This is a genomic window from Ruegeria sp. YTSC002, assembly GCF_059609845.1.
The window spans coordinates 1-55,518 of sequence record NZ_JBXWML010000009.1; the positions used below are offsets into that span (position 1 = coordinate 1).

The 55,518-nt window shown below is 57.0% G+C and carries 60 protein-coding genes and 1 tRNA gene (1 of these 61 only partly in view); 35 read left to right on the top strand and 26 right to left on the bottom strand.

Features of this window, described 5'->3' with window-relative positions:
- From AC2FFD_RS16020 to AC2FFD_RS16045, 6 genes are all read right to left on the bottom strand, one after another.
- On the bottom strand, positions 1–229 hold a 229-nt coding region (locus AC2FFD_RS16020), incomplete at its 3' end, for a hypothetical protein (RefSeq protein WP_496873541.1).
- Positions 230–840: 611 nt separating this feature from the next.
- A complete protein-coding gene (gene typA / locus AC2FFD_RS16025; protein WP_170344229.1) occupies positions 841–2,658 on the bottom strand; it encodes a translational GTPase TypA in 1,818 nt (605 codons plus the stop codon).
- 76 nt (positions 2,659–2,734) lie between these two features.
- Positions 2,735–3,070: a DMT family transporter gene (locus AC2FFD_RS16030; protein WP_480684304.1), complete on the bottom strand. Its 336-nt coding sequence runs from the start codon at positions 3,068–3,070 to the stop codon at positions 2,735–2,737.
- A gap of 376 nt (positions 3,071–3,446) precedes the next feature.
- Complete coding sequence (locus AC2FFD_RS16035) at positions 3,447–4,610, bottom strand: HD domain-containing protein (protein WP_496873542.1); 1,164 nt, start codon at positions 4,608–4,610, stop codon at positions 3,447–3,449.
- Positions 4,607–4,852 carry a hypothetical protein gene (locus AC2FFD_RS16040; protein ID WP_152458018.1) on the bottom strand — a complete coding sequence of 82 codons (246 nt, stop codon included), beginning with the start codon at positions 4,850–4,852 and terminating at the stop codon, positions 4,607–4,609. The genes AC2FFD_RS16035 and AC2FFD_RS16040 overlap by 4 nt, the downstream gene beginning before the upstream one ends.
- Entirely contained in the window at positions 4,852–5,505 is a 654-nt protein-coding gene (locus AC2FFD_RS16045) for an alpha/beta hydrolase (protein WP_152458017.1), read from the bottom strand. Before AC2FFD_RS16045 ends, AC2FFD_RS16040 begins: the two co-directional genes overlap by 1 nt.
- Positions 5,506–5,686: 181 nt before the next feature.
- Between AC2FFD_RS16045 and iscR the strand changes: the two genes are divergently transcribed.
- The 12 genes from iscR (at position 5,687) to AC2FFD_RS16105 (ending at position 14,539) form a co-directional block, all read left to right on the top strand.
- Positions 5,687–6,145, top strand: coding sequence for a Fe-S cluster assembly transcriptional regulator IscR (gene iscR, locus AC2FFD_RS16050; RefSeq protein ID WP_496873543.1), 459 nt, complete (start codon positions 5,687–5,689; stop codon positions 6,143–6,145).
- A gap of 50 nt (positions 6,146–6,195) precedes the next feature.
- Positions 6,196–7,239: a cysteine desulfurase family protein gene (locus tag AC2FFD_RS16055; RefSeq protein ID WP_496873544.1), complete on the top strand. Its 1,044-nt coding sequence runs from the start codon at positions 6,196–6,198 to the stop codon at positions 7,237–7,239.
- An 18-nt stretch (positions 7,240–7,257) separates the two neighbouring features.
- Positions 7,258–8,778: a Fe-S cluster assembly protein SufB gene (sufB, locus tag AC2FFD_RS16060; protein WP_170344235.1), complete on the top strand. Its 1,521-nt coding sequence runs from the start codon at positions 7,258–7,260 to the stop codon at positions 8,776–8,778.
- The gene (locus AC2FFD_RS16065) at positions 8,778–8,981 is read left to right on the top strand and encodes a hypothetical protein (protein WP_170344237.1); all 204 of its coding nucleotides are present in this window, start codon (positions 8,778–8,780) and stop codon (positions 8,979–8,981) included. Before sufB ends, AC2FFD_RS16065 begins: the two co-directional genes overlap by 1 nt.
- 49 nt (positions 8,982–9,030) lie before the next feature.
- Positions 9,031–9,786, top strand: a complete 756-nt coding sequence (gene sufC, locus AC2FFD_RS16070) for a Fe-S cluster assembly ATPase SufC (protein ID WP_171204773.1) — start codon at positions 9,031–9,033, stop codon at positions 9,784–9,786.
- On the top strand, positions 9,786–11,066 hold the full coding sequence (locus AC2FFD_RS16075; protein WP_170344240.1) for a SufB/SufD family protein: 1,281 nt from the start codon (positions 9,786–9,788) through the stop codon (positions 11,064–11,066). The genes sufC and AC2FFD_RS16075 overlap by 1 nt, the downstream gene beginning before the upstream one ends.
- Positions 11,066–11,551 carry a YIP1 family protein gene (locus AC2FFD_RS16080; protein WP_170344241.1) on the top strand — a complete coding sequence of 162 codons (486 nt, stop codon included), beginning with the start codon at positions 11,066–11,068 and terminating at the stop codon, positions 11,549–11,551. Before AC2FFD_RS16075 ends, AC2FFD_RS16080 begins: the two co-directional genes overlap by 1 nt.
- A complete protein-coding gene (locus tag AC2FFD_RS16085; RefSeq protein ID WP_171168083.1) occupies positions 11,548–12,114 on the top strand; it encodes a YIP1 family protein in 567 nt (188 codons plus the stop codon). Before AC2FFD_RS16080 ends, AC2FFD_RS16085 begins: the two co-directional genes overlap by 4 nt.
- Before the next feature lie 12 nt (positions 12,115–12,126).
- Positions 12,127–13,347, top strand: coding sequence for a cysteine desulfurase (locus AC2FFD_RS16090; protein ID WP_496873545.1), 1,221 nt, complete (start codon positions 12,127–12,129; stop codon positions 13,345–13,347).
- A 77-nt stretch (positions 13,348–13,424) separates the two neighbouring features.
- Positions 13,425–13,501: transfer RNA gene (locus AC2FFD_RS16095), tRNA-Arg, on the top strand.
- Positions 13,502–13,576: 75 nt separating this feature from the next.
- Complete coding sequence (locus tag AC2FFD_RS16100; protein WP_496873546.1) at positions 13,577–13,849, top strand: hypothetical protein; 273 nt, start codon at positions 13,577–13,579, stop codon at positions 13,847–13,849.
- Positions 13,850–14,206: 357 nt separating this feature from the next.
- On the top strand, positions 14,207–14,539 hold the full coding sequence (locus AC2FFD_RS16105; RefSeq protein ID WP_496873547.1) for a hypothetical protein: 333 nt from the start codon (positions 14,207–14,209) through the stop codon (positions 14,537–14,539).
- Positions 14,540–14,593: 54 nt separating this feature from the next.
- On the opposite strand, the gene mepK is transcribed toward AC2FFD_RS16105, so the two are convergent.
- Positions 14,594–15,163, bottom strand: coding sequence for a peptidoglycan L,D-endopeptidase MepK (gene mepK / locus AC2FFD_RS16110; RefSeq protein ID WP_170344246.1), 570 nt, complete (start codon positions 15,161–15,163; stop codon positions 14,594–14,596).
- Positions 15,164–15,514: 351 nt separating this feature from the next.
- Between mepK and AC2FFD_RS16115 the strand changes: the two genes are divergently transcribed.
- From AC2FFD_RS16115 to AC2FFD_RS16130, 4 genes are read left to right on the top strand one after another with little or no spacing between them, the layout of a single operon-like run.
- On the top strand, positions 15,515–17,122 hold the full coding sequence (locus AC2FFD_RS16115) for a L,D-transpeptidase family protein (RefSeq protein ID WP_496873548.1): 1,608 nt from the start codon (positions 15,515–15,517) through the stop codon (positions 17,120–17,122).
- Positions 17,123–17,156: 34 nt separating this feature from the next.
- Positions 17,157–18,248, top strand: a complete 1,092-nt coding sequence (gene lpxD, locus AC2FFD_RS16120; protein WP_425078275.1) for a UDP-3-O-(3-hydroxymyristoyl)glucosamine N-acyltransferase — start codon at positions 17,157–17,159, stop codon at positions 18,246–18,248.
- Between the two features lie 32 nt (positions 18,249–18,280).
- Complete coding sequence (locus tag AC2FFD_RS16125) at positions 18,281–18,538, top strand: acyl carrier protein (protein ID WP_496873549.1); 258 nt, start codon at positions 18,281–18,283, stop codon at positions 18,536–18,538.
- Positions 18,539–18,547: 9 nt separating this feature from the next.
- Positions 18,548–19,756, top strand: a complete 1,209-nt coding sequence (locus tag AC2FFD_RS16130; RefSeq protein WP_170344250.1) for a beta-ketoacyl-[acyl-carrier-protein] synthase family protein — start codon at positions 18,548–18,550, stop codon at positions 19,754–19,756.
- A 56-nt stretch (positions 19,757–19,812) separates the two neighbouring features.
- On the opposite strand, the gene AC2FFD_RS16135 is transcribed toward AC2FFD_RS16130, so the two are convergent.
- On the bottom strand, positions 19,813–20,421 hold the full coding sequence (locus tag AC2FFD_RS16135) for an invasion associated locus B family protein (protein ID WP_496873550.1): 609 nt from the start codon (positions 20,419–20,421) through the stop codon (positions 19,813–19,815).
- A 448-nt stretch (positions 20,422–20,869) separates the two neighbouring features.
- Here AC2FFD_RS16135 and AC2FFD_RS16140 point away from each other — a divergent pair, with 448 nt between their 5' ends.
- Positions 20,870–22,417: a helicase HerA-like domain-containing protein gene (locus AC2FFD_RS16140; RefSeq protein ID WP_496873551.1), complete on the top strand. Its 1,548-nt coding sequence runs from the start codon at positions 20,870–20,872 to the stop codon at positions 22,415–22,417.
- Between the two features lie 32 nt (positions 22,418–22,449).
- Here AC2FFD_RS16140 and AC2FFD_RS16145 read toward each other — a convergent pair whose 3' ends face one another.
- The 8 genes from AC2FFD_RS16145 to AC2FFD_RS16180 form a co-directional block, all read right to left on the bottom strand.
- Complete coding sequence (locus AC2FFD_RS16145; protein WP_170344254.1) at positions 22,450–22,704, bottom strand: hypothetical protein; 255 nt, start codon at positions 22,702–22,704, stop codon at positions 22,450–22,452.
- A gap of 181 nt (positions 22,705–22,885) precedes the next feature.
- Positions 22,886–24,199, bottom strand: coding sequence for a branched-chain amino acid ABC transporter permease (locus tag AC2FFD_RS16150; RefSeq protein WP_170344256.1), 1,314 nt, complete (start codon positions 24,197–24,199; stop codon positions 22,886–22,888).
- Positions 24,196–25,206, bottom strand: a complete 1,011-nt coding sequence (locus AC2FFD_RS16155) for a branched-chain amino acid ABC transporter permease (protein WP_117868945.1) — start codon at positions 25,204–25,206, stop codon at positions 24,196–24,198. The genes AC2FFD_RS16150 and AC2FFD_RS16155 overlap by 4 nt, the downstream gene beginning before the upstream one ends.
- Positions 25,207–25,414: 208 nt before the next feature.
- Entirely contained in the window at positions 25,415–25,744 is a 330-nt protein-coding gene (locus AC2FFD_RS16160) for a hypothetical protein (protein WP_170344260.1), read from the bottom strand.
- A gap of 234 nt (positions 25,745–25,978) precedes the next feature.
- Entirely contained in the window at positions 25,979–26,467 is a 489-nt protein-coding gene (locus AC2FFD_RS16165) for a hypothetical protein (RefSeq protein ID WP_496873552.1), read from the bottom strand.
- Between the two features lies 1 nt (position 26,468).
- The gene (locus AC2FFD_RS16170) at positions 26,469–27,299 is read right to left on the bottom strand and encodes an ABC transporter ATP-binding protein (protein WP_496873617.1); all 831 of its coding nucleotides are present in this window, start codon (positions 27,297–27,299) and stop codon (positions 26,469–26,471) included.
- Positions 27,300–27,307: 8 nt separating this feature from the next.
- Positions 27,308–28,096: an ABC transporter ATP-binding protein gene (locus tag AC2FFD_RS16175; protein WP_496873553.1), complete on the bottom strand. Its 789-nt coding sequence runs from the start codon at positions 28,094–28,096 to the stop codon at positions 27,308–27,310.
- A gap of 125 nt (positions 28,097–28,221) precedes the next feature.
- A complete protein-coding gene (locus AC2FFD_RS16180) occupies positions 28,222–29,403 on the bottom strand; it encodes an ABC transporter substrate-binding protein (protein ID WP_152457993.1) in 1,182 nt (393 codons plus the stop codon).
- Between the two features lie 153 nt (positions 29,404–29,556).
- On the opposite strand from AC2FFD_RS16180, the gene AC2FFD_RS16185 reads away from it, so the two are divergent.
- Both AC2FFD_RS16185 and AC2FFD_RS16190 read left to right on the top strand, forming a co-directional pair.
- Positions 29,557–30,654 carry a PQQ-dependent sugar dehydrogenase gene (locus tag AC2FFD_RS16185; protein WP_496873554.1) on the top strand — a complete coding sequence of 366 codons (1,098 nt, stop codon included), beginning with the start codon at positions 29,557–29,559 and terminating at the stop codon, positions 30,652–30,654.
- A 96-nt stretch (positions 30,655–30,750) separates the two neighbouring features.
- A complete protein-coding gene (locus tag AC2FFD_RS16190; RefSeq protein ID WP_496873555.1) occupies positions 30,751–31,278 on the top strand; it encodes a GNAT family N-acetyltransferase in 528 nt (175 codons plus the stop codon).
- A gap of 9 nt (positions 31,279–31,287) precedes the next feature.
- Here AC2FFD_RS16190 and AC2FFD_RS16195 read toward each other — a convergent pair whose 3' ends face one another.
- The gene (locus AC2FFD_RS16195; protein ID WP_170344270.1) at positions 31,288–32,292 is read right to left on the bottom strand and encodes a GlxA family transcriptional regulator; all 1,005 of its coding nucleotides are present in this window, start codon (positions 32,290–32,292) and stop codon (positions 31,288–31,290) included.
- 169 nt (positions 32,293–32,461) lie between these two features.
- Here AC2FFD_RS16195 and AC2FFD_RS16200 point away from each other — a divergent pair, with 169 nt between their 5' ends.
- Positions 32,462–33,832 carry a class II 3-deoxy-7-phosphoheptulonate synthase gene (locus tag AC2FFD_RS16200; protein ID WP_170344271.1) on the top strand — a complete coding sequence of 457 codons (1,371 nt, stop codon included), beginning with the start codon at positions 32,462–32,464 and terminating at the stop codon, positions 33,830–33,832.
- 70 nt (positions 33,833–33,902) lie between these two features.
- Here the strand turns inward: AC2FFD_RS16200 and AC2FFD_RS16205 are convergent, their stop codons facing one another.
- Positions 33,903–34,577, bottom strand: coding sequence for a PAS domain-containing protein (locus AC2FFD_RS16205; RefSeq protein WP_425078266.1), 675 nt, complete (start codon positions 34,575–34,577; stop codon positions 33,903–33,905).
- Positions 34,578–34,822: 245 nt separating this feature from the next.
- Between AC2FFD_RS16205 and AC2FFD_RS16210 the strand changes: the two genes are divergently transcribed.
- The 11 genes from AC2FFD_RS16210 to AC2FFD_RS16260 all read left to right on the top strand — a co-directional run bounded on the left by AC2FFD_RS16210 (position 34,823) and on the right by AC2FFD_RS16260 (position 45,273).
- Complete coding sequence (locus tag AC2FFD_RS16210) at positions 34,823–35,713, top strand: YicC/YloC family endoribonuclease (protein ID WP_496873556.1); 891 nt, start codon at positions 34,823–34,825, stop codon at positions 35,711–35,713.
- A 17-nt stretch (positions 35,714–35,730) separates the two neighbouring features.
- Entirely contained in the window at positions 35,731–36,372 is a 642-nt protein-coding gene (gmk, locus tag AC2FFD_RS16215; protein WP_170344277.1) for a guanylate kinase, read from the top strand.
- Positions 36,369–36,893, top strand: coding sequence for a gamma carbonic anhydrase family protein (locus AC2FFD_RS16220; RefSeq protein WP_480684331.1), 525 nt, complete (start codon positions 36,369–36,371; stop codon positions 36,891–36,893). Before gmk ends, AC2FFD_RS16220 begins: the two co-directional genes overlap by 4 nt.
- A gap of 27 nt (positions 36,894–36,920) precedes the next feature.
- Positions 36,921–37,961 (top strand): sensor histidine kinase, encoded by a 1,041-nt coding sequence (locus AC2FFD_RS16225; RefSeq protein WP_480684332.1) that lies wholly within the window; start codon positions 36,921–36,923, stop codon positions 37,959–37,961.
- 193 nt (positions 37,962–38,154) lie between these two features.
- Positions 38,155–39,195: a substrate-binding domain-containing protein gene (locus AC2FFD_RS16230; RefSeq protein WP_496873557.1), complete on the top strand. Its 1,041-nt coding sequence runs from the start codon at positions 38,155–38,157 to the stop codon at positions 39,193–39,195.
- Positions 39,196–39,287: 92 nt separating this feature from the next.
- Positions 39,288–40,760, top strand: a complete 1,473-nt coding sequence (gene pstC / locus AC2FFD_RS16235; protein ID WP_496873558.1) for a phosphate ABC transporter permease subunit PstC — start codon at positions 39,288–39,290, stop codon at positions 40,758–40,760.
- A complete protein-coding gene (pstA, locus tag AC2FFD_RS16240; protein WP_425078259.1) occupies positions 40,757–42,088 on the top strand; it encodes a phosphate ABC transporter permease PstA in 1,332 nt (443 codons plus the stop codon). Before pstC ends, pstA begins: the two co-directional genes overlap by 4 nt.
- A 12-nt stretch (positions 42,089–42,100) precedes the next feature.
- Positions 42,101–42,898 carry a phosphate ABC transporter ATP-binding protein PstB gene (gene pstB / locus AC2FFD_RS16245; protein ID WP_496873559.1) on the top strand — a complete coding sequence of 266 codons (798 nt, stop codon included), beginning with the start codon at positions 42,101–42,103 and terminating at the stop codon, positions 42,896–42,898.
- Positions 42,899–42,914: 16 nt separating this feature from the next.
- Positions 42,915–43,616 (top strand): phosphate signaling complex protein PhoU, encoded by a 702-nt coding sequence (gene phoU, locus AC2FFD_RS16250; protein ID WP_170344289.1) that lies wholly within the window; start codon positions 42,915–42,917, stop codon positions 43,614–43,616.
- Between the two features lie 12 nt (positions 43,617–43,628).
- Complete coding sequence (gene phoB / locus AC2FFD_RS16255) at positions 43,629–44,318, top strand: phosphate regulon transcriptional regulator PhoB (protein ID WP_170344290.1); 690 nt, start codon at positions 43,629–43,631, stop codon at positions 44,316–44,318.
- A gap of 187 nt (positions 44,319–44,505) precedes the next feature.
- Positions 44,506–45,273: an SDR family oxidoreductase gene (locus tag AC2FFD_RS16260; RefSeq protein WP_496873560.1), complete on the top strand. Its 768-nt coding sequence runs from the start codon at positions 44,506–44,508 to the stop codon at positions 45,271–45,273.
- On the opposite strand, the gene AC2FFD_RS16265 is transcribed toward AC2FFD_RS16260, so the two are convergent.
- Both AC2FFD_RS16265 and AC2FFD_RS16270 read right to left on the bottom strand, forming a co-directional pair.
- Positions 45,270–46,139 (bottom strand): acyl-CoA thioesterase, encoded by an 870-nt coding sequence (locus AC2FFD_RS16265; RefSeq protein ID WP_257600729.1) that lies wholly within the window; start codon positions 46,137–46,139, stop codon positions 45,270–45,272. The two genes, AC2FFD_RS16260 and AC2FFD_RS16265, sit on opposite strands and share 4 nt — an antisense overlap.
- A gap of 51 nt (positions 46,140–46,190) precedes the next feature.
- A complete protein-coding gene (locus AC2FFD_RS16270; protein ID WP_496873561.1) occupies positions 46,191–47,423 on the bottom strand; it encodes a serine hydrolase domain-containing protein in 1,233 nt (410 codons plus the stop codon).
- A 198-nt stretch (positions 47,424–47,621) separates the two neighbouring features.
- On the opposite strand from AC2FFD_RS16270, the gene AC2FFD_RS16275 reads away from it, so the two are divergent.
- The gene (locus AC2FFD_RS16275) at positions 47,622–48,251 is read left to right on the top strand and encodes a 2-hydroxychromene-2-carboxylate isomerase (protein ID WP_170344296.1); all 630 of its coding nucleotides are present in this window, start codon (positions 47,622–47,624) and stop codon (positions 48,249–48,251) included.
- A gap of 28 nt (positions 48,252–48,279) precedes the next feature.
- Here AC2FFD_RS16275 and AC2FFD_RS16280 read toward each other — a convergent pair whose 3' ends face one another.
- Positions 48,280–49,098: an SDR family NAD(P)-dependent oxidoreductase gene (locus AC2FFD_RS16280; protein ID WP_496873562.1), complete on the bottom strand. Its 819-nt coding sequence runs from the start codon at positions 49,096–49,098 to the stop codon at positions 48,280–48,282.
- Positions 49,099–49,555: 457 nt separating this feature from the next.
- Here AC2FFD_RS16280 and aroQ point away from each other — a divergent pair, with 457 nt between their 5' ends.
- Positions 49,556–50,005 carry a type II 3-dehydroquinate dehydratase gene (gene aroQ, locus AC2FFD_RS16285; RefSeq protein WP_170344299.1) on the top strand — a complete coding sequence of 150 codons (450 nt, stop codon included), beginning with the start codon at positions 49,556–49,558 and terminating at the stop codon, positions 50,003–50,005.
- Entirely contained in the window at positions 50,002–50,757 is a 756-nt protein-coding gene (locus AC2FFD_RS16290; protein ID WP_170344301.1) for an autoinducer binding domain-containing protein, read from the top strand. The genes aroQ and AC2FFD_RS16290 overlap by 4 nt, the downstream gene beginning before the upstream one ends.
- 362 nt (positions 50,758–51,119) lie before the next feature.
- Here the strand turns inward: AC2FFD_RS16290 and tsf are convergent, their stop codons facing one another.
- From tsf to AC2FFD_RS16315, 5 genes are all read right to left on the bottom strand, one after another.
- A complete protein-coding gene (gene tsf, locus AC2FFD_RS16295) occupies positions 51,120–51,995 on the bottom strand; it encodes a translation elongation factor Ts (protein WP_152457972.1) in 876 nt (291 codons plus the stop codon).
- Between the two features lie 76 nt (positions 51,996–52,071).
- Positions 52,072–52,872, bottom strand: coding sequence for a 30S ribosomal protein S2 (rpsB, locus tag AC2FFD_RS16300; RefSeq protein ID WP_496873563.1), 801 nt, complete (start codon positions 52,870–52,872; stop codon positions 52,072–52,074).
- 167 nt (positions 52,873–53,039) lie between these two features.
- Positions 53,040–53,894, bottom strand: coding sequence for a lyso-ornithine lipid O-acyltransferase (olsA, locus tag AC2FFD_RS16305; protein WP_496873564.1), 855 nt, complete (start codon positions 53,892–53,894; stop codon positions 53,040–53,042).
- The gene (gene olsB, locus AC2FFD_RS16310; protein WP_170344307.1) at positions 53,881–54,636 is read right to left on the bottom strand and encodes an L-ornithine N(alpha)-acyltransferase; all 756 of its coding nucleotides are present in this window, start codon (positions 54,634–54,636) and stop codon (positions 53,881–53,883) included. The genes olsA and olsB overlap by 14 nt, the downstream gene beginning before the upstream one ends.
- A 108-nt stretch (positions 54,637–54,744) precedes the next feature.
- Positions 54,745–54,927, bottom strand: coding sequence for a DUF3553 domain-containing protein (locus tag AC2FFD_RS16315; RefSeq protein ID WP_050602459.1), 183 nt, complete (start codon positions 54,925–54,927; stop codon positions 54,745–54,747).
- A gap of 43 nt (positions 54,928–54,970) precedes the next feature.
- Between AC2FFD_RS16315 and AC2FFD_RS16320 the strand changes: the two genes are divergently transcribed.
- Positions 54,971–55,518, top strand: the 5' portion of a protein-coding gene (locus tag AC2FFD_RS16320) for a histidine phosphotransferase family protein (protein ID WP_496873565.1). The gene runs 49 nt beyond the window's last position; the window shows 548 of its 597 coding nt (coding positions 1–548); it begins with the start codon at positions 54,971–54,973; its stop codon lies off the right edge, out of view.

Genomic DNA, 55,518 nt, shown 5'->3' on the forward strand with positions numbered 1-55,518 from the left:
CCTTCACCTTCGCCGCCGCCTTCACCTTCGCCGCCGCCTTCACCTTCGCCGCCGCCTTCACCTTCGCCGCCGCCTTCGCCGCCGCCTTCGCTTTCACCGCCGCCTTCGTTTTCACCACCAGTGCTGCCACCTTCACCGCCAGTGCCACCGCCTCCAGCGCCAGTGGTGCCAGTTCCACCGCCTGAACCACCGCCGCCACCGAAAGCCGGGCTGCTGTCGACAGTCTCATCAGACGGACCATCTCCGGACCGTTGATCACTTGCGCCGATCGATGCCGTGGGAAAATCAGAAAGCAAATCTGCAAGTGGTGTGCATTCAGCTCCGACTCGCGCCAGAATTTGATCGAAATCGTGCCGGCGTTGAATGTACCGGATCATACCCGATGTCACCGCGTCGCACTCACATAACACCTGTGCGGAAGCTGCGGATTGTCTGGCTGTTTGAACGGTACATGTCCCGGCTGCGAAAGCTTCGCCCGCAGGCGAAAACAAAAACGTCGTAGCAACAAAAAACAGCGGGATATTGCGGGACCGGATACCCATTTGGAACTCCTAGAAACTCGATACTTTACTACGTGTTCATATGAACCACCGAAGCGAGGGTGTTTATGAACGACGTCACACAACTGGCATATTTTCACCTTAAACGGGTCTCAATCACAATATGTGGGCCGGGGGAGTGGTGAAGAATTAATGCAACCAGAAGCAGAAAGCCGCCTGTTATCAAAAGAAAACCGGGCGCAGTGCCCGGTTGTCCATTTTTCATCTTTTGTCCGTTTGGACGCAAAATTGCCACACTTGGGCAATTGTTTCTGATCGCGACGGTGGTCTGCCCGGAAAATCAGGCCGACTTGGCCATCCGCTTGCGTTCGTGCGGATCAAGATAACGCTTGCGCAAGCGCACCGCATTCGGTGTGACTTCGACCAGTTCATCGTCGTCAATATAGGCAATTGCCTCTTCCAGCGAGAATTGAACATGCGGTGTCAGGCGAACCGCATCGTCCGAGCCACTGGCGCGTACGTTTGTCAGTTTCTTGCCCTTCAGCGGGTTCACTTCCAGATCATTGTCACGAGAATGCTCGCCAATCACCATGCCTTGATAGACATCCGTTTGAGGGCCGACAAACATCCGGCCACGCTCCTCCAGGTTCCACAGGGCGTAAGCGACGGCCTGACCGTTCTCCATCGAGATCAGAACGCCGGCCCGGCGACCCGGGATCGGGCCTTTGTGCGGCGCCCAGCCATGGAACACGCGGTTCAGAACGCCTGTGCCGCGGGTGTCAGTCAGGAATTCGCCGTGATAGCCGATCAGACCACGGGACGGTACATGCGCGATGATGCGGGTCTTGCCGGCCCCAGCGGGGCGCATCTCGACCAACTCACCTTTGCGCGCCCCTGTGATCTTTTCGATCACCGAGCCCGAGTATTCATCATCCACGTCGATGGTGACTTCTTCGATGGGTTCCAGACGCTGTCCGTTTTCTTCGCGGAACAGAACCTGGGGGCGCGAAATGCTGAGCTCGAACCCTTCGCGACGCATGTTCTCGATCAGAACACCCATCTGCAATTCGCCGCGGCCGGCGACCTCGAAAGCCTCGCCGCCGGGTGTGTCGGTGACGCGGATCGCGACATTCGATTCGGCTTCTTTCATCAGGCGATCACGGATGACGCGCGACTGAACCTTCTTGCCATCCCGACCGGCCAACGGAGAATCATTGATGCCAAAAGTTACGGTGATCGTCGGCGGGTCGATGGGCTGTGCAGGCAGGGCTTCTTCGACCTGCGGAGCAACCAGAGAATCCGCCACGGTGGCTTTGCTCATGCCGGCGATGGTGACGATGTCACCGGCTTCGGCCACATCGATAGGTTGCTGTGCCAGCCCACGGAATGCCAATATTTTTGAGGCGCGAAAGTTTTCGATCAACGATCCATCGCGGCTCAGGGCTTTCAGGCTGTCGCCAGCCTTCAATGTGCCGCTTTCCACACGACCGGTCAGAATGCGGCCGATGAAGGGATCGCTGCCCAAAGTGGTGGCCAGCATCCGGAACGGTTCACCCTTGTGCGCGATCTGTTTCGGGGCAGGAACGTGATCGACGATCAGATCAAACAGGGCGCTCAGGTCCTTGCGGGGGCCGTCCAGCTCCATATCCGCCCAGCCGGAGCGGCCCGAGGCATACATGGCCGGGAAATCCAATTGATCATCATCGGCACCGAGGTTTGCAAACAGATCAAAGCATTCATCCAGTGCGCGATCAGGCTCCGCATCCGGCTTGTCGACCTTGTTCAGAACCACGATCGGGCGCAGGCCCAGCGCCAGGGCTTTCGACGTCACGAATTTGGTCTGCGGCATCGGGCCTTCGGCGGCGTCAACCAGCAGGACAACGCCATCGACCATGCTGAGGATACGCTCGACCTCACCACCGAAATCGGCGTGGCCCGGCGTGTCGACGATGTTGATGCGGGTGTCTTTCCATTCGACCGAAGTTGCCTTGGCCAGAATGGTGATGCCACGCTCGCGTTCCAGGTCGTTGCTGTCCATGGCGCGTTCCGCCACGGCCTGGTTTTCCCGGAACGCGCCGGATTGTTTGAGCAGCTCATCCACCAGGGTCGTCTTGCCGTGGTCCACGTGAGCGATGATTGCGATATTGCGCAGGTCCATGAGAGGTCAGCCTTTGAACGGGAAGTTGCCGCGCGCATAGCGCGGCGCGACAAAATATACCAGCCCTAACCGTGGATCAGTGGCCGGCAGTCTTGGAAAAGAGGTGAATGATCAGGATTCCGGACAAGATCAACGTCAACCCCAGGATCGCAGGCCAATCCAGCCTTTGGCCGAACACGATGAATCCGATCACGGCGATCAGAAAGATGCCCAGACCTGACCAGATTGCATAGACAATGCCGACAGGCATGTATTTCAGCGTCAGCGCCATGAGGTAAAATGCGACTCCGTACCCCATGACCACAAGGACGGATGGCCAGAACCGCGTGAATTGTTGACTGGCCTGCAAGGCCGTGGTGCCAATGGTTTCCGCAACAACAGCCAGCATCAGATACAGATAGGCTTGGGGCATTTTGATCCTCGAAACAGGAAAGATACCCCGCGTTGAGCATGAAACCGAAGGGGTGGACAAGGCAATTTTGGGTCTGAAGATGGAAGAAAACCACTTGAGGTCAGGTATACCTGACTATTCAGAGAATCGAATTAGTGTAATGTTCTCAGCGTATTTTAGGATTTGTTATTGAGTATTGAGTTATGACGACATTTTCGAAATCCGTGATATTTGCTGCGGGTCTGATAGTGGCGATTGGGTGGCTTGCTGACGGGGGGTCCGTCGAAGTTGAAGCAGCCAACATGGTTGAACAGTTTGATGGTAGTAGTGTTTTTTAAGCGCCACGTAGAGCTTAGCAGGGAAAAAGGAGCCGTCGGGCTCCTTTTTTCTTTTCCGTCTAATGATGTACAGCCTCGACGCTTTGGAAATGTGCTGCCAGTTGCGGTTGCAGCCAATCCCACAGCCGAGGAGAACCTGCTGCAATCGCAGGCTGAACGCGTGCCTCAAGCTGGGCATATGTAACCTTGTAATCGACCCACGACCCGCCACCGGTTTCCAGATTGGCGACAGGTGTCTGAAAACGATCAACGGCTTTGGCGAACCTGGCGTCCGGGCTGTCTGCCGCTTCAAACTCGTGCCACAGTGTCGTGAAGGTGCTGCATTGCGTGTCGGGCAGCAGCCCGAACAAACGCTTGGCCGCCGCTTGTTCCTTGGCTGCTTGCGCTGCGTGGTCGACCTGCCCGTGGATCGGATTGTCGCCCGCGTCGATTTCGACGATATCGTGCAGCAGCAGCATTTGAAGGACCCGATCAACACTGATCTCTGGGGGCGCATTTTCAGCCAGAACCCAGGCGTAGAGCATGATGTGCCACGAGTGTTCTGCCGAGTTTTCGAAACGATCTCCCGCCATCAACCGCGAGGCGCGGAGAACGGATTTCAACTGATCGGCTTCGGTCAGAAACGCCAGCCGTGTCGTAAACGCGTTGGCCTTCGTATCTGCACCAGCCAGCAGGTTTGCGGCGTGCTCGTAGGCCAGTGGAAAAACCTGTGCCAGATAGGCGGCGCGACCGCCTTCGAGATTTGAGCGCGCTATGTCCACGTGGTCCGGATCGGGGTTCGGGGCACATAGAACCTGAAACAGCGGCTGACACCGATCCAGAACTTTTGCAAACCGGGCGTCGGCGGTCTGATCCTCCTCGAATTCACGCCGCAAAGCGTGGAGGGCATCAGCCTGATCCCCTGGCAACAGCCCAAACAGATCTTTGGCTGCGGCTTGCTCAGCCTCGGCAACCGAGTTCCAATCGGTTTCAAGATGAATGGGGTGGTCGCCGACGATGATCTCAACCAGGTCATGCAGCAACAGCATACGGATGACCCGATCAATCGAGACATCCGACCCTGCCAACGGGGCCATGACCAGGGCCCACAAGGCCAGATGCCAGCTGTGCTCCGCGGAATTCTCGGGTCTGGACTGGTCAAGCAGGACATTTGCCCGCTCGACCATTTTCAGTTCGTCGGCCCGTTTCAGAAATGCGATTTGCGCCGACAAACGGTCGGTCATTGTTTTTCGATCGCTTTCTGCTTCGCACGATGCGCAGACAAGCGTTTGATCACGAACTGCCTGGCTTTCCGTTCCGCCAACCGAACACGAATTTCCGTCAGAAACGCCTCTTCCAGAGACTGAGACGCAGCCCCGAGCACTTCTCCAACTTCGACGAAGAACCTGTCTTCGCCTGTCTCATCCATAACCTTCATCGTATCTTCGGCCAGTTTGGCGGCAAGAGATGTGATGGTGTCGGACATCAGCGGGTGTTCTCGGTCAGGCGGCGTTTCACATAGTCGCTGACATTGGTGATCAGCGTGTCCATGTGACGATCCTGAAAGAAGTGGTCCGCACCTTCCACTTCGGTGTGCGTGATGGTGATTCCCTTTTGCTCGTGCAGCTTGTTCACCAGCGAGGTCGTGTCAGCCGGAGGCGCCACCCTGTCAGCCGTGCCGTTGATGATCAGGCCGGAAGACGGGCAGGGGGCAAGGAACGAAAAGTCGTACATGTTTGCAGGGGGCGATACACTGATGAATCCCGTGATTTCAGGGCGGCGCATCAGCAGTTGCATACCGATCCACGCACCGAACGAGAAACCTGCGACCCAGCAGTGTTTCGAATTGTTGTTCATCGATTGCAGGTAGTCCAGCGCCGACGCCGCATCGCTCAGCTCGCCCACGCCTTGATCGTATTCGCCCTGGCTGCGACCGACGCCGCGAAAGTTGAAGCGCAACACGGTGAAGCCCATGTTGTAGAAGGCATAGTGCAGGTTGTAGACCACCTTGTTGTTCATGGTCCCGCCGAACTGAGGGTGCGGGTGAAGCACGATGGCGATCGGTGCGTCTTTTTCCTTTTGCGGGTGGTAGCGGCCTTCCAGGCGGCCTTCGGGTCCGGGAAAAATCACCTCGGGCATGTGTGCTTTGGTCCTGTCTTTTTCGTACAGATGCCCGGATATACTTGACGATAATCGTCGGGCACCTTAGAACGGTTCTAATTGCATTGCATGGCGCTTTTCTGCGCTGTCAGTCGGAGATACGCACTGGCAACGTCGGCGTCAATGATTTCGCGCAAATCCTGCTGAAAGGGGACATGGAATGAAGCTGTCGACCAAAGGGCGTTACGCAATGGTCGCTCTGGCGGATATTGCGCTTCAGCCGACGGAACGACTGGTAACGCTCGGGGAAATCTCCGAGCGGCAGGACATCTCGTTGCCATATCTCGAGCAGCTCTTCGTCAAACTGCGCCGGGCGAGCTTGGTGTCCTCCGTGCGTGGGCCCGGCGGCGGGTATCGACTGGCGCGCCCGGCATCCGAAATTCGCGTTGTCGAGATTCTGGCGGCCGTGGACGAAACCGTTGATGCGCTGCAAAAAGGGGCAGGAGCGTCCGGGGCTTCGTCCGGCAGCCGCGCACAATCGTTGACCAATCGGCTTTGGGAAAGTCTCAGCGCGCATGTCTATGTGTTCCTGCATCAAACCCGGTTGTCGGATGTGATCAAGAACGACCTCGCCCCATGCCCGGCCGTGCCGAGCCTGTTCTCTGTCGTAGATGAATGATCTGAACGGGCGAGGTAAGAAATGAAGTCTGTCGGCAAAAAGATGTATCCATGAAACGTGTTTATCTGGATCACAATGCAACAACGCCGCTGCGCCCCGAAGCAAGGGACGCGATGATTGCGGCGATGGATGTCTGCGGCAACCCCTCGTCGGTTCATGCGGAAGGTCGGGCCGCCAAGGCTCTGATCGAGCGTGCTAGGGCTCAGGTTGCATCGGCCTTTGGGGCGGATGGAGCGGATATCGTCTTTACATCTGGTTCAACCGAAGGCGCGGCGCTGACATTGTCGGGGCGCAAATTGCACGGCGCAGCGATTGAGCATGACGCGGTAAGAGCCTGGATCAAAGAGGATCTTTCGGTTTCCGAGGCCGGAGACGTGCAGGTGGCCGCACCTGAAACGTCGACGTTGCAACTGGCAAACTCTGAGACGGGGATTGTTCAAACACTGCCGCCCGGTCTGGCCGTGACAGACGCCACACAGGCTTTTGGCAAGCTGCCCGTCGCGTTCAACTGGATGAATGCGCAGATGGCCTTGATTTCCGCCCATAAGCTGGGCGGCCCAAAGGGTGTCGGTGCTGTTGTGATGCATCGCGGAACCGATCTGGCGGCGCAGATCAAGGGGGGCGGTCAGGAAATGGGCCGCAGGTCAGGAACCGAAAATGTCATTGGTATCGCGGGGTTCGGCGCCGCAGCTGAAGCTGCTGCACGGGATCTGGCCAATGGCGTTTGGGAGCAGATCGAAGAATTTAGAAATATTCTAGAAAACGCTCTTGAGGCTGCTGTAAAATCACCTATTTTTGTCGGGAAAGGGCGGCAACGCCTGCCGAACACTCTGTGTTTTGCTGTGCCCGGTTGGAAGGGGGAAACCCAGGTCATGCAGATGGACCTGTCGGGTTTTGCCGTCAGTGCGGGCTCTGCCTGTTCCAGCGGCAAGGTTCGTGCCAGCGCGGTGCTTACCGCAATGGGATTTGACGAGGAAACTGCCAGCAGCGCAATCCGCGTGTCGCTGGGACCTCGGACAACGGAAGAAGATGTGCTGCGTTTCGCCGAGACGTGGCTTGAGAAAGAGAAAAAGCATCGCGCGCGGGCCGCGTGATCTGACGGAGGGCAAGTCATGGCCGCTTTGGACCAGACCCAGGTTAAAGAAGGTGTCGATCAGGAAACCGTGGATGCGGTGCGCGAGGCCGGAACCTACAAATACGGCTGGGAAACTGACATTGAGATGGAGTACGCGCCGAAAGGTGTGAACCCTGACATCGTCCGACTGATCTCGGAAAAGAATGAAGAACCGGAATGGATGACCGAATGGCGTCTGGCCGCGTTTGAACGCTGGACCAAGATGGAAGAACCGAAATGGGCCATGGTCACCTATCCCGAGATCGATTTTCAGAACCAGTATTACTATGCCCGTCCGAAATCGATGGAAGAGAAGCCAAAGTCCTTGGATGAGGTCGATCCCAAGCTGTTGGCCACATACGAAAAACTGGGTATCCCACTGAAAGAACAGATGATTTTGGCTGGCGTCGAAGGTGCTGAAGACGCACCGGCCGAGGGCCGCAAGGTTGCTGTCGACGCGGTTTTTGACTCGGTTTCGGTTGGCACGACTTTTCAGGCCGAACTGAAGAAAGCCGGCGTGATCTTCTGTTCGATTTCAGAAGCGATCAAGGAACATCCTGAACTGGTCAAGAAGTATCTGGGCACTGTGGTTCCGGTGTCGGACAACTTTTATGCGACACTGAATTCGGCCGTGTTTTCGGATGGGTCATTCGTCTACATTCCGCCCGGTGTCCGCTGCCCGATGGAGCTGAGCACCTATTTCCGCATCAACGCCGAAAACACCGGCCAGTTCGAACGAACACTGATCATCGCGGACAAAGGCTCGTACGTGTCCTATCTGGAAGGCTGCACCGCGCCCCAGCGCGACACCGCGCAGTTGCACGCAGCCGTGGTCGAGATCATCGTCGAGGAAGACGCCGAGGTGAAATACTCGACCGTCCAGAACTGGTTCCCCGGGGATGAGAACGGCAAGGGCGGCATCTACAACTTCGTGACCAAACGTGCCGACTGCCGGGGCGACAGGTCCAAGGTGATGTGGACGCAGGTCGAAACCGGCTCGGCCGTGACGTGGAAATACCCGTCCTGCATTCTGCGCGGCAACGAAAGCCAGGGTGAGTTCTATTCGATCGCGATTGCCAACAACTATCAGCAGGCCGATACCGGCACCAAGATGGTCCATCTGGGCAAGAACACCAAGTCGCGCATCGTGTCCAAGGGCATCAGCGCAGGCAAGGCGCAGAACACCTATCGCGGTCTGGTTTCGATGCATCCGAAGGCGAAGGACAGCCGCAACTATACCCAATGCGACAGCTTGCTGATCGGCGACAAATGCGGCGCGCATACGGTTCCGTATATCGAGGTCAAGAACAACTCGTCCCGGGTTGAGCATGAGGCGACGACGTCCAAGGTGGATGACGATCAGCTGTTCTACTGCCGTCAGCGCGGCATGGACGAAGAAGAGGCCGTGGCCTTGGTGGTCAACGGGTTCTGCAAGGACGTTCTGCAAGCACTGCCGATGGAGTTCGCCATGGAAGCGCAGCAATTGGTGGCAATCTCGCTGGAAGGGTCGGTTGGCTGATGACGCGGGCGTCACGAAACGGCATCCGGAAAGAGGACGTGCTGACCTGGCTGGGGTACGCGTTGCCGGTTCTGGGCGGTCTGCTGGGTATGGCTTACGTCAACATCAACCACATGGAATTCATCAACCCGGTTTGGGCGGTTGGCGGAGGGGCGATCCTGGGTTGGATCGTCGCGCGGCTGATCCGCAAGTTTCTGGGATAGGAAGGTTTCGGGGCCACGGTGCCCCTTGCGATACGCAAAAGGATAAAAAATGCTGGAAATCAAGAATCTGCACGTGAAGCTTGAAGAAGAAGACAAGCAGATCCTCAAGGGTGTGGACCTGACGGTTGAGGCTGGCAAGGTACACGCGATCATGGGGCCGAACGGGTCAGGCAAGTCAACACTCAGCTATGTGCTGTCGGGCCGCGACGGGTACGAAGTGACTGAGGGTTCTGCCACGCTGGATGGCGAGGACCTGCTGGAGATGGAACCGGAAGAGCGCGCCGCTGCTGGCGTATTTCTGGCGTTCCAGTACCCCGTGGAAATTCCGGGCGTGGGCAACATGACTTTCCTGCGCACCGCCGTGAATGCCCAGCGCAAGGCGCGTGGTGACGACGAGCTGTCCGCGGCGGATTTCCTCAAGGAAGTGCGTGCCAAAGCCAAGACGTTGAAGATCGACGCGGACATGCTCAAGCGTCCAGTCAATGTGGGCTTCTCGGGCGGCGAGAAAAAGCGCAATGAAATCCTGCAAATGGCCATGCTGGAACCCAAGATGTGCATCATGGACGAAACCGACTCGGGTCTGGATGTGGACGCGATGAAGCTGGTCGCCGAAGGTGTGAATGCCCTGCGCGATGAAGGTCGTGGGTTCCTGGTCATCACCCATTACCAGCGCCTGCTGGATCACATCAAACCCGACGTCGTGCACATCATGGCCGATGGCCGTATTGTCAAGACCGGAGGCCCCGAACTGGCGCTTGAGGTTGAAAACAACGGTTATGCCGACATTCTTGCCGAGGTGAACTGATGGCCTTGCCCGAAGTCAAACAATCCGCAACCGAGGCCCGGCTGTCTGCCTTGACCATGCCCGATGCGGGCTGCACCCGCGCCGCGCGCGAAGACGCGCTGGCCCGTGTTCTGGAAACCGGTCTGCCCGGACGGCGTGACGAATATTGGAAATACACTCAACCGGATACGCTTGTCTCGCCAGACGCGCCTCCGGCGGCGGTGTTTGCCGATGATGAGCCGTTGATGTTCAGCGAGCTCGACCGGCTGAACATCGTCTTCGTGGACGGTGAATTCAGTGCCGAAGAGTCGGACGACCTGTCGCTGGAAGGCGTGACCATCGACCGGCTCGAGGATATCTGCTGCAAGGACATTCATTGGGCGAAAGACCTGTATGGCGTACTTGAAGCGCGCGGTCAGTCCCCGGTCCAGCGCCCGTTGGCGGCGTTGAACACGGCCTTTGCGTCGGATGGTGTGGCGATTCACGTTACTGGCAAACCGTCCAAACCGATCAACCTGATCTATCGTCATGCGTCGCCGACCTCGGATGCGATCCTGCATCATGTCGTTCGTGTGGAAAGCGGGGCCGAGGCCACCATTCTGGAAACCGGCCCGGCTGCGTCACGCTTCAACAAGTGCATGGAGATCGACATTGCCGACAAGGGCACGCTGCATCATGTGCGCGCGCAGGGCAGGGACCATGAACGCCGGGCCGCGACGCATATGTTCACCCGTCTGGGCACGGAATCGGTCTACAAGTCCTTCACACTGACTGTGAATGGCGTGCTGACCCGCAATGAGCAGGTCGTCGAGCTGACCGGCGATGACGCGGTCGCCCATGTGGCCGGGGCCTGTGTTGGCGATGGCGACTTCCATCATGACGACACGGTCTTCATCACCCATGACGCGGTAAACTGCGAAAGCCGGCAGGTGTTCAAGAAAGTGCTGCGCAACGGGGCGACCGGCGTGTTCCAGGGCAAGATCCTGGTCAAGGAAGGCGCCCAGAAGACTGACGGTTACCAGATCAGCCAATCGCTGCTTCTGGACGGTGACAGCCAGTTCCTCGCCAAGCCCGAGCTTGAGATCTATGCCGATGACGTGGCGTGTTCGCATGGTTCGACCTCGGGTGCGATAGACGAAACCGCGCTGTTCTATCTGCGGTCCCGTGGCGTGCCGGTCAAGGACGCGACCAACATGCTGACTTTGGCCTTTCTTGCCGAAGCGGTGGATGAGATCGAAGACAGCGCCTTGACGGACGAGATCGTAAGCCGTCTGGAAGGGTGGCTGGCGCGTCGTGGCTGATGGCTGTCTCGTCTGACATACTGGCCACATACCGGGGGCCGGGGCGCGTGGTGCACCGGCTTCTAGAAATGGGTCAGCGGGAAGACAGGGCGCTGGTGTTTGTCATGGCCTTTTGCGTGGTGGCCTTTGTTGCGCAAATGCCCAGCCTTGCCCGCAAAGCGCATATTGAAGGTGTCGAGCTGAACATGCTTCTGGGCGGCGCCTTGCTGGGGTCGGTGTTCATATTGCCGTTGTTTTTCTATACGCTGGCGCTGGTTTCCTATTGGGCGGCGCGGATGGCGGGCGGGCAGGGCACAGCCTATGGCGCACGACTGGCCCTGTTCTGGGCGTTGTTGGCATCCGCCCCCCTGGTCTTGTTGAATGGTCTGGTTGCCGGGTTCATCGGGCCCGGGCCCGCTTTGACAATTGTGGGTGTCGCCTGGGTTGCTGTTTTTGTCTGGTTCTGGTTATCCGGTCTGAGACAAGTACAAAGGTCCGCTGCATGACGATCAATTCCCTTGGCGCTCTGGCGGTTCTGACGATCAGAAGCCCCGACCAAGCCGCCCGCCAGCTGTTGTCCCTGAAGCCGGGGCGGGAAGGTTTGTGGTTGGCCTTTGCGCTGGCAGTGGTTCTGAACTGTCTCGTGCAGTTGGGCATCGATTTGTCGGTCCCCGTGCCGCAGGGTCAAATCGCACCGCCACCCGAAAGTATCCCCGTTGTTTTGCTGCGGTCCGCCGGAGCAATGCTGCTGAGCATCCTCGCGTTCTTCGTCGTCGGAAAAGCGATAGGCGGCAAAGCAAGCTTTGACGATCTGATGGTCCTGACAGTGTGGTTGCAGTTCCTGCAAATCGTTGCCCTGGTCATGACCCTTGTTCTAAGCCTGACGATGCCGTTTCTGATGATGATGATGCTGTTCGCGACGGCGATCCTGAGCCTTTACATCACGCTTCATTTCCTGAACGAAGCGCATCAATTCGGATCCCTTTGGAAATCCTTCGCCGTAATTCTGTTGTCAGCCCTGATTGCGGTTCCCTTCGTCCTGTATTTAACACCGGCCGCGCCTGTCTAGGAAAACCGTATCATGTATGATGTGCAGAAAATTCGCTCTGACTTTCCGATCCTGTCACGTCAGGTGAATGGCAAGCCGCTGACCTATCTGGACAACGGTGCGTCGGCTCAGAAGCCTCAGGTCGTCATCGATGCGGTGACCCGTGCCTATTCCGAAGAGTATTCGAATGTTCACCGTGGATTGCACTATCTGTCCAATCTGTCGACCGAGAAATACGAAGCCGTTCGCGGCATCATCGCCCGTTTCCTGGGGGCATTGAACGAGGATGAGATCGTTCTGAATTCCGGAACGACCGAAGGAATAAATCTTGTTGCCTATGGCTGGGCCATGCCGCGCCTCGAAGCCGGGGATGAGATCGTCCTGAGCGTCATGGAGCATCACGCCAACATCGTGCCCTGGCATTTCCTGCGGGAACGGCAGGGCGTCGTTCTGAAGTGGGTGGATGTGGACGCTGACGGAGGGCTGGATCCCCAGGCGGTGATCGATGCGATCAGCCCGAAAACCAAACTTGTGGCCGTGACGCAATGTTCCAATGTTCTGGGTACCGTCGTGGATGTCAAAGCCATCACCGAAGGTGCACATGCCAGGGGCGTTCCGGTGCTGGTTGATGGCAGTCAGGGCGCGGTGCATATGCCGGTGAACGTTCAGGACATCGGTTGCGACTTTTACGCCATCACCGGCCACAAGCTGTATGGCCCGTCGGGGTCGGGTGCGATCTACATCAAGTCCGAACGCATGGCCGAGATGCGCCCCTTTATCGGTGGCGGTGACATGATCAAAGAGGTCAGCAAGGATCAGGTGATCTACAACGATCCGCCTATGAAGTTCGAGGCCGGAACACCCGGCATTGTCCAAACCATCGGCCTGGGCGTTGCGCTGGAATACATGATGGATTTGGGGATGGACAACATTGCCGCCCATGAATCCGGCTTGCGGGACTATGCGATGCAGCGCCTGAACGGTCTCAACTGGCTTCAGGTTCAGGGCACGCGGCCAGACAAGGCAGCCATCTTCAGCTTTACGCTGGACGGGGCCGGCCATGCGCATGATGTATCCACCATTCTGGACAAAAAAGGCGTTGCCGTCCGCGCCGGGCATCACTGCGCAGGCCCGCTTATGGATCACCTGGGCGTCACGGCGACCTGTCGTGCCAGCTTTGGTCTGTATAACACGACGGATGAGGTCGACACGCTGATCGAAGCGCTTGAATTGGCGCATGATCTTTTCGCCTGATTTTGGTTTCAAAGAGGGTGCAACAATCACGATTTTCAGTTGCACCCGGATTGGAACAAGGTTAGCTAACGGCCAAGGCACCTGTAGCTCAGCTGGATAGAGCGCTGCCCTCCGAAGGCAGAGGCCAGAGGTTCGAATCCTCTCAGGTGCGCCACCATCGCCATATTTCTAAGGTTCGTTGGGAAAAACAGCCGCTTCTGTACCACATTTGCAGGAGTTTAAGTACCACATGGCTATCGTGATGAAGATCAAATATCTCGACAAACTCAAGGAAGGCTTCAGGTTCAAACGAAGGTTCCCTAAGGACGTTGCTCAGATCACCGGACTGGAATTCTTTCAGGCTCGTTTCGCTGTGAAGGAAGAGGGGCCTGCTCTGCTCCGAGAACATGCCGCCTTGCCGAGTATGAAAAACGCGATGAGCAGCGCCTTGCGCTTTGGAAGAACAGAAACTCGGGTCAATAAAGCATCCTTTTTGATTCAGGCAGCACCCTTGAGGCCCTAGGTCAGTGTTTGGAGGATCGTGTTCAGGGGTGCGTGCGGTGTTCCGGGCTGCAATCCTTTTCGCAAGCCACGAACAAGATCGAGACAGGGTTGCCGCGATTGTTCCATGAATATGCGTCTGGGAGATGTAAGATTGATTGAGTTCGGCGACTGCATCTCGAGACACGACCTCTCGCATTGATCATGTCAGCGCCTTTCAGTCTCATCGCTGCGCAGGCGGCCTTTTCAAAATTGCCAGCGCCGCCATGCTGATCGCAGTTGACGATCGCTTTCGAGGCTTGACCTCTCTGTCAGTGGTTTCTTGATGTACACTTTCCGAACAAGGCTGGCTTGCGTCAGCTATAACGGAGGAAAGAACGTGAAAGTCATCTCTTCAAAAAAAATGTTGATAGCCGTCGTGATTGTGGCCCTGTTGGTGTTGGGCGGCACAATTATGGGCCTTTCACTCTTAAACCTGTTGGGTTGGATCGTGGTCGCCGTAATTCTGGCCTTCATCCTTGCCAAGCTGACCGACAACGAAGAACCCGACAGCGACGAGGATTCAGAAGGCGACAATGCTTCCAGCTCCAATGCTGCCTCTGATACCGGGGATGAAAAGTCCCGTGAGACCAGCGCCACCACGGAAACGGCTTCCAGCAATGATAGCGGTGGCGGGGATGTCGGCGGCGGAGGTGGAGACGCAGGGATGTAGCCGGCCCTCCCGGCAAGCCCCTGTCAGACCGGCCGAGATTGCGAAGGCGCCGTCTTAGCCGCGCCAGGTGCGCACGACGCCGCAGTCCATATGCACGAAATTGGACCCGTAGTATTGGCCGACACCACCGGCCCGGCATGACATAGCTGCTTTGGCCATCTGCGAGACAGAGCGGGACGCCAGGCGCAAGTCTGCGGCTTGTCCCTGCATATGAAGCGATTTCCGGGCGACGCCACGAGAGCGGGCGCGGAGCATGGCGTTGGTCTGTGGAGAGCGATAGCCCGACAGCAACATATAAGGTTCATTGACATCCAGAAGGTTGTGTGATGCCGCCATGATATCAATCGTACGTAAATCGATGGATTTTACCTGATCCGTGCGCCAATCCCGCATGAAATGGTTCACTTCTTTGACAGCGTCCTTGATATACTTACCATCGACCCAATAAATCATGTCCAACCGTTCGCCTGTGCGACCGGAATACATGCGAATGCGACGGATATCGCCGCCGCCGCGCAAAAAGCCTGCTGCATTGGAGTAGGTGGGTGCGGCTGCGACTGCGGTTGCTGCAAACGCCCCCAAAAGGGCACGCCGGGTCAAGCCCGAGGAACTGCTCTTGGTCATTTTGGTTCGTCCCGTACTGTTCCTGCCTGCGCACGATGTTACGCGCGCTGTCTTAATTTTTTCCCATCCCAGATGCGGAATTTATGACACAATCGGATTCGGCGGCCAAGAAGTGATTCACAGTCATCTTTTCAAGGGGGAATTTTCGGCAGTTTTTTGCGCAAATGTCACAGGCGGGCGCAGAATATTGGCAGGTGTCGGCTGCGCGCCACCGGGTCGATGCAAACGCGCATCAGACGACAACAGAAGCAATTTGGTAAGGAATTTGTGAATAGACAAGTCTGCGCAGTGGAATTCATAGTTGTTCGGCGCATGTATCACCAACCAAGTCATTGATTCCAAGGCCATCCAATGCTTTCTGTTTTCCGAGCCAGTACCAGTATCCTGTTTGCCGCCTGTTTTGCGGCCACGGCCAGTGTGGCGAATACCACCTCTGAACCCACGCACAACACGGCGTTTCAGATGGCCGTCGCAGAACATACTCCACGGGACTCCCAGATCGCAGAGTTTTATCGGACAAACGGGTTTTCGCCGATTTGGGTGGGTGAATCCGATGAGCATATGCAACGCCGGGCGGCATTGATCCAGGCACTGTCACATGCGCATCTGCACGGTCTGCCGCAGGCCGATGTGACAGTTTCATCCTTGATGCAGAAAATGCAGGATGCACGCTCGACACGTGACCTTGGCGCCGTCGAAGCGGAGCTGACCCGGGTTTTCGTGGAATTTGCCGACGCATTGTACTCGGGTGTTCTGCGACCGGGAAGCATCGACGACGGACTTGTTCGGTCGGTGGATCGTCGCAGCGCGGCCGAGCATCTGAACGGCCTGAACATACATGGCGCCGGGTATTTTGCGCAGTTGGCTCCTCAAAGCCGTCAGTACCGGGCTTTGATGAAACAGAAGCTGGCGCTTCAGGCCTTGATAGATCAAGGCGGTTGGGGGGCAACTGTCCCGGAAACCAAGCTGGAATACGGTGATACCGGGCCCAATGTCGTGAAGCTTCGCAATCGGCTGGTGTTGATGGGCTACATGAAGCCATCGGCCAGCCCCTCCTTCGACGCCGCGCTGCTGGAAGGGGTCAGGGCCTTTCAAATCGCGCATGGATTGGAACCTGATGGCGTTGCAGGCAAGGGCACGATTGCCGAGTTGAATCGCCCGGCCGTGGACCGGCTCAAGGCTGTATATGTCGCTCTGGAACGGGAACGCTGGCTGCCTCGGGATCGCGGCGCACGTCATATTCTTGTCAACCAGACAGATTTTTCGGCAAAGATCGTGGATGACGGTCAAGTCACTTTTGAAACCCGTGCGGTGATCGGCAAGAACACGCATGATCGCCGCAGCCCGGAGTTCTCGGATGTGATGGAGCATATGGTGATAAACCCGAGCTGGTATGTTCCACGCTCGATCATCACCAAGGAATACCTGCCGAAGCTGAAAGCGAACCCAAACGCGGTCGGTCATATCCAGATCACTGACAGCAGGGGGCGGCAGGTCAATCGCGGGGCGGTTGATTTCAATCAGTTCACCGCCCGGAGCTTTCCATTTGCGATGCGCCAGCCGCCCAGCAAAAGCAATGCTTTGGGGCTGGTCAAGTTCATGTTCCCCAACAAGTACAATATCTATCTGCATGATACGCCTCAGAAAAGCCTGTTCGCGCGTGAGGTGCGGGCGTTCTCGCACGGCTGCATCCGGCTGGCGCAGCCTTTCGAGTTTGCCTATGCATTGCTGGCCAAACAGGAAGAGGATCCCAAGGCCTTCTTTCATCGTGTTCTGAGCACGGGAAAGGAAACCAAGGTCGATTTGGAGCAAAAAGTTCCGGTCCACCTGATCTATCGAACAGCCTATGTCGGACCAAAGGGCGACGTGCAGTATCGCCGTGATGTCTATGGCCGGGACCGCAAGATTTGGGAGGCCCTGCAAAAGGCAGGGGTGGCCCTGCCGGACGTTCAGGGTTAAGCACAGGGCAAATCCTGCCAAAAGGAAGCCCGTGATGCAGTTTACCATTCAGCAAATCGCCGACGCTTTGGGGGCCGAGTGCCAAGGTGATGGCGGCCTGACGATCGTGCGGGCGGCCGAACCGGGCGATGCCGGCCCAACCGATCTGGCCATGGCCATGTCTCCGAAATACGCCGAAGCGCTTTCGAAAGGGGACGCGCGCGCCGCCGTTCTATGGGAAGGCGCGGATTGGCAGGCCATGGGCTTGCGGGCGGCCGTTTTCGTGAAACGTCCGCGCATGGCGATGGCGGGGATCACTGCAATGCTGGATCGCGGGCAAGGGATTGAACCGGGCATTCACCCTTCCGCGGTAATCGATCCAACGGCTGAAATCGGATCTGACGTGGCCATAGGACCGCTGACCGTTGTTGGTGCGCGGGCGCGAATTGGTTCGGGCTCGGTCATCGGAGCACACTGCGTGGTGGGTATCGACGCCGTTCTAGGCGAACAGGCCCTGCTGCGGGAAATGGTCAGCATTGGCGCGCGGGCCCAAATCGGGGATCGGTTCATCGCGCAGCCCGGCGCAAGGATTGGCGGTGACGGATTCAGTTTCGTAACGCCCGAGGTCTCTGGCGCCGAGAACGCCCGAAAAACGTTGGGCGACCAGGGCGACGCCAAGGCCCAAAGCTGGCTTCGCATCCATTCTTTGGGCGCAGTTGAGATCGGGGACGATGTCGAGGTTGGCGCCAATTGCACCGTCGACAATGGAACCATCCGCAACACGCGGATCGGTGACGGCACCAAGCTGGATAATCTGGTCCATGTCGGGCACAACACCCGCGTCGGGCAGGATTGTCTGCTGTGCGGTCAGACGGGTGTGTCCGGCTCGGTCGAGATCGGCAACAACGTTGTTCTGGGTGGTCAGACCGGAGTGGTCGACAATATTTTCATAGGGGACGGCGTCATTTCGGGCGGGGGCACGAAGATTCTGTCAAATGTGCCCGCCGGGCGCGTCATCATGGGGTATCCGGGCATCAAAATGGAGACCCATACCGATGTCTACAAGGCGCAGCGGCGACTGCCCCGCATGGCACGCGACGTTGAGGCATTGAAAAAGGCTGTTTTCAAACAGACCCCAAGCGATTAAATCATCGTCAAACTGAAAATCAGGGGATCGACATGCGCATCAGCGACCGCGTCATCGCAATCATTGCAGAGCAGGCCGTGCTGGAGCCATCGGACGTGACGCCCGAAAGCACGCTGGAAGATCTGGGAATCGACAGCCTTGGTCTGGTCGAAAGCATATTCGCCATCGAGGAAGAGTTCGACATTTCAATTCCGTTCAACGCCAATGAACCCGAGGCCAACGATTTTGATATCTCGAATGTTGCTGCGATCATTGCCGGGATCGAAAAGCTCGTGTCGGAAAAGGTCTGACAAACGCTCATGAAACGTGTTGTCATTACCGGCGCAGGTACGATCAATTCACTGGGCCATTCGGTTCCTGACACGCTGGAAGCCATGCGAGAAGGTCGCTGTGGGATCTCGGAACTGAAGTTCCGGGACGTTGACCGGTTGGCCATCAAGATCGGCGGGCAGGTTCGTGACTTTGAGGCCGAAGGGCGGTTCAACCGTCAACAGATGTCGCTGTATGACCGGTTCACCCAGTTCACTCTGACCGCCGCCAAAGAGGCCATTGATCAGTCGGGCATCGAGTTTCACGGAGAGCTTGCTGCAAAGTCAGGTGTTGTCCTGGGGACCGCCGGGGGTGGCGTATCGACCTGGGATGACAATTATCGCTCGGTTTATGAGGACGGAAAGAACCGGGTACACCCGTTTGTTGTTCCAAAACTCATGAACAACGCGGCGGCCAGCCATGTTTCCATGGAGCACAACCTCAAGGGCCCCAGCTTCACCGTGTCGACCGCCTGTGCGTCGTCGAACCATGCCATGGCACAGGCCTTTCAGATGGTCCGCAGCGGTATTGCACCGGTCATGGTCACAGGCGGGTCCGAATCCATGTTGTGTTTCGGTGGCGTCAAAGCCTGGGAAGGGCTGCGCGTGATGTCGAAGGACGCATGCCGACCGTTCAGTGCCAACCGCAACGGAATGGTACAGGGGGAAGGGGCCGGTATCTTTGTTTTCGAAGAATACGAACACGCCCGTGCCCGGGGCGCCGAGATAATGTGCGAAGTCGTCGGTTTCGCTATGTCGTCAGACGCGGCCGATATCGTGATGCCCAGCAAACAAGGGGCTTCGCGGGCCATGTCAGGTGCTTTGGCCGATGCCAGGTTGAATGCCAGCGATGTGGGCTACATCAACGCGCACGGCACCGGAACGGCCGCGAATGACAAAACCGAATGTGCCGCAGTGGCGGATGTATTTGGACCCCATGCCGACGATCTGATGATATCGTCGACCAAATCCATGCATGGTCACTTGATTGGTGGAACCGGTGCGGTGGAACTGTTGGCATGTATCATGGCGCTGCGGGACGGAGTGATTGCACCCACCATAGGATACGAGGAACCCGATCCGGAATGCGCGCTTGATGTTGTGCCGAACGAAGCTCGGGAAGCCAAAGTCGACGTCGCGCTCAGCAATGCCTTTGCCTTTGGCGGGCTGAACGCGGTTTTGGCGCTGAAGCGAGTTTAAAGAACAACGCTCAAAACAAGGCCGCCGCATTCAGAGCGGCCTTTGTCTGCGATGTGTCAGTTTTGCAGGACTTCCAACTGGTCGTAACCACTGGTGAATCCATCCAGCGACATTTCGATTTGCAAAAGTTGGCTGGGGGCCAGAATGGACACCAGCGAAATCGTTGCCTTACTGCCTGCTTTCATGGCGTCTATATCGCCTTGCGTAAAGCCCAATTGGGCGACGCAGCCTACCGGGTTGCAGTGATGATAGTTGTATCTTTTGCCCGGTGCGCCGTCTATGGACACAGCAATTTGCGCTTGCAGCATGGTCTCCAGCGGCACAGTCAACCTAGCTCCGGCAACGGCCTCTGTACCTTCGGGAAGCTTGTTTATCGAGATTTCCGCAATCGGCTGGCCTTCGGCACCGGAAAGAACTTGACGCAGCAGGCAAGGATCATCGCCTTCTTCGGTCCGTAGACAGGTTATGCTCCAAGCACCACTTGTTTCTTTGACGTATTGTTCGCCTATACGTGGGCCGGTTTCTCCCAGATCCAGTTCCTGTGCAGCTTCGGTTTGGGCCGACTCGTCCTGCTGCTGGCTTTCGTCGTTGGCCTCCTGGGCGTAGACTGCGCTGCCTAGAAAGGCGACGGCCATTGCATTTGCGGTTAGAAGTTGCTTGATCATGAGTGCCTCGATTTGATGCTTGAGCTTTTTGCTTCGTTTAACACTCTTCTGAACTGGTGTCAGGCACTAACAGAACGGCAGGTCTGAACGTGAACGGATTCTTGCCAGAACACCAGAAACGACCTGCACTGAGACAGAAAAAGAGAGCTGTATAAGCCAGCTCTCTTCTCCAAAAGGTTCTCCCCGTCGGACTGGCCGACTTATTTATGCGCAAACCCTACGAAAGGGTCGCAGACGGGTCAACAGCTATCCTCAAATTTTAATACTGCGGTCAGAGCTTTGAAACCATTTTTGAACCTGCAAAAAAGCCGTGCCCGAAGGCACGGCCAGTCGACAGGGAGGAAGTCTGCCCCACGTGAGGGAAACAAACGCGGGGCAAATTGACTATCGCAGTCAAAGGTTAACTTTGTATGCTGGTCACGGATCGGTGAAACATAAGGCAATGTTAATGGGCAAGAATGTATTTTTGGGTGGCGGAGGCGAAGGCTATGGCCAACCGCAGCAACTGGCGCTGAAATATGCGAACCGCCACGGGCTGATTGCCGGCGCCACCGGGACCGGTAAGACCGTAACGTTGCAAATCCTCGCGGAAGGCTTTTCCCAAGCCGGGGTTCCGGTGTTTTTGTCCGATGTCAAAGGTGATCTGTCGGGCCTGGCTTTGCCCGGAAGCGACGCGCACAAACTGCATCAGGCATTTATGGATCGTGCCAAACGCATTGGGTTCGACGATTTTTCCTATTCTGCCTGTCCGGTTGCGTTCTGGGATCTTTTTGGCGAACAGGGCCATCCGGTGCGGACGACGGTCACTGAAATGGGCCCTTTGCTGCTGTCCCGGTTGATGGAATTGAGCGAAGCGCAGGAAGGTATTTTGAACATCGCGTTCCGCGTGGCCGATGAAGAGGGAATGCCACTTCTGGATCTCAAGGATCTTCAGGCGCTGCTGGTCTGGATCGGCGAGAACCGGGCCCAGCTTTCATTGCGATATGGCAATGTATCGACATCTTCGGTCGGTGCGATCCAGCGGCGTTTGCTGGTGTTGGAAAACCAGGGTGGAACAAAGCTGTTTGGCGAACCCGCGCTGGATCTGTCCGATCTGATGCGCACCGATGAAAACGGGCAGGGGATGGTGAACATCCTTGCCTCGGACAAACTGATGGCCGCGCCACGGCTTTATGCGACGTTCCTGCTGTGGCTGCTGAGCGAATTGTTTGAAGAGCTTCCCGAAGTCGGTGATCCTGACAAACCCAAGCTGGTGTTCTTCTTTGACGAGGCGCATCTGCTGTTTGACGGCGCTCCGAAAGTGCTGGTGGACAAGGTCGAACAGGTTGCCCGCCTGATCCGGTCCAAAGGGGTGGGGGTCTATTTCATCACCCAGAATCCCGCCGATATACCCGAGGATATTCTGGGACAGTTGGGCAATCGCGTTCAGCACGCTTTGCGGGCGTTCACGGCGCGTGACCGAAAGAATCTGCGTCTGGCGGCGGAAACCTATCGCGAAAACCCCGCCTTCGACACCGAAGCCGCAATCCGCGAGGTGGGCGTCGGTGAGGCTGTCACGTCGATGCTTCAGAAAAAAGGCGTTCCAGGAATCGTCGAGCGCACATTGATTCGTCCGCCGGGGTCCCAGTTGGGGCCTATTTCCGATGCCCAGCGGCGGGCCATTCTCGATGCCTCTCCGATGGCGTCGAAATATGACAATGGTATTGATCGACAGTCGGCCTTTGAAATCCTTCAGGCCCGGGCTGAGGCTGCCGCCAAGGCCGCTGAACAGGCAGAGGCCGATGAAGTGCTGGAGGCACAATCACCGATGGAGCGAGAATATTCTTCGGCTCGCAGATATTCGGGAAGCCGGGTCGGCAGATCCTCGTCCCGGGTGCAGCGCCGGAAAGACACGTTTGCATCGGCGATGACCGACGCGGTGATCAAGGAATTGAAGGGAACGACCGGACGCCGGATCGTTCGTGGTATTCTTGGCGGTCTGTTCCGCAACAGATGACGGAACGGCGCCCATCACGGGCGCCGCAATGTTCACTTCAGACGGCGCTGGCCTTCCTGACGGCAATAGGCGTCAGCCTCTGACACGGACATTTTCGTAGCTGGCAGGTCAATCGCCCGGTCCCAGGTCACCCGATCGTGACGATACAGCTGACAGGTTACGACACCCTTGGGCGTCTGGACCTTGACGGGGGTCGTCTCAAGGTCTTCCGGAGACGGAATACAGGCGGATGTTACGATGGCAACAACCGGAAACAGAAGCAGTGTCTTGAACCGTGGTGCTTTCATTTTTGACTCTTTTCAAAACGTGTGAGTGATCGTTACAGATCGGTGTAGACGGGTGTGAGTGCCGGCAACATACCGCAAAAAGAAAACACTGCGGTGGGTCCGTTTATTCAGAAAATCGTTAAGAATCAAGAAACCGTGCCGAAGTAAAGGCACGGTTTCGCTTATTGAAGGGGGAAGTGGCCTATTTCTCCGGGATCAGCCCTCTTGGGCTGAATCTGAGAACAATCAACAAGATCAGACCCATCGTGAACAGACGCATATGTGCAGCACTGTCCAACAGGTGGGCTTTCAGTGCGCTTCCGTCCGGCATGCCCGCGGTAACGACATTCATCAGCCACAACCCGATCGGTTCAACCTGAACCCACAGGAACCAGATCAGGAATGCACCCAGAACGGCCCCGAAGTTGTTGCCCGAACCACCCACGATCACCATCACCCAGACCAGAAAGGTAAAGCGCAGCGGTTGGTAGGCGCTTGGCGTCAGCTGGCCGTCCAGCGTTGTCATCATTGCCCCAGCGATACCGCAAACGGCCGAACCAAGTACGAAGATTTGCAGATGACGACGGGTGACATCCTTGCCCATGGCCTCGGCCGCGACTTCATTGTCACGGATTGCGCGCATCATCCGGCCCCACGGGCTTTTCAGCGCCATCTGAGCCATCCAGAGCAGCACCAGAAGCACGATCATGAACAGCAGCGAATAACCGAGTTTGACCGAAAGGGTGGACGCGGTGACGGGATCCAATCCCAACCATTCAGCCCGCGCAAGAAAGGCCGGGTCGTTCTGCAAATCCACTTCGTAGCCAACAACAGGGGACGGGCGTGGGATGCCGTAGACGTTCTTGACGCCCCGGGCCAGCCAGTCTTCGTTTTTCATGACTGCAATGATGATTTCGGCGATCCCCAATGTGGCAATCGCCAGATAATCCGAACGCAGGCCCAGCGCCGTTTTACCGATCAGCCACGCAGCGCCCGCCGCCAGCAAACCGCCCGCCGGCCAGGCCAGCAGAACGGGTAGGTTAAGACCTCCGATATTGCCGGAAATCGCCGGGTCGATTGCCTCGACCGCTGAAATGCTGGGGTCGAAAACTGCGCGATAGACGAAAAAGCCTACGACAAGAACGGCGATGATCGTCAGGGTTTGCACTCGACCTTTCGGTATTCTCGTTGCTACCAGAACAGCCGCCACCACTGTCGCGGCGCCCAGCAGCAAAGCCAGAACGATACCATAGCCGCCCGCAGCCCACGCACCGGGCGTAGGCGGTGTTGAAACCAGCACGACGGCCAGACCGCCCAGGGCGACAAAGCCCATGACGCCCACATTGAACAGACCGGCAAAACCCCATTGCAGGTTTACACCGATTGCCATGATGGCGGAAATCAGCCCCATATTCAGGATCAGGATCGCGGTGTTCCAGCTTTGCGTGAAACCGGTCAACAGGATCAGGCCGCCGACAATTGCGAAGAGCAGCGAATTTTTGACAGCGTCGGTCATACTGCTTTCCCCTTGAAAAGGCCCGTGGGCTTGAACAGAAGCACGATCAGCAGGATGACAAAGCTGACGGCGAATTTGTAATCGGTCGAGAGGAGTTGCACCAATCCTGACGGCTCAAGGTTTTCCGGCGCAAGATAGGTCAGCACCTTCTTCCAGGCGTATGTTATCGTCACTTCGGAAAACGCGATGATAAACCCGCCTGCGATGGCGCCCAGAGGATTGCCCAAACCACCCACGATGGCCGAGGCAAAGATTGGAAGCAGAAGCTGGAAATAGACGAAGGGTTTGAAGCTTTTGTCCAGCCCGTAAAGAACGCCGGCAGTTGTGGCCAGCGCCGCAACGATAATCCATGTGATCATCACCACACGTTCCGGGTTGATGCCTGACAACAGCGCCAGATCCTCGTTGTCCGAATAGGCCCGCATCGACTTGCCGGTGCGCGTTTTGTTGAGAAACCAGAACAGCAGCGCCACGGCAACAACGGCCACGATCACCGTGATACCTTGCGACGTCTTGATGGCCAGCCCCTCGCGCAGACCGGTCATCGCCTTGAAATCGCGTGCCGAAACAATGAACCGGGCACCGTCCGAAAACCTTTGGTCGTCCGGCCCGATGATAAACCGGACAAGGCCGTTCATGATGAACATCACGCCCATTGAAACGATCACCAAAATGACGGGCTTCGCCTTCTGTTCACGGTAGAATTTGTAGACCAGCCTGTCGGTGATCAGCACCAGCACGATACAGCCCAGGATGGCAAAGGGCAGGGCGAGCAGGGCGGTTGGCAATGGTCCAAAGCTGATCCCGGCGGCCTGCAACGCCCATGTGACAAGCACGGCGATCATCGCGCCAAAGGCCATGGTGTCGCCATGGGCAAAGTTCGAAAACCGCAGAATGCCGTAGATCAGGGTCACGCCAAGCGCGCCCAACGCCAGTTGACTGCCATAAGCGACCGCAGGCACCAACACAAAATTCGCAAGCGCAACAAGCGCGTTGAGTAGATCCATTATTTCTTCTCACTGTCCGGGTGCGGTCTTATGGCATGACGGTCCGCGCAGGCACAATGTTTCCTGCGCTGTTTTGCGTCATATTTTTCTGCTGGTTGTGAAAAAAATCCACGAGAAAACCGGAAGCAGGCAAGACTATTTAGTTTTGGCCTGGCTCAGTCACGCACCGGCCAATTCCGGTGGGTGACTGAGATGGTAAGAAGCGGGATCAGGCGTCCGTCTCGGTACAGGTGCCATGATCGGTTCCCGCGTGAGGACCCTTGACCGAGAGGTCAAAGGACATGTCGTCATAATGCACGACAAAGGTCATGACATCTTCGCCTTCAATATGGACAAACGTCATGTTGCCAACGCCTTTGAACACCATCGCGTCGCCTGAAACATTCGCAGTTTCGATATTGCCCTTGTCTCCTTCCGGTGCCCGGTTGAGGCGCACTTCGCTGCCGTCACGATCCGACACACAGACAAAGTGACGTTCTTCCGCAGTTGCGGCGGTCGCGCACAAGGTGGCAATGGCCACACACATCCATTTTTTCATTTTTGGGTCCTGAACAGAGTTTTTATTCAGAAGGTTCGCTTGATTTCACGGAGCTAACTTTGGTTGACCGGGAAACCGTTTCCTTCACAAAGCCCGGCGCTAAACGCACAATGTGACCGGATTGCAGCTGAGGCGTGGAAATCTTGGGATGGCGGAATAATTTGAGCGTGGGGAGAATACGTGCCCAGTCTCAGCCCGTTGGCTCAAACAACAACGGGAATAGTGAGGAGGCCATTAGTTGGCCACCTGACAAGCGCCACGAAAAGAAGCTACGGACGGTACGCCGCTCGTGAGTTTCACGTGAACACTAATTCGTCCGTTATCTGACAACATGACGTCCCAATTCTCAAAATCATCCAAAGGCGGCTGACCTTTCAACAGTACCAAAACTTCATTCTGTTGGTTTTCCAGAGCAATCTTTGCGCCTGATAAAACGAACTTTTCATGGCCAGCAAGAGCGAACATGCCATACTGTTTTTGATCGTTAGTATCTTCCGCCTTAAGAGGCTGAAAAGCGAAGCTCAGGGAATCTTTGCAATACCCCTTGCGCGGTTTGCAGTCCTTGAAATCATCTCCACCGCAATCAAGAGGCGGGTTGCAATCGTGTTTTGCGGTGCAGTGCATCTCAGCACCGTTCGCCTTCAAACGCAGAATTTCTGCGAACCCGTTTCCGGGCATAAGAAAGAAAGTGGAAACCGCGACGAATTTAGCAAAGTGTTTCATCCTAACCCCCCAAGAAACTCTTCCGAACCTCTGGATCGGCCAGTAGTTCCTTGCCCGTTCCGCTATAGGCATTCCGCCCTTGAACCAGAACGTACCCCTTGTCGGCAATCTCCAGAGCCTGGCGGGCGTTCTGTTCGACCATCAGGATCGGCAGGCCGGTGCGGGACACTTCGATGATCCGGTCGAACAGTTCATCCATCACGATCGGCGAAACGCCTGCCGTGGGTTCGTCGAGCATCAGCACCTTGGGCTGGGTCATCAGCGCGCGGCCAACTGCGACCTGTTGGCGTTGTCCGCCCGACAACTCTCCGGCGGCCTGATTGCGCTTGTCGCGGAGAATCGGGAAGAGGTCATAGACCTGCTCCATCGTCTGGCTGATGTCGTCGCGGCGGATGAAGGCACCCATTTCCAGGTTCTCTTCCACCGTCATCGAGGTAAAGATGTTCTGTGTCTGTGGCACGAAACCCATGCCACGCATGACCCGGTCTTGCGGACTGAGATTGGTGATATCCTCGCCATCCAGACGCACGGACCCTGAACGGACATCCAGCATCCCGAACACAGCTTTCATCGCCGTCGACTTGCCCGCACCGTTGGGGCCGACGATGACTGCGATTTCACCCTTGTCCACGGCGATGGTGCAATCATGCAGAATGTCCGGCCCTTTGCCGTAACCACCCGTCATGGTGTCGCCGATCAGAAACGGGCCGCCTTCGACCTTATGCGTCGCACCACTTTTGCGATGGGCCGGGGTCATGGTGCCGACACCGTGCGGATTGGTGATCGAGGCATCCTTGTTGCCCTTGTCGTCCTGGTAGGGGGTGTCGCTCATGCCAGCGGTCATGTTTGGGCCTCCAGCTTGTCTTTGTTCTTCAGGCCGGTGCCCAGATAGGCTTCGATCACGTGCTCATTGGCCTTGATCTCATCCAGCGTTCCCTCGGCCAGCACCTTGCCCTCGGCCATACAGATGACCGGATCGCAGATCTTGCCGATGAAATCCATATCGTGCTCGATGACGACGAAGGTGTATCCACGTTCCTTGTTCAGACGCAGGATCGTGTCGGCAATGGTCATCAGAAGGGTGCGGTTCACACCTGCGCCGACCTCGTCCAGAAACACGATCTTGGCGTCGACCATCATGGTGCGGCCAAGCTCCAGCAACTTTTTCTGACCACCCGAGACCTGACCCGCCTTGTGATCGGCCAGATGTTCAATCGTCAGAAACTCCAGCACCTCATCGGCCTTGGCCTTCAGTGCGCGTTCTTCGTCAGCGATGCGTTTGCGGCCGAACCACGTGTTCCACAGCGACTCGCCTGATTGCGCGCCAGGCACCATCATCAGGTTTTCACGGCAGGTCATCGACGGGAATTCATGTGCAATCTGAAACGTGCGCAACAGCCCCTTGTGGAACAGCTCATGAGGGGGCAGGCCGGTGATATCCTCGCCGTCCATCACCACCTTGCCGCTGGTCGGCGGCAAAACACCCGCGATCACATTGAACAGAGTGGTTTTTCCTGCCCCGTTGGGCCCGATCAGGCCGGTGATCGACCCTTTCTGGATTTCCAGCGATGCCCCATCCACCGCATGAAATCCGCCGAAATGCTTGTGCACGTCCTCGACGACGATCATCTTTTCCCCTTGCCGCCTGTCCGGCGCTGTTGTCTCGACCCCGTTGATCGGGTGCGGTCTTTTTTCATTGAAACAGCCCGGACACAAGGCCCGGGCTGCTTTCATTCATAGCCTTTGAAGATCAATCAACGGAAGTTGACGGTCTTGTTTTCACCGTCGGTCACTTCGATCTCACGATAGGAACCAGCGCTTTCGCCGGGGCCGATCAGTTCGACACCGGACGCACCGACATAGTCGATGTCCTGACCGTTTGCCAGCAATTCCAGACCCTTGGCCAGTTCGCCGGGATAGATCTTTTCACCCGGAGCGTTGGCAACGTCCATGATCTTGCCGCCATAGTCGGCCGGATTGGTCGATCCGGCAGCCTGCATGGCCAGCATGAACAAAGCCGCAGCGTCATAGGATTCGGGCGAATAGGGCGACGAACCGTCGAAGCCTGCGGCTTCGGCCATGGCGAAATACTTCTCGGCGCCTTCACCACCCGAACCGGCGATCTGACCGAACGAGCCGTTCAGGTCGGGGCCGACATTGGCCGGCAGCGAGTCACCGATCATGCCGCCCGGCAGGCCAAAGGTGTCAAACGCACCGCTGTCCAGCGCCGACTGGATGATGCCCAGGCCGCCCTGATCCAGATAGCCCGCAACAACCAGAATGTCGCCACCGGCCGAGGCCAGAGCACCAACTTCGGCCGAGTAGTCGGCTTTGCCGTCCTCGTGCGCTGCAACGATGGTCACTTCACCACCTGCTGCCTCGAAAGAGGTTTGGATCGCGTCCGCCAGACCCTTGCCGTAGTCATTGTTCGTGTAGGTCAGAGCAATCGAGTTGATGCCGCGATCTTTGAGGATATCCGCCATCACCTGGCCTTCGCGCGCATCTGACGGCGCGGTGCGGAAGAACAGGCCGTTGTCTTCCATGGTCGACAAGCCCGGCGAGGTCGCCGAGGGCGAGATCATGACCATGCCATTCGGAATCGCGACATTCTGAAGGATCGCACCGGTCACGCCCGAGCAATCGCCGCCGATGATGCCGGCAACACCGTCCGCAATCATGCGTTCGCCGTTCGAAGTGGCCAGACCGTTATCAATGCAGCCGGTGTCGGCGCGCGATGCGGTCACTTTGGATCCATCCAGCAGTTTTCCGGATTCGGTGACTTCCGCCATCGCCAGTTCAGCGCCCGAACCCATTGCAGGTGCCAGCGATTCAATTGGGCCGGTGAATCCGAACAAAACACCAAGCGTGATGTCTTCGGCCAACGCAGGTCCGGCCAGCAAAGCGGATGCTGCAGTTGCTGTAAGCAGCTTTTTCATATGGTTACTCCCTATTGTGAACGTGTTCGTTCTGGCCACGAACCTAGGCAAGCTGCCCGGAAAAGAAAAGTCCTAACGCAATCGTGTTTTTATCGATCGGAAATCTATCTGTTTTGTTAGGGTTTGCCTTGGATTGTCCGGAGAAGGATCAACATGCTCAGAGCTGCCGCGATTCTGTTCGTCACTTTTTGCACCGAAAGTGCCTTGGCACAGGTGTTGTCGACCTCGGTCGGGAATGCTGAAATCACCGAAATGGCAGGCGGGCTGGATACGCCCTGGGCCGTCGGCATCCTGCCAGACGGCAGTTTTCTTGTCACCGAACGGGACGGAAACCTGCTGTATGTTCAGGACGGAGAGGCGAATGCCGTATCCGGGGCCCCCAAGGTCGCAGCTTCGGGGCAGGGCGGATTGCTGGACGTCACGATCCCGCGCGATTTCAATCAAAGCCGCGAGGTTTTTCTGACCTTTTCAAAACCGCAAAAGGGTGGTGCAGGCACGGCTGTCGCAGTCGCACGCCTGTCCGAGAACGGCACGCGCCTGACGAATCTGCGGGTCATTTTCGAGGCTTCTCCCGGCGGATCAGGCGGGCGGCATTTCGGCTCTCGCGTAGTAGAAGCCAATGACGGCACGCTTTTTGTAACCATCGGAGATCGAGGGGATGGGCCGCAGGCGCAGGATCGCTCGAACGCCACAGGGTCCGTGATCCGTATCAACCGCGACGGCTCTGTGCCGTCAGACAATCCTTTCATCGGACAGGCAGAGATCCGACCTGAAATCTGGTCCTATGGGCACCGCAACCCACAGGGGGCCGATCTGGATAGGCGCGGCCGATTGTGGGTGTCGGAACACGGTGCGCGCGGCGGTGACGAGGTGAACCTTGTCAAACCCGGCGCCAATTACGGCTGGCCGGTCATCTCGTACGGCACGCATTATTCCGGAGAGAAGATCGGCGAAGGCACCAGCAAGCCCGGCATGGAACAACCGCGCCTGTATTGGGACCCGTCGATCGCGCCGTCGGGGTTGATGGTCTATTCCGGCGACATGTTTCCTGAATGGCGGGGCGACATTTTCGTGGGCTCGCTGAAATTCGACTATATCGCGCGGCTGTCCGGAGACCCGCTGCGCGAGGTCGAACAGATCAAGGGCCTCGAGACCGAACGGGTCCGTGACATCGTGCAGGCCCCGGATGGGGCGATCTGGTTTATCTCGGTCGGGCAGGGCGCGGTTTACAGGATGTCTGTGAAACAGTGACATACGAGGCATGCCAGCAGATTCTCCAATTCCATTTGCGCGTTTCCATCGTCGCAGTCACTCTGTCCAACAGGTTACACGGTTTAGGGGATATTCATGAGTGATTTCGACATTGAATTGTGCACAAGTATCCCGCCAAGAACCGAGCTGAATAAGATTTTGATGCAATATTATGCTCTTATCGCTCAAAGAATGCAGGATATGGGGTTTGAATTGGATCCTTCCGCACCGCAAAGCGCACTTGCGGAATTCTGGGCAAATACGGATGACTACATGCCTCCGAACGGATGCCTGATCGTCGCAAGAAACCGCGGTGGCAAAATCGTGGGGTGTGGAATGATGAAACGGTTTGATCAGTATACCGGCGAGTTGAAACGTGTATTTGTAACCGAAGACGCTCGGGGCACCGGAGTGGGGCGCGCATTGATTCAAGCACGAGAACAAGCCGCCAGAGCCATGGGGCTGAAGCGGTTAATCGCAGATACACTCACCCCAAATGTGGAAATGCGATCTTTGTATCCCAAGCTTGGGTTTGTTGAACTGGACTCTCCGATCAAGACAACAACCTACAAAGATCAGCCCATGCTCCGACCGTACTTGCACTATTTCGTCAAAGAGCTTTGACGCTGGGCTTTAGACCGACAGCCGTCCGCTCTGCGCACCACGCTCGCGATAGGGCGTGGTGTTGTAATGCGCCCGATAGCATTTCGAGAAATGGCTGGGCGAGGCGAACCCACAGGCCAGCGCCACGTTGATGACGCTCATATCGGTCTGCATCAACAGGTTCCGGGCCTTGTGCAGGCGCAGCTCCATGTAATAGCGCTTGGGGGAACGGCTGAGGTACCGGCGGAAAAGACGCTCCAACTGGCGGGTCGACATACCGACGTCCTTGGCCAGAATCGAGGGCGAGATCGGCTCTTCGATGTTCTTTTCCATCATCAGGATAACCTGACTCAACTTCGGATGCCGCACACCGATTCGGGTCGGAGTTGACAGGCGCTGCGTGTCCTGGTCGGTTCGGATCGAGGAATAGATCATCTGATCCGCCACCGCGTTGGCCAGATCCTCGCCATAGTCATCCGCAATCAGCTTGAGCATCAGGTCGATCGACGAGGTGCCGCCCGCGGTCGTCATGCGGCTGCCATCAATCTGAAAGACGGCTTTGGTCAGTTCGACCTCATCGAATTCCTCGATGAAACTGTCAGAGTTCTCCCAGTGGATTGTCGCCTTCTTGTTGTCCAGCAAGCCGGCCTTTGCCAGAGTATAGGCCGCCGTGCAGAGGCCCCCGATCCGCAAGCCCCTTCGGGCTTCGCGCCGCAGCCAGTTCAGCACGCGCTTGGTGGTGGCCGCCTGAACGTCCACACCACCGCAAATCAGAACAACGTCGTCGCGCTGTAGCTCTACCAGATCACTGTCCAGCTTGAACTCGGTCCCGGCCGAGCAGGTTACCGTTTCCCCGCCTTCTCCCATCAGCTTCCAGGTATAAAGCTGTCTGTTCGCCATGCGGTTGGCGATGCGCAGACTGTCAAGCGCCGAAGCAAAGGACAGCAGCGAGAATTTGTCCAAAAGGACAAAAACGAAATTCCGGGGTGGGGCCGCAGTGTCTTCCACCGTGACAACTTGGCGTTGCTCTTGCATGGCGAGATGTCCTTGCTTCGCTGCGGGACAGTTGATCTTTCAGCAGCAGATTTGGCAGCCACCATGATCAAAGCTTGTTTACGCAGTCAAGAGGCGCAAATGGGATATGGTCACTCTTCATTGCATTTTGTATAGAGACCACCTGAAAACTTCAGCGGAGACCAAAGCTATGACCGAATGGCAAAAATCGAACTGGCGCAACAAGCCCCGGGTTCAGATGCCAGATTATACCGACGCGGCCGCGCTGGCCAAGGTCGAGGCTCAGCTTTCAAAGTATCCCCCGCTGGTCTTTGCCGGCGAGGCGCGGCGTCTCAAACAGCATCTGGGTGCCGCCGGGCGCGGCGAGGCCTTCCTTCTGCAAGGCGGGGATTGCGCTGAAAGCTTTGAACAATTCAGCGCTGATGCGATCCGGGACACGTTCAAGGTGATGCTGCAAATGGCGATGGTTCTGACTTATGGCGCCAAGGTTCCAGTGGTCAAAGTCGGTCGTATGGCCGGACAATTTGCCAAGCCACGCAGTGCCCCGACCGAAATCGTGGATGGTGTGGAACTGCCCAGCTACCGCGGCGACATCATCAACGAATTGGCTTTCACACCCGAAGCCAGGATTCCGAATCCCAACAAGATGTTGCAGGCCTATACGCAAGCGGCGGCGACACTTAACTTGCTGCGCGCTTTCTCAACCGGTGGATTCGCGGATATGAGCCGCGTGCATGCCTGGACTCTGGGTTTTGCGGATGAACAGGACGTTCAGAAATACTCCGAGGTAGCGGACCGTATTCAGGACACCATCGACTTCATGGAAGCCGCTGGCATCACTGCGGAAACAACCCATGAATTCTCGACCGTTGAATTCTACACCAGCCACGAAGGGCTGTTGCTGGAATATGAAGAGGCACTGACGCGTCTGGATTCGACCTCGGGCAACTGGCTGGCCGGCTCTGGTCACATGATCTGGATCGGCGACCGAACCCGTCAGCCCGACGGCGCGCATGTCGAGTTCTGCCGCGGGGTTCTGAACCCGATCGGTCTGAAATGCGGCCCGACCACCACGGCCGAAGACCTGAAGGTTCTGATGTCCAAGCTGAACCCCGACAACGAAGAGGGGCGTCTGACCCTGATCGCGCGCTTCGGTGCGGGCAAGGCGGGCGAGCATCTGCCGCGTCTGATCAAGGCGGTCAAGGAAGAGGGCGCCAAGGTGACCTGGGTCTGCGACCCGATGCACGGCAACACGATCAAATCGGCCACGGGTTACAAAACCCGCCCGTTTGATTCAGTTCTGCGCGAGGTGCGTGACTTCTTTGGTGTGCATCAGGCCGAGGGCACCATCCCCGGCGGCGTGCATTTCGAAATGACCGGCCTGGATGTGACCGAATGCACCGGTGGTGTACGCGCCGTGACCGAAGAGGATCTGTCGGATCGCTACCACACCGCCTGCGATCCGCGCTTGAACGCGTCGCAATCGCTGGAACTTGCGTTCCTGGTGGCGGAAGAGCTGACCAACCTGCGCCGCAACGGCTCCAAACGCGCGGTAAGCTAAGCGCAATTGTAACACTGACAACAGCGGGCTATCGGTCCGCTGTTTTTTGTTCACGGCTATCTTACGTGTTTCAATCGTCGCGAGACACCACCAGATGAAGATGGCCGGCAGAGCGTTTGAATTCGCGTTGTTCCTCGGCAAAACCTTCCACAGGACGGCGCAGATTGGGCGCGGGTACCTGAATTTCAGAAACCGGTTTGATCCGCGTATCAGACAGTGAAAACCGGCGCGGTGTCTTGCCGATTGCGCCATCGGCGATCATGACCCCCAAAACACGACTGACATCCCCAAGGTCGCTTTTCAGTGGCAAAAGGATCATCCGGGCCTGCATCCGGGTACGTCCCAACACCCCGCCCGAGGTCAGACTCAATTCGGCAACAGCGGGGGATGCAAATACCTGTTCCAGAACATCCTTGGTCTGCGCACGGGCATCCGGTTGAAAGAACGCGGTCAACGGCATCCCTCGCACTTCCATCCCTGCTAGTGCGTTCAGATGGCTGCCTGCCAGACGAAATCGGGCCAGGCCGGGTGCGATGCGTTCCAGGATGAAAGTATATTCAAGAACATTCTCAAGACCGCGCGGGTCGATTTGAGACCGCATTGGTACGCTGTCACCGCTCAACAACGCGATCCAATACGCCTCGGCCTGGCGGATCGGCGATAGGCTGCGCCCACTGTCAAAGCGATCCATTGCGACGATCTTTCCAAATTCTGACCCGGAACCTATCCCGAAAAAGGTTTTCATTTTCATCACCCTAACGTCAATTGGCCGCCTTTTTCATAAAATGCAACACATTGGAAGCATCCACGGCCCGCAAACCATTGCTATGGGCAGTTTGACTCGGGTTAATTCAATTTTGGAGCAATTCTTTAACGAATGGTTAACTTGCGCCAAACAAATGCGTCTTCAGCAAACTCTTGCTCTGCACCAGTCAATAGCATTAGGTGCGGCACATGCTCGAAACAGCAAGGGAACAGGAAAGGGCCATCATGATCAGATCCATGACCGGATTTGCCTCGGGGAAGGGAACTTTCGGACCGCACAGCTGGTCGTGGGAACTTCGCAGCGTAAACGGCAAGGGGCTGGACATGCGACTGCGCGTGCCCGACTGGTTGACCGGTCTCGAAGTCGCGTTGCGGGCGTCGCTGTCCAAATCCCTGAGCCGGGGAAACGTGACCCTGTCGATGCGCTTGAACCGCGAGGATTCTGCCCCGGACCTGGCCTTGAACGAAACCGCGATGGCTGCGGCCCTGACCGCTCTTGAACGAACGGAAGCGCTGGCAGCTGCGCGCGGCATCACGCTTGCGCCGTCGCGTGCGTCAGATCTTTTGGCGCTCAAGGGGATGATGGATGCAGGAACCGAGGCCGACGATCCGGCACCGCTTGTTGCTCATCTGACGTCCGAATTCAAAGATCTTCTGGCCGCGTTCATAGATATGCGCAAAACCGAAGGGGCAGCTTTGGCGGTGGTCTTGAACACGCAACTGGATCGGGTCGCGGAACTGACGACGCAAGCCGCGGCCATTGCCGAGCAACGCAAGGACGAGATGACCGAGGGGCTGCGTGAGAATCTCGCGCGGGTGCTGGAGAACACGCAAGGCGCGGATCCTGATCGTGTCGCGCAAGAGCTGGCGATGATCGCGGTCAAGGCGGATATCACCGAAGAAATCGACCGCCTGACCGCGCATGTAGGGGCCGCGCGTGAGTTGTTGGCACAGGACGGGGCCGTGGGCCGCAAGCTGGATTTCCTGATGCAAGAGTTCAATCGCGAGGCCAACACGCTGTGTTCCAAGGCGCAAAGCTCGGACCTGACATCGGTCGGGCTGGAACTGAAAGCGGTGATCGATCAGATGCGCGAGCAAGTGCAGAACGTGGAATAAGAATGGGAACGACTGACATGGCGGACCGCCGAGGCCTACTAATCATCCTGTCTTCTCCGTCCGGAGCGGGCAAATCGACCCTGGCCAGACGGCTGATGGCCTGGGATACGGATCTGGAATTCTCGATCTCGGCGACGACCCGGGCTCCGCGCCCCGGCGAAGAGCATGGGCGCGAGTATTTCTTCCTGTCCGAGGACGAATTCAAACAGCAGGTCGCTGATGGGCAGATGCTGGAACATGCCCATGTATTCGGAAACTTCTATGGCTCGCCTGCCGAGCCGGTCAAAAATTCGATCAATGCCGGCAAGGACGTATTGTTCGACGTCGACTGGCAGGGTGAAGTGCAGATCCGAAATTCGGATCTGGGCAAGCACGCGTTGTCGATCTTCATTCTGCCGCCGTCCATCCCCGAGCTGCGCCGCCGGCTGGAAACGCGCGGGCAAGACAGTGATGACGTTATCGGCCGCCGTATGCTCAAAAGCTGGGATGAAATCAGCCACTGGGGCTATTACGATTACGTCCTGATCAACGATGACCTAGAGGCAACCGAAGAAAAGCTGAAAACAATCGTCAGCGCTGAGCGGATGCGCCGCATTCAGCAACCCAGGTTGCAACAGCACGTCCGCAAGTTGCAGAGAGAATTCGAGGGACTGTCATGACCATTTACGCTTTGGGCGAGCACGCTCCGCACATTCACGAGGACACCTGGGTCGCGCCCGATGCCAATCTGATTGGCAAGGTTGTGCTCGAGAAGGGGGCCTCGGTTTGGTTCGGCTGCACGATTCGCGCGGATCACGAAGAAATCCGGGTCGGCGAAGGCAGCAACGTTCAGGAAAACTGCGTGATGCATATCGACGCCGGCTTTCCCCTGACGATTGGTCGAAATTGCACCATCGGGCACAAGGTGATGCTGCATGGCTGCGCCATAGGCGAAAACACGTTGGTCGGAATGGGCGCAATCGTTCTGAACGGGGCGAAGATCGGCCGGAACTGTCTGATCGGAGCAGGGGCCCTGATCACCGAGGGCAAGGAAATTCCCGACAATTCGCTTGTCATGGGATCGCCGGGCAAGGTCGTGCGCCAACTGGATGAGGCCGCGGCCCAAAAAATCACGTTCAGTGCGCTGCACTATCAGGAAAACATGCGCAAATTCCGTGAAACCCTGAAACCTGCGCTTTGACGCGGCGGAATGAGTGGGTTTTGAACCATGACCGAAGACGTTCTTGAGGACATTGTTCTTGCGATCCCGTTGCCGGCGCTGATGGTGGATCAGACTGAACGGATCATTGCCGCGAACACGGATGCAACGTCTCTTCTGGGCCAGAACATTGTTGGACGTCATTTTGCGACCATATTGCGACAGCCGCAGGTTCTGGACGCGATCGAGCAAAGCCTGACAAGCAAAAGCGCAAAGAAAGCACGTCATCTGTCCAATGACGGCGCGCAGGACACAACATACACAGTCGAATGCAGATACATGAACGGTGTCGCTTCCGAAGGGGCCGTCATGGTCACGTTTCAGGATACCACCCATCTGGAACACGCCAGCCAGATGCGACGGGATTTCGTAGCCAATGTCAGCCATGAATTGCGCACGCCGTTGACCGCCTTGATGGGTTTCATTGAAACCTTGCGTGGTCCGGCACGCGAAGACCCCGAGGCACGGGATCGGTTCCTCAAGATCATGGCCGATGAAGCCAACAGGATGAACCGTCTGGTCGGGGATCTGTTGTCGTTGAACCGGGTCGAAAGCGAAGAACGTGTTCGACCCAGGCAACAGCTGGAGCTTACCGGTCTTCTTCAATCCACGATAAACTCTTTGCGGCCCCTTGCGGAAGACGCTGGCGTGGTTCTGTCGCTGGACGTGAAAAACGGTCCGCTTTCAGTCACCGGCGACGGTGATCAATTGCGACAGGTTTTCACCAATCTCATCGAGAACGGGATCAAATATGGCGCTAGTGGCGGCAGCGTCACCGTACGTGTCTTGCCTGTGGACAGGGATCCGGCGATGCGCGGCCCGGCTGTCCGAATCCAGTTCATAGACAAGGGGCCCGGCATAGATGCCGTTCACCTGCCGCGCCTGACTGAGCGATTCTATCGCGCCGACAGCCACAGGTCGCGGCAACTGGGCGGAACGGGGCTTGGTCTTGCGATTGTGAAGCACATCGTCAATCGCCATCGTGGAAGACTTCGCGTCGAAAGCGAATTGGGAAAAGGCTCTGTTTTTACAGTTGTTTTACCTCGTTGAAACAACTTGGAATGCAAGTCTGCTTTTATTCTGACCCTTTGGGGCATTGGCGTTTCTTTGAATAAAACGCAAAAAATCGCCTCCTGTCATAAAACCGTTACGCATGTGTCACAAAAGGCTTACGCACGAGCCATAGGGGTCCCCGCAGGATCATCATGGTGGTGATCAAGCATACCTTTTCAGGGAGACTGAAATGTCCTTTGTAAAACTGTCGGCATCTGCGCTGGCTATCGCTGCCGTCTCGGCGACCACTGCTGCGGCGCGTGACAACGTTCAGATCGCCGGTTCGTCGACCGTTCTGCCTTATGCCTCGATCGTGGCCGAACTGTTCGGTGAAAACACAGACTTTCCAACTCCGGTTGTTGAATCCGGCGGGTCGTCGGCTGGTCTGAAGCGTTTCTGCGAAGGCGTTGGCGAAAACACCATCGACGTTGCAAACGCGTCGCGCGCGATCCGTGAAAAAGAGATCAAAGCCTGCGCCGAAAACGGTGTGACCGACATCATGGAAGTCCGCATCGGTTATGACGGCATCGTATTCGCAAGCCAGCAGACCGGGCCTGACTTCACCGCGTTCGAGCCGTCCGACATTTTCAACGCACTGGGCGCAAAAGTTCTGAAAGACGGTCAGATCGTTGACAACCCGTACAACACTTGGGCCGAGTTCAACCCGGACCTGCCCGATGTTGAAATCGCAGGCTTCATCCCGGGCACCAAGCACGGCACCCGCGAAGTGTTCGAAGAAAAGGTTCTGCTGATCGGTTGTGAAGAAACCGGCGCCATGGAAGCCATGATTGCTGGCGGCATGAGCGAAGACGATGCTGAAGATGCCTGTCTGGCGGTTCGCACCGATGGCAAATCGGTCGATATCGACGGTGACTATACCGAAACCCTGGCGCGTATCGACACCAACCCCAACGGTATCGGCGTGTTTGGTCTGGCGTTTTACGAGAACAACACCGACAAGTTGAAGGTTGCCACCATGTCGGGTGTCGCACCGTCGACCGAAACCATCTCGACCGGCGAGTATCCGGTTTCCCGCCCGCTGTTCTTCTACGTGAAGAAAGCTCATATCGGCGTGATCCCCGGTTTGAAGGAATACGCGCAGTTCTTCACCCATGACGAAATCGCCGGTCCGTCGGGCCCGCTTGCCAACTATGGCCTGGTCGCCGATCCTGAACTGGCAAAAACTCAGGACGCAATCGCCAACGAAGTCACCATGGGTTCGGGCAGCTGAGCCTGACGTCAGTGTAACGCAAATGGGGGCGACGGATCAGTCGCCCCTTCACTGTCTTTTTACTACTCGCAATCGAAGGCAATGGGGGTGTCATGCCGATACTTTGGCTCTTTCTGATCGTTTCGGCGATCGCGGCTGTCGGCTATCTGTTGGGACGTACGCGCGCACTGCAAAACGCAGGGGGTGACAGTCGGAACCTGCATTCCCTGCCATCTTTTTACGGTGCAAACGTTGCACTGAAGACACTTGTGCCGGCCTTCGGTCTCTTGATCGTGTGGCTGTTGGCGCAGCCTTTCTTCCTCAATGCGCAGGTGTCGGACATGATACCGGACTCCGTGATAAAGGAAGGTTCCTCCCGCAGCCTGGTGATGGCCGAAGTACGCCGCACCGCTGCCGGGCTGGACAACGCGGTTGCGCAAGGCACTCTGACCCAGAACGCCGCCAGTGATGCCGATGCAAATGTCGCCGAGATCACCCAGCTTTTGAAGGACGCGGGGCAGGTTGTGACTTCGGACATCACCCAACCGGTACTGCGCGCTGCGCAGAGCTACCGCGCCATGAGCTCGACCGGGTACGCAATCATGTCCGTTGCCGTTGTCGCGTTTGCCTTGATCGGTGCCGTAGCGGGCTGGTTGCAAACCAACGCCGAATACCGTGCGCGCAACGTTGTGGAACAGGGGGTCCGTGTCCTGCTTCTGGCGGCCGCGTCGGTTGCAATCCTCACAACGGTGGGCATTGTCCTGTCTCTTGTGTTCAACACCTGGGAATTCTTCAAACTGTACCCGGCGTCAGATTTCTTTTTCGGCATGACCTGGGCACCCAGCTTTTCGGGCCGCGGCGGGTTGTCCGAACTCGGTATCTTGCCGCTGCTGTGGGGGACGCTCTACATCTCCGTCGTGGCGCTGCTGGTTGCAGTGCCGATCGGATTGTTCGCCGCGATCTATCTCAGCGAATACGCTTCGTCCCGCTTGCGCTCTGTCGCCAAGCCGCTGCTTGAGGTGCTGGCCGGGATTCCGACCATCGTTTACGGTCTCTTCGCCTTGTTGACCGTCGGCCCGCTGCTGTTGGACGTATTTGGTGAAAGTGGCCTGGGTTGGATGAAAGCCGGCACTGCCGTCATGACTGCGGGTCTGGTGATGGGGATCATGTTGATCCCGTTCGTCTCATCACTGTCTGACGACATTATCAACGCGGTGCCGCAGGCAATGCGCGACGGTTCTTATGGCCTTGGCGCCACGCAATCCGAAACCATCCGTCAGGTCGTTTTGCCCGCCGCGTTGCCCGGCATCGTCGGCGCGATCCTTCTGGCGGCATCGCGCGCCATCGGCGAAACCATGATCGTGGTTCTCGGGGCAGGGGCCGCGGCCCGCCTCAGCCTGAACCCGTTCGAAGCCATGACAACTGTGACAGCCAAGATCGTCAGCCAGTTGACGGGGGACGCCGACTTTGCCTCACCCGAGGCGCTGGTCGCCTTCGCACTTGGCATGACCCTTTTCATTCTAACCTTGGGGCTTAACGTGTGTGCCCTTTATATCGTGCGCAAGTACCGGGAGCAGTACGAATGACCGACACCAGTATGCAAAGCCCCCAATCCGGTCGCCATACGATCTCGCTTACGGCTTCGGATGAACGCACGAAGAAACGCGCCAAGGCCGAGAAACGGTTCCGTGCTTATGGCATCGCCGCAATCGCAACCGGTCTGTTCTTTCTGGTTGTTCTGTTTGCTTCGATCCTGTCGCAGGGGATTCCGGCCTTCCAACGCACGGTCGTCAGCATTGATTTCACACTGACCGAACCGCAGCGGGACGAGGCCGAAGGGGCCCTGTTCAAGACAAAAGTCTATTCCAACCTGTTCGTCGCCCAGTTGAACAGTGAACTTGCCGAACGCGGAATCAGCGTTGATTTTGATGAGGCCGCGATCGAGCGTCTTTTGGGAAAAGTCGGCGGGACGATCCGGACCTTCTATACCGAAAATCCAGACAAGCTGGGTGAGGCGGTCAGTTTCGATCTGGCGGCATCCAGCCGGGTGGACGGGTATTTCAAAGGCCGCGTATCCCGCGACACGATACAGGACAGCCGGTTTCTGCAAAAAAGCGATCTGGATCTGGTCGATGCGCTGGAACAGGCAGGCATCATCAGGCAGGCATTCAACTGGCCCTTCATCACCGGCGCGGACGCAGGCGTGGACAACCCCGGCGGCGCAGGTATCGGTGTCTCGGTTGTGGGTTCATTCTTCATGATGCTGGTCGTTCTGTGTCTGTCGCTTCCGATTGGCGTTGCAGCTTCGATCTACCTCGAAGAATTTGCGCCGCAGAACAAGCTGACTGACCTGATCGAAGTGAACATTTCGAACCTGGCTGCGGTTCCGTCCATCGTCTTCGGCATTCTGGGCCTGGCCGTTTTCATTCAGTTCATGCACCTGCCGCAATCGGCACCGCTGGTCGGCGGTCTGGTTCTAACCCTGATGACGCTTCCGACGATCATCATCTCGACCCGTGCGTCTTTGAAGGCCGTGCCTCCGTCGATCCGCGATGCGGCGTTGGGGGTAGGGGCGTCGAAAATGCAGGCGGTGTTTCACCACGTGCTGCCACTGGCTGCGCCGGGCATTCTGACAGGTACCATCATCGGTCTGGCGCAAGCCTTGGGAGAAACCGCGCCCCTCCTGCTGATCGGCATGGTTGGATTTGTCGCGCGCGGATATCCCGACGGCTTTCTTGCAGGCTTTACCGAGCCGAACTCGGCCATGCCCGCCCAGATCTATACATGGGCCGCACGCGCTGACGCAGGCTTTTACGAGAAGGCGTGGGGTGGGATCATCATACTTTTGATGTTCCTGCTGACCATGAATATCATCGCAATCATCTTGCGCCGCCGCTTTGAACGCCGCTGGTAAATGGGGGCTGGAATGAACGACATGACACGAGTGGAGAGAACCGTGGACTCCAAAGACATCAAGATCAACGCCAAGAACGTACAGGTTTTCTACGGTGATACCCATGCCATCAAGGACGTGAGCGTTGAGATCGAAGACAAGACCGTGACGGCCTTCATCGGGCCATCTGGTTGTGGCAAGTCCACCTTCCTGCGCTGCCTGAACCGAATGAATGACACCATCGATATCTGCCGCGTCGAAGGCGACATCCTGCTGGATGGTGAAGACATCTATGACAAGCGTGTCGATCCGGTCCAGTTGCGCGCCAAGGTCGGAATGGTGTTCCAAAAACCCAACCCGTTCCCGAAATCGATCTATGACAACGTGGCCTATGGCCCGCGCATTCACGGCATGGCCCGCAACAAGGCGGAACTGGATGAAATCGTGGAAAAATCCCTGCGCCGCGGCGCGATCTGGGATGAGGTCAAGGATCGTCTGGATGCACCGGGCACCGGCCTTTCCGGCGGCCAGCAGCAGCGTTTGTGCATCGCCCGGGCCGTCGCCACCGAACCCGAAGTTCTGTTGATGGACGAGCCGTGTTCGGCCCTTGATCCGATTGCGACAGCACAGGTCGAAGAGTTGATCGATGAACTGAGGTCGCGGTTTTCTGTTGTGATCGTCACCCACTCGATGCAGCAGGCGGCACGGGTCAGTCAGAAAACGGCCTTCTTCCACTTGGGTAATCTGGTTGAATTCGGTGAAACCGGCCAGATCTTTACCAATCCGATAGATCCGCGCACGGAAAGCTACATTACAGGCCGTATCGGCTAAGCACAGGTATCTGACAATGAGCGAACAACATATTGCCACTGCTTTTGATCGCGACCTCGAGGCGATCCAAGCGCATATCATGAAGATGGGCGGGCTGGTCGAGGCCGCCATCATAGGCGCGGCCCGCTCGCTGGAAACCCGCGATGAAGAGTTGGCGCAAGAGGTGCGAAAAGGCGACAAAGCCATCGACGCGCTTGAAGAACTGATCAATGAAGAAACCGCCAGGTTGATTGCGCTGCGTGCACCCACGGCCGGTGACTTGCGGCTGATCCTGTCGGTTCTGAAGGTATCCGGCAACCTTGAGCGCATTGGCGACTATGCCAAGAATATCGCCAAACGAACCACGGTTCTGGTCAATGCCAGCGAGATCTCCGGAAGCGCTGCGGCCTTGCGCCGGATGGCACGCGAGGTCGAACGGATGCTGCGTGATGCGCTGGATGCCTATATTCAGCGCGATGCGGAACTGGCCACAGACGTCATCAACCGCGATGAAGAAGTTGACCAGATGTATAACGGCCTTTTCCGGGAATTTCTGACCTTCATGGCCGAAGACCCACGCAATATCTCGGCCTGTATGCACCTGCATTTCATCGCCAAGAATATCGAACGCATGGGCGATCACGTAACCTCGATCGCCGAACAGGTTGTGTACCTGGTCACCGGCGACCGCCCGACCGAGGCTCGGCCCAAAGCCGACAACACGTCGCAAACCGTGTAGGAGGCGAGCGAGATGTCCGCAGATCAACCTACCGTTCTGGTTGTAGAGGATGAAATGGCTCAGCGCGAAGTTCTGGCCTACAATCTTGAAGCAGAAGGATTTCGGGTTTCAAAGGCTGCCAACGGTGAAGAAGCCATGTTGTTGGTGGATGAAGACAGTCCGGACATCATCGTCCTGGACTGGATGATGCCCAATCTGAGCGGTATCGAGGTCTGTCGTCGTCTGAAAAGCCGCCCGGACACGCGTTCAATCCCGATAATCATGCTGTCGGCCCGGTCCGAGGAGGTGGACAAGGTTCGCGGTCTTGAAACCGGGGCGGATGACTACGTGGTCAAGCCATACTCCGTGGTCGAGCTGATGGCGCGCGTGCGCACGCAATTGCGCCGCGTCCGTCCTTCGACAGTTGGTTTGCGCCTGGAATTCGATGACATTATTCTTGACTCCGAGACGCATAAAGTCAGCCGGGACAACAAACCACTCAAGCTCGGGCCGACCGAGTTCCGGCTTCTCAGCACGTTCATGGAAAAGCCGGGCAGGGTCTGGAGCCGCGAGCAATTGCTGGACCGGGTTTGGGGCCGCGACATCTATGTCGATACCCGAACGGTCGATGTGCATATCGGGCGTCTGCGCAAAGCTCTGACGCAATATGGCGGAACCGATCCAGTGCGAACCGTCCGCGGCGCAGGATACGCATTGGGGTAGCTATTTGGCGTGGGCTTGTAGCGTGCAAACCGTTTGAATTTTAACAGGGGTCGCACTTCGTTTGTGAATTCACCATGCTCACCTAATGGTCGCATAATTGGTATTATGGTGAATATTGTCCGCTTGTAACTTGACCGCAAAGTGAACACGTTGACCAGGACACACAAGATTTGTTTTGGGGTGCGCTATGGAGCTCAGAGATAGAACTGTCATCGTGACCGGCGCCGCAGATGGCATTGGCCGGGGTTTGGCGGAACGCTTTGCTCAGGAAGGTGCGCGCGTCATCTGTTCGGATATTGACGCAGCCGGAGCCCGTGACATCGCAACCCAAACTGGCGGCGTTGCCTTCACATGTGACGTCTCGGATGAGGATCAGATCAAGGCGTTGATTGATTACACCGAAAACACTGTCGGCCCAATTGATCTGTTCTGCGCAAATGCCGGCATCCTGACGCTTGGCGGTCTGGATGTTCCGGACGATCAATGGGAAAAAATTTGGAAAATCAACGTGATGTCACACGTGTGGACAGCGCGACATCTGGTGCCTCGCATGATCGGTCGTGGCGGCGGTTATATTTTGACGACGGCCTCTGCGGCGGGTTTGCTGAACCAACCAGGTGCGGCGCCATACGGCGTCACGAAACACGCGGCGGTCGGATTTGCCGAGTGGCTGTCGCTGACATATGGCACCAAAGGTCTGCGGGTCTCGGTTCTTTGTCCTCAGGCGGTTCGGTCGCAGATGACTGAAGGGCACGAGGTTTCAGTGGCATCGATCGACGGAATGCTGGAGCCCGAAGACGTCGCTGAAGCCTGCGTACAAGCCATCCGGGAAGAACGGTTTCTGGTTCTTCCACATCCGCAGGTTCTGGATTATCTGCAACTCAAAGCGGCCGATTATGATCGCTGGCTGGGCGGAATGCGCAAGTTGAATCAACGCTTTACGCCAGATATTTAACGTTTTCCCTGCGCCTTCCGCATAAGACCTTCCTGAGCCACCGACGCGACAAGGGTTCCGTCTTCTGAATAGATCGAACCACGATTGAAGCTGCGTCCCTGCCCCGTCCACGGAGAATCCATCACATACAGATGCCAGTTCTGAAATTTAACGGGTGCATGAAACCACAGAGCATGGTCCAGGCTGGCGCCGTTGAACTCTCCGGAAAACCAGCTCAGCCCGTGAGGTCGCAAGCCCGACGACATGAGGTTCATATCCGACGCATAGGCCAACAGAAGATGTTGAGTTTTCGCATCCGCAGACGCGGCGGCCGCCATTCGAAACCATGTCTGGTTGCGGTCGTCTGACACTTCGGGGTTGAACGGATCCAGATGATCCACCTCGCGGACTTCGATCGGGCGTTCACGCAGAAGTTCACCGCGAAAACCTTCGGGCACGCGATCTACATATGCTTGTCGAAGCTCGGAGCGGGATGGGTATGTCTGCGGAGGATTCACGGTTGGCATCGGATGCTGATGATCCCAACCTTCATCCTGAACGTGAAAGGATGCCGACATGTTCAGGATCTGTTTGCCATTCTGAATGGCAACGACGCGGCGGGTAGTGAACGACCCCCCGTCCCGCGCCCTATCAACTTGATAAATAACGGGTTTATCTGGGTCTCCAGGGCGAATGAAATAAGCGTGCAGGGAATGGCACAACCGGTCTTCCACGGTTCTGTACGCCGCGGCCAAGGCCTGCGCAATGACCTGACCGCCGAAAATCCGGGTTGGTGTTTCTCCACCTGATCCTGTGCCGCGGAAAAGATCGACCTCAAGCCGTTCGATATCCAGAAGATCCAGTAAGATGCGTTCCGCTTCGGTCATTGTTTGCTCTCAGGCTGATTATTCGAGACCCGGGTATCAGCCTGAGCAAGATCATTCAATCATGGCGGCGTGCACCAATGCCTTGAGTTCAGCCCGGGATGGATAGGAACTGGACGGCGACAGTTGCGTTAAGAACACAGCCGTCAGGTCGTTCTGCCAGTCGATCCAGAAATAGGTCGAGGCCATGCCCCCCCAGCTGAAATCACCAACGGAACCGGGCACACGCACCCGACCCGGATTCAGAACAATCGATCCGGCAAGGCCAAACCCCATGCCTTCCATCGGCTGTTCTGCAAAGCTCTTTGGTCCCATCGAAGCGATATCACCCGGCAAGTGGTTGCGCATCATGAAGTCCACCGTTTTCGGGCCAAGCAGTTGATGGCCATTTCCGGCCCCTCGATTACGTAGCATCTCGACGAATTTGGCATAGTCGTCGATTGTGGACACCAGCCCGCCGCCGCCTGAAAAGGTCGTCGCGTTCTCGAATGGCGAGCCCTCGTAAGAATCGATCAATCGTAGTGGATCACTTCCTTGGTCAAGCGAGTTCAACGCCATCGCATCGCCGGCCAGCGGCGTGTAAAGGGATGCGAACCGGTCCCCTGCCCCGGCTGGTACTGAAAACCCGGTTTCGCGCATCTCGAGGGGCGCCAAGATTTCCTGCCGGAAAAATTGTTCCAGGGTCTGTCCCGAGACGACCTCGACAACGCGTCCAAGCACGTCGGTTCCGACAGAGTATTCCCACCGTGTTCCGGGTTGGAATGCCAAAGGTAACTCTGCCAGGTCACGTACGCGATCTTTAAGAGGCCCTTGATCCGGTTTGAAGATAAGACCCTTTTCATCCATCGCGTCCGGTAGAATCCCGGGATTGAACGGATAGCTGAGACCACTGGTGTGGGTGAGTAACTGATGTAGAGTTGGGGGGGCTGCGTCTTCGGTTTGATCCAGCCTTTCCGCGCCGGGTACCAGAGCCTGCATCTGATTGAATTCGGGTAGGAAATCGGACAGAGGCGCGTCAAGGTGAAACAGCCCACGTTCCGCCAATATCATCAAGGCAACAGAGGTGACGGGTTTGGTCATCGAGTAGATGCGCACCAGCGTGTCGCGTTGGAACGGTAGAGCCTCTTCCAGGTTTCGAAGACCGCTGGAGTGAAAAAAGAACTCATCCCCTTTGTGCTTCAGCAAAAAGGACGAGCCCGCGTATTTACGCTGATCAACATAGCGGTCCATCCAGATACGAATCCGGTTCAGACGCGTTTCATCGAACATGGCTTGTTTTCGAAGCATTTTTTGAGTTCCACCAGAAGTTGATTAATATCGTGCATGAGTGGGGCCTGAAACAACAGCAGAACCCGGGCTGAAATGAATGGTTATACAAGCAGAGCCAAGAGGCACGCCTTTCATCCAGGTGATACAATGAAACCGATACAGATTCGCTTGTAAATTGTTGGATGGGGTCATGTCGGACCGGCCTGGAGGAACATCATGACGCAAAACATAGATTTCGTTTACGATTTTTGCAGCCCGAATGCCTTTCTGGCTCACAAGATGCTGCCAGAGCTCGCCGCGCGGCATAATGCCAGGATCACGTATTCCCCTGTCCTTCTGCCTGTTGTTTTCAAGGCAACACACAACCAGAGCCCGTTTCAGGCGTTTTCCGAGAACCGTCAGAAAACTGCCTATCTTACCCATGACTTGCATCGGTTCGCGCGACGTCGCGGGCTGAGCTTTCACATGAGCCCGCATTTTCCGATCAATACGAAATTTGCGATGCGTGGCGCCCACTTTGCCAGAGGCAAATCATGGGAAAATCGATATATAAGCGCCGTTTTTGATGCGATTTGGGTGCATGGACAAAAAGCTGACGAGTTGGCTGTTCTCGTCGATATTCTGCAAGAAAACGAACTGCCGGTTCGCAAGCTGCGCGAGGCCATGACAAGCCCTGAAATCAAACAGGATCTGAAGGATCAGACCAAATCGTTCGTGCGACGCGGCGTTTTCGGCGTTCCCAGCCTGTTTTACGGGTCTGAAATGTTCTTTGGCAAGAACAGCTTGCCGAACCTGGAAATTGAGCTGTCGAAACACAAGAAACGGCACAAATCCAACACGTTGTGACCGGGTTCAGCTCTGACCGCAGCGTGGCTTAGAAGGCTTCGGCAAAGATATTGCCCGACGTAACTACGTTGATCCCACCGGAAACCGGGATAATCGAACCGGTTACGTAACTGCCGCCGCGTCCGCACAGAAACAGCACACATCCCGCTATATCTTCATCACAGCCGACGCGCCCAAGCGGCACTGACTTGCCGACCTTTTCACGCTTGACCTCATCCGCCGTAGCAAAGGCTGTCATCCGCGATACGAACGGCCCCGGAGCCAGCGCGTTGACCGTCACGTGGTAAGGCGACAGTTCCTTGGCCATGATTTTCGTCAGATGCAGAACCGCAGCCTTCGAGGCTGAATAGCTGTAGGCGCCATCCCCCATGGGGACCTCTCCCATCACGGACCCGACATTCACGACCCTGGCCGGATCGTCTGCGGTTCCGGATTGCATCAACATCGGCAGCAGCCTCTGGGTAAGCTCGAAAACCCCGGCCACGTTGACCGACATCACCTTGTCCCACGCGTCATACGGAAACTGCCCCAAGGGTGCACCCCAGGTCACGCCAGAGTTATTCATAAGAATATCAAGCCTTTCCGTTCGGTCCTGAATGTCTGAAACCAGTTTGGCGATACTTGCCTCGCTGCCGATGTCTCCGGCAAACCCCTCGGCACTTCCCGGTGCCTCCAGCGCATTCAACTCGGCGGCGGCCGCGACACACGCGTCCCCGTTTCGGGAGGCAATCAAAACACGCGCACCGGCTCTGACCAGCGCTTCAGCGGCCATTCGACCGATACCCGTGGCGCCGCCTGTTACCAATGCGGTTTTGCCGGGCAGCGAGAAAAGGGTATCCGGGGTCATTGTCGTGTTCCTCTGCCAAATCTGATTTCGTTTGCATTCCGACCCGGTTCAAAGCCTTATCGTCTTTGCGGCAATCAGCCGCCCGCTGCGTTGACACGAACCCGGGTTGCACCAAAACTTCACACGACAATCTACAATCGCATCAGAGACGGTTTGCAAGTATTACTCAGCGTCGCAAGGGGCCGACCGAAAACCCCGGACAGTTCCTGTTTTCAGATCGTGAACTCGACGGCAATGCGCCTGAAATCCTGTTTTCCCAAAAACGAAAAACGGACGTAAATATACGGCCCAATTCCAAACGGACGTGCGGTATCGTCATGCCGAATGACTGAAGATGGTTTTCTCTTCCATCACAAGTTCTGTTTTCCTGGCACCTGTCTGTATTCAATCCGTTAATGTCAGGTAGACAACCCGGCCTTTTCGCGTCTATGAACCATAGTATGGGGATCGTGAAAACATGCATAACGTCTTGGTATTGAATGGCCCTAACCTCAATCTGCTTGGTACACGGCAGCCCGAGGTTTACGGCGACACAACATTGCACATGATCGAGGACCGCTGCGTTCAGCATGGGGCGTCCATAGGGCTGGATGTAACGCATCTGCAATCCAATCACGAAGGTGTGCTGCTTGACGCCATTCATGCGGCCCGTGGTGTGCAAAGCGGGCTGGTACTGAACGCAGGGGCGTTCACGCATACGTCGATTGCCCTCATGGATGCCATTGCATCAGTAGAGTTACCGGTTGTCGAAGTGCATCTTTCCAACATTCATGCCCGAGAAGCCTTCCGGCACAGGTCCTACGTAGCCCCTGTCGCATTGGGTCAGATCTGTGGCTTCGGTGCCCAAAGCTATATCCTCGCGCTGGACGCGCTCGCGGCTCATCTGAAAGCGGGCAACACGACATGAAGCTCAAGGAATATCTTCGGTTTGTCAGCTACACCAAAACCCTGGAAGACCTTTGGGATGCTCATTGCCGCAAAATGGCCGAGTTCGGATTTACCCGCCTGATCTATGGGTACACGCAATACCGGACAGAGACGTCTCTGGGTGATCCGGAAGATTTCGTAATCCTGACGAACCACAAACGGGCTTATGTGGACGGATTCCTCAAGGATGGTCTGTATTTTCACGCTCCGATGTTGAAGTGGGCATTGGACAACGAAGGCGCCGCCAGCTGGAAAATGTTGCAGGAGATGAACTCGGGCGGAACGATGACCGCCAAGGAGCGCGAAGTTTTCGAGTTCAACAAATCCATGGGCGTGGTTTCCGGCTATACCGTCAGCTTCAACTCGGTTTCCATGCGCTCGAAAGGGGCGATTTCTCTGTCGGCCGCCAATGGGCTCAGCCAGGAAGATGTGGATGCGGTCTGGGAAGAGCACGGCGACGACATTTTGCTCATGAACAATGTCGTCCACCTGAAAATCCTGACATTGCCGTTCCATCCGCCGAACCGGGCACTGACCAAACGTCAACGCGAAGCTCTGCAATGGGTTGGTGACGGGAAAACCACTCAGGATATCGCGCTGTTGATGGGACTGACATCGGCAACGGTAGAAAAGCACCTGCGACTCGCGCGCGAAGCTCTTTCGGTCGAAACGACGGCGCAAGCGGTTCTCAAGGCGTCACTGCACAACCAGATGTTCATTATGGAAGCATAACCGCAATATTTTGACGCTATCCCGCGTCAGTTTACCTTAGGTAAGGAAATCACTACTTTTCAAACCAATCCTAAAAGTTGCAAAGTGAGAGTGTTCCGTGAGTGGTGGCTTTAGCCAGGGAACATTGGATTGGATCTTTGCAATAACAAAGCTCTCCGATCAATCTGACAAGGGGGCGCCTATTTGTCCGCGTGCCGGTGTCGGAATTTTGGGGGGCCTCGACCATCCCCATCATGCGGGGCCCTCCAATTCTTCTCTACAGTGCTTTCAAGTCCGCCGGTGGCAGAAAAAAAGGGTTACGCGGCGCGCAACCCTTCAATTTTGTTGGGAAAGGCCGTTGCCGGCACTTTCCCTGTGCCCTTTTAGCCTTGCGCGGCTTTGGCGACTTCGGCGGCGAAATCTTCTTTTTCAACCACGATGCCTTCGCCAACTTCCAGACGGATGAAACCGGTGATGGTCGCGCCCGCTTCCTTGGCCGCTGCTTCGACGGTCAGGTCCGGGTTCACGACAAACTGCTGGTTCAGCAGAGTCGATTCCGCGACGAATTTCTTCATGCGGCCTTCGATCATCTTTTCGATCACCTGCTCCGGCTTGCCGGATTCGCGGGCGATGTCCATCTGGACCTGCTTTTCTTTCTCGACAACGGCCGGGTCCATGTCTGCTTCGGACAGGGCCGCCGGGTTCACGGCCGCGATGTGCATTGCAACCTGCTTGCCGATTGCCTCGTCGCCACCGGTCAAAGCAACCAGAACGCCGATTTTGCCCATGCCGTTGGTGGCCGCATTGTGGACGTAGGACACGACGGTGTCGCCCGACAGTTTCGCCATGCGACGCACCGACATGTTTTCACCAATCGTGGCGATCTTGTCGGTCAGGGTGTCGGCGACGGATTTGCCGCCCAGATCAGCTGCCAGCAGCTCTTCTACGTTGTCTACGCCTTCAGCCGCGTAAGCAATCTTGCCGACCATTTCCTGGAACTCGGCGTTTTTCGCGACGAAATCGGTTTCCGAGTTCACTTCAACAGCTACACCGTTGCCGCCATCGACGTGGACTGCAACCAGACCTTCTGCTGCGGTACGGCCCGATTTCTTGGCCGCCTTGGCCAGACCTTTGGTGCGCAGCCAGTCGACGGCCTCGTCCATGTTGCCGCCGGTTTCGGTCAGCGCTTTTTTTGCGTCCATCATGCCTGCGCCGGTCGAGTCGCGCAGTTCTTTAACCATTGCTGCTGTGATTGCCATCTTTTGGCTCTCCTCAATTCAAGCGGAATTGGGGCAGGTCTACCCTGCCCCATATGTCATTTACGTGACGGGCAGCTTACGCTTCGGCTTTGGCTTCCGGCGCGGCTTCTTCTGCAGGTGCTTCTTCAGCAACGGCTTCTTCAACCGGAGCTTCTTCGAACGCACCCAGATCAACACCAGCGGCACCCATCTGAGCGGTCATGCCGTCCAGAGCGGCACGTGCGGCCAGATCACAATACAGAGCAATGGCGCGGGCTGCGTCGTCGTTGCCGGGGATGATGTAGTCAACGCCATCGGGCGAGCAGTTGGTGTCGACAACAGCCACGACCGGGATACCCAGCTTGTTGGCTTCTGCGATGGCCAGTGCTTCTTTCTTGACGTCGATGACGAACAGCAGATCCGGAACGCCGCCCATCTCGCGGATACCGCCCAGCGAAGCTTGCAGCTTGGCCTGGTCACGCTCCATGCCCAGACGCTCTTTCTTGGTCAGGCCTTCGGCGCCCGATTCCATCGCTTCGTCGATCTGGTTCAGACGGTTGATCGACTGGGAAACGGTTTTCCAGTTGGTCAGGGTGCCGCCCAGCCAGCGGTGGTTCATGTAGTACTGAGCCGATTTTTCAGCCGCTTCTGCGATCGGGCCGGCAGCCTGACGCTTGGTGCCGACGAACAGAACGCGGCCACCTTTTGCGACGGTGTCACGAACGGCTTGCAGCGCCTGGTCCAGCATCGGAACAGTCTGGGTCAGGTCCATGATGTGGATGCCATTGCGCGAGCCGTAGATGAACGGGCCCATGCGGGGATTCCAACGCTGTGTCTGGTGACCGAAGTGCACGCCAGCTTCCAGCAGCTGACGCATGGTGAACTCGGGAAGAGCCATGCTGTGTTTTCCTTTTCCGGTTTACGCCTCGGCGGGGGTGAAAGAAGCGGATGCTCCAACCGGCGGGCCGGATAGGGATGTCTCCCCTACAAGGCCCAAACCCCACCTGCGGGTTTGAATGGCGCGCGTATACGGCAGGTTTGGACGCAGTGCAAGGGTCAATGCCCTTATTTTTCAAGCCGCGCCAATGCATGCGCGTGGCGCACCGCCGCTTCGCAATGGGCCGCCAGTTCCTTGCGATTGGCGAAGTCCCTGACCCGGGCCGGCGAATGATAGATCAGTTCAACGGATCCTTGTCTGCGCGCCCCCAAAGTCTTGAGCAGGTGCGGCGCGAAATCCATATCGCCCCACCAGCCATAGAACCGGTCGGGCTGACCTTTCGGCGCGTGGAAAATCACCGAGACCGGTTGCACATACATGAAATCCCGCAATTCATCCGCGAAGAAAGCGGCAAAGAGCGTTGTTTTGAATGGCAAAACACGCAATCCGTCGGTCGAGGTGCCCTCGGGGAAAAACAACAGTTTATGTCCGGCCTTCAGACGTTCTTCGAAGATCGCCGTCTGCTCGCGCGCCTTTTTGCGATCCCGCTCGATGAATACGGTTCCGGTGGCCCGTGCCAACCATCCGATACCCGGCCAGTTTGCGACTTCTGCCTTGGACACGAAGTAGACCCTTTTGCGGGCGTTCAGGGCAAAGATATCCAGCCAGGATGTGTGGTTGGCAACAACTGCGCCGTGTTCCTTCATCAACGCGCCCGAGCAGCGGAATCCGATTCCCAGGATTCGGAACGCGTTTCGGCACACGAACTGGCTGATGAACGGTGTGACAGGGCGTCGAACGCCACAAAGCGGCAGCTCGATCAGTCGAATGGCCAACAGAACAAGCAGCCCACCGAACACAAGGATGGCCAGGGGCAAGCCCCTCAGGATCACAAGAATCCAGCCGACAAAACCCAGTTCGATCGGATCCGGCACATCCTCACTGTTCCAAAGCGGATCATTCACCGGATCAAGCCCCGCCATAGATGCGCTTCTGCCGCTCGTTCATACGGGTCGTATCCAGGATCAGGCACACATCGGTGGTATTGAAGGTATGATCGATGAACGCCCCTTCACCCACAAAACCGCCAAGCCTCAGATAGGCTTTGATCAGGGCCGGAACCTGCACCATGGCGCGGCGGCGATCCAGCCCGTCCGGTGCGACAAGATCCATGGTCTGAAACACGCTCGGCTGAGCCCTCACCCGCAGGTCTGGCGGTGCCAGATGATTGTGATGCAGCATGGACAATGGCTGGGCCAGTTCCTGCACATCCGTGCCATGAAAACTGGCGACGCCGAACAGAACTTCGATCTGACGTTCGGCCACATACCGAGAGAGACCATTCCAGAGATGATACATGGCCGTACCGCCCCGGTAGTCCCTGTGCAGGCAGGACCGGCCCAGCTCCAGCAACTTGCGGCCACTTTGCTTGAGAACGCTCAGATCGTATTCGTCCTCGGAATAAAACTGCCCCAAGTCAGCGGCGCGATCCCCCGGTAACAGCCTGTAAACGCCGACAACTTCTCCGGTCGCGTCATCGATGGCCAGCATGTGATCGAAATAGGGATCAAACCGGTCCCGTTCCAGCCCGGTCACATGATCGATCAGCTCACCCCCGCCGCCGAGTTCACGCACAAACACGTCATAGCGCAACCGCTGCGCGGCGCGCAGTTCGTCCTGGGTTTCTGCCAATTTGATCGTGAACGAGGGGCCAGCGTCCGGCATGTCAGACTTATCGATCCTGTTTTATCAACGCGGCTGATACCCCAGTTCCTCAGGGGAAGGCAACAAGTGGGCATCTGGCCTTTTCTGTTAACTCTTCTTAAACCAGTTTCACGGATCAAAGACCGGCATCAGGGCGATGCGCGTTCCGTCGATTACCACTTTCCCCTGCTCGCGAAAGTTCACGGTGATCTTGCCTGCGATGTTGGACTGAACCTGTCCGACGCCCCATTCGGGGAAATCCGGGTGGCGAACAAACATGCCCGGTGCAAGAATAGCATTCATGTCTGTCATTTGGGGCTTCCGGTTCCTGCGGCAGATACCGCAGGAGGTACGCATGGGCAACACGAACGTCAACCTGGCTGAATTGATCGGCTCACGGATCTGCCACGATCTGATCAGCCCGATCGGTGCCATCACCAACGGGCTGGAGCTGTTGGACATGGTTGGTGCTGTCCAGGGCCCCGAGATGGAGTTGATCTCGGGCAGTGTCGGCAGTGCGGGCGCGCGTATCCGGTTTTTCCGGGTTGCCTTCGGATCAGCAGGAGAACAGCCGCTGGGCCGTGCCGAAGTGGCCGAACTGCTCAAGGACATCGAACGCACCGGACGGGTGCGGGTTATCTGGAATCTGAAGGAACCCGTGCCCCGGAATCAGGTCAAACTGGCCTTTTTGGCAATCATGTGTTTCGAAAGCGCCATGCCACTGGGCGGCACAGTCGAAATCACGACCCAGGATGGAAAATGGTCGGTCATCGGGACAGCGGACAAGCTGAACGTGGACACTGAACTGTGGAAACACGTTGCAACCGGCCGGTTTCCCAACAAGATTACACCCGCGCAGGTCCAGTTCGCTCTGCTGCCCGAAACGGCAAATGCGATGGGTCG

Coding starts and splice junctions, on each gene's coding strand:
- typA (WP_170344229.1), bottom strand. CDS start 2,658: ATGGACCTGCGCAATATCGCAATCATCGCTCACGTGGACCACGGCAAG.
- AC2FFD_RS16030 (WP_480684304.1), bottom strand. CDS start 3,070: ATGCCCCAAGCCTATCTGTATCTGATGCTGGCTGTTGTTGCGGAAACC.
- AC2FFD_RS16035 (WP_496873542.1), bottom strand. CDS start 4,610: ATGACCGACCGTTTGTCGGCGCAAATCGCATTTCTGAAACGGGCCGAC.
- AC2FFD_RS16040 (WP_152458018.1), bottom strand. CDS start 4,852: ATGTCCGACACCATCACATCTCTTGCCGCCAAACTGGCCGAAGATACG.
- AC2FFD_RS16045 (WP_152458017.1), bottom strand. CDS start 5,505: ATGCCCGAGGTGATTTTTCCCGGACCCGAAGGCCGCCTGGAAGGCCGC.
- iscR (WP_496873543.1), top strand. CDS start 5,687: ATGAAGCTGTCGACCAAAGGGCGTTACGCAATGGTCGCTCTGGCGGAT.
- AC2FFD_RS16055 (WP_496873544.1), top strand. CDS start 6,196: ATGAAACGTGTTTATCTGGATCACAATGCAACAACGCCGCTGCGCCCC.
- sufB (WP_170344235.1), top strand. CDS start 7,258: ATGGCCGCTTTGGACCAGACCCAGGTTAAAGAAGGTGTCGATCAGGAA.
- AC2FFD_RS16065 (WP_170344237.1), top strand. CDS start 8,778: ATGACGCGGGCGTCACGAAACGGCATCCGGAAAGAGGACGTGCTGACC.
- sufC (WP_171204773.1), top strand. CDS start 9,031: ATGCTGGAAATCAAGAATCTGCACGTGAAGCTTGAAGAAGAAGACAAG.
- AC2FFD_RS16075 (WP_170344240.1), top strand. CDS start 9,786: ATGGCCTTGCCCGAAGTCAAACAATCCGCAACCGAGGCCCGGCTGTCT.
- AC2FFD_RS16080 (WP_170344241.1), top strand. CDS start 11,066: ATGGCTGTCTCGTCTGACATACTGGCCACATACCGGGGGCCGGGGCGC.
- AC2FFD_RS16085 (WP_171168083.1), top strand. CDS start 11,548: ATGACGATCAATTCCCTTGGCGCTCTGGCGGTTCTGACGATCAGAAGC.
- AC2FFD_RS16090 (WP_496873545.1), top strand. CDS start 12,127: ATGTATGATGTGCAGAAAATTCGCTCTGACTTTCCGATCCTGTCACGT.
- AC2FFD_RS16100 (WP_496873546.1), top strand. CDS start 13,577: ATGGCTATCGTGATGAAGATCAAATATCTCGACAAACTCAAGGAAGGC.
- mepK (WP_170344246.1), bottom strand. CDS start 15,163: ATGACCAAGAGCAGTTCCTCGGGCTTGACCCGGCGTGCCCTTTTGGGG.
- AC2FFD_RS16115 (WP_496873548.1), top strand. CDS start 15,515: ATGCTTTCTGTTTTCCGAGCCAGTACCAGTATCCTGTTTGCCGCCTGT.
- lpxD (WP_425078275.1), top strand. CDS start 17,157: ATGCAGTTTACCATTCAGCAAATCGCCGACGCTTTGGGGGCCGAGTGC.
- AC2FFD_RS16125 (WP_496873549.1), top strand. CDS start 18,281: ATGCGCATCAGCGACCGCGTCATCGCAATCATTGCAGAGCAGGCCGTG.
- AC2FFD_RS16130 (WP_170344250.1), top strand. CDS start 18,548: ATGAAACGTGTTGTCATTACCGGCGCAGGTACGATCAATTCACTGGGC.
- AC2FFD_RS16135 (WP_496873550.1), bottom strand. CDS start 20,421: ATGATCAAGCAACTTCTAACCGCAAATGCAATGGCCGTCGCCTTTCTA.
- AC2FFD_RS16140 (WP_496873551.1), top strand. CDS start 20,870: ATGGGCAAGAATGTATTTTTGGGTGGCGGAGGCGAAGGCTATGGCCAA.
- AC2FFD_RS16145 (WP_170344254.1), bottom strand. CDS start 22,704: ATGAAAGCACCACGGTTCAAGACACTGCTTCTGTTTCCGGTTGTTGCC.
- AC2FFD_RS16150 (WP_170344256.1), bottom strand. CDS start 24,199: ATGACCGACGCTGTCAAAAATTCGCTGCTCTTCGCAATTGTCGGCGGC.
- AC2FFD_RS16155 (WP_117868945.1), bottom strand. CDS start 25,206: ATGGATCTACTCAACGCGCTTGTTGCGCTTGCGAATTTTGTGTTGGTG.
- AC2FFD_RS16160 (WP_170344260.1), bottom strand. CDS start 25,744: ATGAAAAAATGGATGTGTGTGGCCATTGCCACCTTGTGCGCGACCGCC.
- AC2FFD_RS16165 (WP_496873552.1), bottom strand. CDS start 26,467: ATGAAACACTTTGCTAAATTCGTCGCGGTTTCCACTTTCTTTCTTATG.
- AC2FFD_RS16170 (WP_496873617.1), bottom strand. CDS start 27,299: ATGAGCGACACCCCCTACCAGGACGACAAGGGCAACAAGGATGCCTCG.
- AC2FFD_RS16175 (WP_496873553.1), bottom strand. CDS start 28,096: ATGATCGTCGTCGAGGACGTGCACAAGCATTTCGGCGGATTTCATGCG.
- AC2FFD_RS16180 (WP_152457993.1), bottom strand. CDS start 29,403: ATGAAAAAGCTGCTTACAGCAACTGCAGCATCCGCTTTGCTGGCCGGA.
- AC2FFD_RS16185 (WP_496873554.1), top strand. CDS start 29,557: ATGCTCAGAGCTGCCGCGATTCTGTTCGTCACTTTTTGCACCGAAAGT.
- AC2FFD_RS16190 (WP_496873555.1), top strand. CDS start 30,751: ATGAGTGATTTCGACATTGAATTGTGCACAAGTATCCCGCCAAGAACC.
- AC2FFD_RS16195 (WP_170344270.1), bottom strand. CDS start 32,292: ATGCAAGAGCAACGCCAAGTTGTCACGGTGGAAGACACTGCGGCCCCA.
- AC2FFD_RS16200 (WP_170344271.1), top strand. CDS start 32,462: ATGACCGAATGGCAAAAATCGAACTGGCGCAACAAGCCCCGGGTTCAG.
- AC2FFD_RS16205 (WP_425078266.1), bottom strand. CDS start 34,577: ATGAAAACCTTTTTCGGGATAGGTTCCGGGTCAGAATTTGGAAAGATC.
- AC2FFD_RS16210 (WP_496873556.1), top strand. CDS start 34,823: ATGATCAGATCCATGACCGGATTTGCCTCGGGGAAGGGAACTTTCGGA.
- gmk (WP_170344277.1), top strand. CDS start 35,731: ATGGCGGACCGCCGAGGCCTACTAATCATCCTGTCTTCTCCGTCCGGA.
- AC2FFD_RS16220 (WP_480684331.1), top strand. CDS start 36,369: ATGACCATTTACGCTTTGGGCGAGCACGCTCCGCACATTCACGAGGAC.
- AC2FFD_RS16225 (WP_480684332.1), top strand. CDS start 36,921: ATGACCGAAGACGTTCTTGAGGACATTGTTCTTGCGATCCCGTTGCCG.
- AC2FFD_RS16230 (WP_496873557.1), top strand. CDS start 38,155: ATGTCCTTTGTAAAACTGTCGGCATCTGCGCTGGCTATCGCTGCCGTC.
- pstC (WP_496873558.1), top strand. CDS start 39,288: ATGCCGATACTTTGGCTCTTTCTGATCGTTTCGGCGATCGCGGCTGTC.
- pstA (WP_425078259.1), top strand. CDS start 40,757: ATGACCGACACCAGTATGCAAAGCCCCCAATCCGGTCGCCATACGATC.
- pstB (WP_496873559.1), top strand. CDS start 42,101: ATGAACGACATGACACGAGTGGAGAGAACCGTGGACTCCAAAGACATC.
- phoU (WP_170344289.1), top strand. CDS start 42,915: ATGAGCGAACAACATATTGCCACTGCTTTTGATCGCGACCTCGAGGCG.
- phoB (WP_170344290.1), top strand. CDS start 43,629: ATGTCCGCAGATCAACCTACCGTTCTGGTTGTAGAGGATGAAATGGCT.
- AC2FFD_RS16260 (WP_496873560.1), top strand. CDS start 44,506: ATGGAGCTCAGAGATAGAACTGTCATCGTGACCGGCGCCGCAGATGGC.
- AC2FFD_RS16265 (WP_257600729.1), bottom strand. CDS start 46,139: ATGACCGAAGCGGAACGCATCTTACTGGATCTTCTGGATATCGAACGG.
- AC2FFD_RS16270 (WP_496873561.1), bottom strand. CDS start 47,423: ATGCTTCGAAAACAAGCCATGTTCGATGAAACGCGTCTGAACCGGATT.
- AC2FFD_RS16275 (WP_170344296.1), top strand. CDS start 47,622: ATGACGCAAAACATAGATTTCGTTTACGATTTTTGCAGCCCGAATGCC.
- AC2FFD_RS16280 (WP_496873562.1), bottom strand. CDS start 49,098: ATGACCCCGGATACCCTTTTCTCGCTGCCCGGCAAAACCGCATTGGTA.
- aroQ (WP_170344299.1), top strand. CDS start 49,556: ATGCATAACGTCTTGGTATTGAATGGCCCTAACCTCAATCTGCTTGGT.
- AC2FFD_RS16290 (WP_170344301.1), top strand. CDS start 50,002: ATGAAGCTCAAGGAATATCTTCGGTTTGTCAGCTACACCAAAACCCTG.
- tsf (WP_152457972.1), bottom strand. CDS start 51,995: ATGGCAATCACAGCAGCAATGGTTAAAGAACTGCGCGACTCGACCGGC.
- rpsB (WP_496873563.1), bottom strand. CDS start 52,872: ATGGCTCTTCCCGAGTTCACCATGCGTCAGCTGCTGGAAGCTGGCGTG.
- olsA (WP_496873564.1), bottom strand. CDS start 53,894: ATGGCGGGGCTTGATCCGGTGAATGATCCGCTTTGGAACAGTGAGGAT.
- olsB (WP_170344307.1), bottom strand. CDS start 54,636: ATGCCGGACGCTGGCCCCTCGTTCACGATCAAATTGGCAGAAACCCAG.
- AC2FFD_RS16315 (WP_050602459.1), bottom strand. CDS start 54,927: ATGACAGACATGAATGCTATTCTTGCACCGGGCATGTTTGTTCGCCAC.